Genomic DNA, 57671 nt, shown 5'->3' with positions numbered 1-57671 from the left:
ACTTCCACTCCCTCTACACCTGTTTCTTCCAAAAGTTCACGTTTTGCTGCAAGTTCCACATCTTCATCAATATTAACAAATCCACCTGGTAAAGCCCAATGACCAATGCTCGGATGATTTTTTCTCTTCACTAATAGAACTTTTAGTCCTTCTTTTACCGTTAGGAATTCCTTTGGGTGTCGAATAACGATCATATCCGCCGTTACGCTTGGGTTTTCATATCTATGTGTATCGTATTCTTCTAAAAAACTTTCTAGATTCTGCCCCATTTCGTTCACTTCTCCTGTACCACGAAATGGTTCAATATTTTTTAAAAATGCTGGCATATTCTTTCCTTCTTTCTTGTGTGTTTGTATACTCATTATAATTTTCAGGTATAAAGTAATTGTTCATATATATGCATAAGAATATCCTACGAATGTATTTTACCCTTATATATTCTTTTGAATAGAACTTTAAAAGTTATCTTATACTTTTATAATTATACCACGAATTCATCTTTCTGTCTTACGTATCAATCTCTTCTGTTAATTTCTAAATGTGTAATTTTTGATACTTTTTTCCTATAATAATATTGTCTCCATCCTTTAAATTTGCTATAATAACTCCTATAGAAGCCATTGTTTATGATTATCTTACTGTGGCTAAACTATATAAAAAATGTATACTAATGAATGCTCAATGGGAGAGTGGTAATATGCTAGATTTTAAATTTGATTGGAGTAAAGATGTAGAAACGGGCATTCCAATTATGGATACACAACATAAGGAATTTTTTCGAATCGGACGTGATGTGGAACAACTTGTAATGTGTCATTGTATTGGCGTTACAAATAAGCAATTGCTTGATATCGTTATGGAATTGAGAGAATATGTTGCTTATCATTTCTATGAAGAAGAGTTATTAATGAAAGACTATAACTATACTGACTATCTAGAGCACAAAAAGAAACACGATGCTATGATTCAATACATTCTAGATGTTGACCTTCGTAAGTTAAGTTTAGACCCCTATACGATATTACGCACGGTGAGAACTTTTCTACAGGACTGGATTTTTCAACATATCTTAATCGAAGATCTTCGATTAGGTCATTACCTAAAAGAACATGGTTATCAAGAAAAACAAACCTAGCTGGTTGTTGATGCATATACAAACTGCTAAAAATCGTGGTATAATAAAATAGGTACATCAATTCCATTACAATGGGGGAAGGATGAGAAAACCAACGATTTGGTTTTGATACCTAAAATGATAAATGAGGTGACTATATGAATCAATCAGAACTAGAAACAGAAGTTGTAACAGAAAACAAAGTGAATGAAGTTGTAGAAACAATGGATGATTATAAAGACGCACTCAATCAGTCTTTTAAGAAGATTAAAGAAGGAGATATCCTTACTGGAACAGTAATCGGCGTATCCGATACAGAAGTTACCGTTGATCTGAATTACTATACAGAGGGAATTATACCAATTACGGAACTAAGTAATGATCCAAGTTTCTCAATAAAAGCGAATATTCAAGTTGGTGATAAAATCACAGCAACTGTATTACAAGAAAACGAAGAAACTGGTAACTTAATCTTATCAACAAAAGAAGCTACCAATATCCTTGCATGGGACAAGTTAAAAGAAGCTCTCGATTCTAGAAAAAGATATGAAGTAAAGGTTTCCTCTTCTGTAAATAGTGGTGTTATCGTTTATGTAGAAGGAATTCGTGGATTCATTCCTGCTTCCCACCTAGATACCCATTATGTAGAAGATGTAACATCATATGTGGGACGTACATTAACTGTTATTGTAATTACTGTAGATGAAGCAAATCAAAAGCTTGTTTTATCCGCAAGAGAAGTACTTCGAGAAGAGGAAGCGGAACAAAAAACAAATAAGATTTCCCATCTTCAAATAGGACTTGTTACAACTGGAACAATTGAAAAAATTGCTCCTTATGGTGCATTTGTTAACATTGGTGATGGTCTGTCTGGTCTTGTTCATATCTCTCAAATCTGTGGCAAACACATTAAGTCTCCAAATGAAATTGTAAAAGAGGGACAAGAAGTGAAAGTTAAGATTATTGCTGTTAAAGATGGCAAGATTAGTCTTAGTATGAAAGCAGTAGAAGAAAATGAAGAAATCGTAGAGGATGTGGAAGAAGCACCTTTTGAATATACTTCAGGAGAAGAAGCAGGTACTGGCCTAGGTGCTTTACTTGCTAATTTGAAACTGTAATTAAAAATTAGGTAAAAAGCAGAAAAGCCCCTTCTAGCGAATGATGATATCCTGTCTACTTGAAAGGATATCATATCATTCGCTAGAAGGGGCTTTTTTTATAACTGCTCACCTGCAATGGAGAACCCGTCCATCTTGGCTCTCTCCACATCAAAATTACTATCAAGATGCATGAGGACGAATTTCTTCTTCTGGTCCGCTGGCATATCTTTTGTTGCCTCTAATAATTTGTCATATTGAAAATGTACTTCAGCACTTTTAATCATCGTTACTTCATGATAAATCCAGTCATATGCATATGGATTTGATAGTTGATGGTTAAACTCACAAGTATCACCACTATAATAAAAACAAAACTCTTTTTTCTGAGAAAATGTAATATGATAGCAGTTTTCGTTCTTCTTATAGTCTAAGTATGGGGTATGTTTTCCTGCTTCAAAGTTATATTCCACTTCTCTTTGATACCCATCAACATACAGCTCGTCCCAAAGATTAACGTAGAACGTATAGACTTCCTCCGTCACCCCTTGTAGTTCTAGTAACTCCTTCAATGCTTCAGAAGGGAAGTATACACAGATTTTACTTCGATCCTGTCCAAACACATTAATGTACAGATAAGCAAGTAATGTTCCTAAACTTCCTACATGATCACTATGCAAATGCGTTATGAATATATTCACTCTTGTCTTTTGATCAAATAGATGATTCTCAATTGTTTTCGGAAATACATCCTCACCAACATCAATTAAAAACAATTCGGAACCCAGTTCAAAATATGCGCTCGTATTTCCTCTTTTGGTATTGAACGCCCCGCCTGTACCTAAAAATTTAAGCATTCCTATTCTCCTTATTACCTTGTTGCCCTTATTCATTCAATCTTTACACATCAAAATTATAATCCCTCGTTCGATCCTTACGAATTAGAGATTACTTTATTAAAAAAAGAACCTAATCCTTTCTTCTCTTTACGTTCTTCTTTCCCTTTGCTTCCCTGATCGTTCATGATATGATTGGTGGCAAGGTCCTTCATAATCTGTTGCACTTCATCCCCTACTTCACCATAGTTTTCCTCATCGCTTTGCAAATCCGGAGACTCCATAACACTCTCCCCCGTAACAACTTCTTCATTCTCATCATCAATGACACTACCATATGATTCCTTCATCATTTCACGATAATTACCTGACATAATCTCTTTATATTCTGCTACCTCATCATGACTATAGGTGTGTACCTCTTCATTTAATGAAAGCATCTTATTATCCAAATAATTTACTATTTCTGCGCACTCCTTAAGTTCTTTTCGAATTCGCTCTGGTGCATTTCCCTCAAACTTATAATAGATCTTATGTTCCAAACTAGCCCAGAAATCCATTGCAATGGTTCGAATCTGAATCTCTACCTTGGTTTCAATTACATTGTTTGATAAAAAGATTGGAACTGACACGATCATGTGATAACTGGCATATCCATTCTTCTTTGGCTGCATAATATAATCTTTGATTTTTAATACTTTAATATCATTCTGTTTCGTGATTAAATTCGCTATACGATAAATATCTGAAGTAAATGAACATATAATTCGAATTCCTGCAATATCATTAATGTATTTGACAATATTCTCAACAGTTAATTCTTTCCCTTTATGACGAATCTTCTTTGCAATACTTTGTGGTGATTTAACCCTCGACGTAATATGTTCAATTGGATTATATTGGTGCGCTAACTTAAACTCATTATTTAAAATTTCTAATTTTGTGTTAATTTCTTTTAAGGCAGAATTATAAAGTAGTAAAGCATTGCTCCACTCTTCTGCTTCATCATAAAAAATTGGTAACTCCATATAAACACCTTCTCTTTGCTACTATTTATCTCACTACACCCATAGATAAGAGTGCGTACCACGCACCCTTGCACTTATCGTACTTTTAGGTTCCCACGACCTTTTTCATGTAAACATGAAAACTATGACTTTCTTACCCTAGTATTATACCATACAATTATGAACATTCTTTGAATATTCAGAATATTAAGCAAAAGTTAATACTTCCTTAATTTTTTTCCAAAAAACGTATTGACATTTTCCAGTATAATGCTATAATGGCAAAAGAATATTAAAGAAAGAGAGGTAAAAATTATGTTTAGATTAACAAATGCAGTATCTGCAACACACACAAACTTAATACAGCAATCTATGCGTGAGAATACCTCCTCAGTCGTTATTGTACGATTATAAAGTGAAAACATTTATCGTATTATATGAATGATTTTTAGTCGTGGTAAACTTACCACGACTTTTTTTTGCGCTTTTTGAGGGGGGCCGTTGTTTACAGGTTCTTAAATTGTTATCTTCCTATGCCATGTTCAGAAAAGATAACCTTTTACGCCACAACAAAATCGCCAGGTTCGATTTTTACAGAGAAATCTGTATTACTTGTAAACACGGATTGTTGCATGAAGGAAACAAAAACAAGACATTTGACAGAAAGAAGGGAGTATTTCATGAAAAAGATATCAAGATATGTTATGAAGTATTGGTACGCTTACGTATTTGCCATAGCTTGTATGACTCTAAGCGTATCTCTTGATATGCTTACACCACAAATAACCGGTAGTTTTATTGATGATGTAATCATCGGTGGAAAAATGGAGTTGTTTAACCGATTAATACTGATCATTTTATTAATCGGTGTTGGACGATGTATTTTCCAGTATTTTAAAGAATATACATTTGACAGCGTTAGTTCAAAAATTGGATTAAACATTCGTAAAGATTTGTTTAACCACATTCAAAAGTTATCGATTAGTTTTTTTGACAAAACAAATACAGGTGAACTTATGGCACGTGTAAAAGATGATGTTGACCGTATTTGGGATGGATTAGGTTTTGTTGGAATGCTTATCATTGAGGTAATCATCCACACGACCATAGTTCTAACTTGTATGTTTCGTATTAGTCACAAATTATTTATAATACCATGTATTGCAATGCCACTGGTTGCAATGTTTGCAATTATAATGGAAAGAAAATTAGATTCCATTTATGAAGAAATCAGTGAAGAAAATGCAAATCTGAATACCATAGCACAGGAAAATCTATCTGGTGTCCGTACGGTTAAAGCTTTTGCCAGAGAGAAATTTGAGATTAAGAAATTCTTATCTCATAACAATCGTTATTACGAACTGAACATGAAGCAATCCAAAGCTTTGGTTCGCTATCAACCATTATTTCAGTTTATTACTAAGTTACTTCCAATCGTGGTAATCATTTACGGCGGAATTCTTACAATCAATGGTGAAATTACCGTAGGTGAATTAAGTGCATTCTCTATCTACTCCACAAACATTGTGTGGCCAATGGAGATGTTAGGCTGGTTAACAAACAGTTTTTCTTCTGCTATTGCTTCAACAAAGAAAATTCGAAAACTATATACAAATGTTCCAGAGATTAAAGATCCAACGGACCCAATTGTTATTGGTGATATTAAGGGAATCATCGATTTCAACCATGTATCTTTTGAACAGAATAATAAGAAAATACTTGATGATATTACGTTCCATGTTGATGCCGGCAAAACCATAGGTATTATGGGTGCTACTGGAACAGGAAAATCTTCTATTATTAATATCCTGCAACGATTCTATGACGCAACGGAAGGTACCATCCGTTTAGATGGCGTTAATATTAAAGATCTTACTTTGAAAGAATTGAGAAGTAACATATCTTTAGTAATGCAAGATGTATTTTTATTCTCGGATACCATCAAAGATAATATTAAGATGGGTAAGAAATATGAAGTAAGTAAAGAAGTATTGTTAGAATCTGCTTCCTATGCGCAGGCAGATCAATTTATTGATAAATTAGAGCATAAATATAACACCGTCATCGGTGAACGTGGAGTTGGACTTTCTGGCGGGCAAAAGCAACGTATTAGTATTGCCAGAGCTCTTGCTAAGAAGACACCAATCCTCGTACTTGATGACTCCACATCTGCACTAGACATGGAGACAGAACATGCCATTCAAGAAGCTCTTTTAGAATTAAGAGATACAACGAAATTAATAATTGCTCATCGTATCTCTGCAGTACGTAATGCAGATGAAATCATTGTACTTGAAGATGGTGGTAGTATTGCCGAACGCGGTACGCATGAGCAGCTCCTTGCTAAGCATGGTCTCTATTATCAAACCTATATGAGCCAATATGGGGACTATTTAGAAAGTAAACAGGAGGTGACACAGTAATGGCAGTTGACTCTTACAAAAGCGATGAAGCCTCAACGAATACAAGCAAAGTGGCCACATTGTTACGTCTTTATCGCTACATGTTAAAGTATAAATTTAAAATAATATTCGTACTACTTATTATGGGTATCTGTGTAGCAATTGCATTGATCAACCCACTACTTATAGAAGCAGCCATTGATGTTTACATTAAGAACAAAGATACAGAGGGACTTATCAAACTTGGTATCTTCGCTTCTATTATTAACATCATTATGGTTTTGTTAATAAAAGTTCGTATGTATATTATGTCGAAGATCTCCAATGAGATTCTATTGGTTGTTCGACAAGAATTATATACACACATTCAAAAACTAAGTTTTAGTTTCTTCGATAGCAGACCAACAGGTAAAGTGCTATCAAGAATTATCGGTGATGTTAACTCATTAAAAGAAGTACTGACAAATAGTGTAACAACTCTGATTCCAGATTTTATTACGGTATGCGCCGTTGTTATTATTATGTTAGTAAAAAATTATAAACTTGCTCTTGCAGCATTGGTAAGTTTACCACTTATGGCTGTTGGAATATACTGTGTACAACGGTTCTCTCACTTACGTTGGAGAGTATTCCGTAAGAAGAGTGCTAATGTAAATGCCTTCATTCATGAAGATTTATCCGGCATTCGTATTATTCAAAGTTTAACAGCTGAGGAAGAAACAGCAGAAACATTTGATCATCTGTTGAAGGAACATCGAGATAGTTTCATTCATGCTGTACGTCTTAACGATTCCATTGGACCAATCATTGATCTATGTTGGGGAATCGGCGCTGCATCCCTGTATTTTGTGGGAATTAAAATCTTAAAAATTGGTCCTGATTCCGTTGGTTTACTTGTTGCTTTTGGTACGTATATCTCCATGTTCTGGAGTCCAATTCTTAACTTAAGTAACTTCTACAACCAGTTAATTACCAATATTGCTGGTGCAGAACGTATTTTTGAAATCATGGATACAGAGCCCGATATCGTAGACGATAAAAATGTTCAGAATCTTCCTGATGTAAAAGGTGATATTCGATTTGAACACGTTAGCTTCTCCTACGATGAAGATAGCCTTGTCTTAGATGATGTGTCTTTCGATGTAAAGGCGGGTGAGACCATTGCCCTTGTTGGTCCAACCGGTGCTGGAAAAACGACCATTGTGAACCTAATTAGCCGTTTCTATGACATTCAAAAAGGCAAGATATTTGTAGATAACTATAACTTAAAAGAAGTATCCATTGAGAGTCTTCGACAACAAATGGGAGTTATGACACAGGATAACTTCTTATTCTCAGGTACGATCAAGGAAAATATCCGATATGGACGACTTGATGCAACCGATGAAGAAATTATAGAAGCTGCAAAAGCAGTCAATGCACATGATTTTATTATGAAGTTGGAAAAGGGATATGATACCGAATTAAAAGAAAGAGGAAGCGGATTATCGATTGGCCAAAGACAGTTGCTTGCATTTGCAAGAACCATGGTTTCTAAACCAAAGATCCTGATCTTAGATGAAGCTACTTCTAGTATTGATACACAAACCGAACTTCTTGTTCAACAAGGAATTGAAAACCTGCTAAAGGGACGTACATCCTTTGTAATTGCTCACCGTTTATCAACCATTCAAAAAGCAGATCGAATCTTTGTTATCGATAACGGTAATATTCAGGAGCAAGGAAATGCAAAAGAACTTCTTTTGAAAAAAGGTATCTATTACAATTTATATATGGCACAGTTTAAGAATATTGAATAATACACGTATAGAATAGTATTCAATGAGAATAGTATACTCATTGAATACTATTCTCATATATTATATGAATGAATTAAGTAATACAAAAAGAGCGCTTACACATTACTCACATTGAGTAATTGTGGGGGCGCTCTTTGTTTTATTTAAACAGCCTTACTTATTATTAATACCATATAAAGGATCATCTTCTCCTACTGGATCCTCCTCAATATATTTGGCAAATACTTTGTAAAAAAAGAATGATTGAATATAAGCAAGTAAGGAAAAACCAATTAATATGGCAATAAGATCTGCTGCTAAACTTACATAAAACAAGTATACAAATCCACCAGTAATCGCCACACATATCATTGTATAAGGAAATAGATGTCCAATTGCCATTGCGGCAGCATTACGAATATTTAACCATATTGAATTTTTTAATTTTGCTTGTACAGGAAAGATATATAGGACTGTAATAAGATACACAAATAAAATACATGCATTTACCCCTGTCATCATTATGCGAATACCTCCTTTGGCAACTTTAAGCCAAAAGTATAGATCCAGTCCCAATATTGCCCCAACCACTACAACAAGCAACCATATTAATGTGGAAGAAAGAAGATTTTGCTTAAATGACCTAATAAATTCGGATACAACATAACCATCTCCATACCGAATAGAACGAAGTGTTACATGATATAATGCCGTTGTTGCCGCTCCAATCGTAACGATTGGTATGCAACAAAGAATATAGAGTATATTTAACAGAAGTAGATCTGCCATTTTATTAACAAATCGAATTACAGGACTATCCATAAGCATACTATGCTTCCTCCTTATGTATAATAGCAAATCAGACTGTTGTAAAATCGTGTGGTACACGTGCAACAGTCTGATTATATTTACTTAATTCCACTAATTGCAATGGATTCAATAATCATCTTCTGGAATACAAAGAATAATAACATCGTTGGGATCATGGCAATTACAGAAGCAGCCATGATTAATGCATAATCACTTTGTATAGCATAATACGAATTAAAGGAACGAATTACTACTTGTAATGTCCAATTTTTCTCAGAACGCAAGAAGATTGTAGGTGCCAGGTAATCATTCCATATTCCCATAAACCACAACATTAATTGCGTAGCTAAAGCACCTTTCATTAATGGCAAGAATATTTTATAGTAAATCTTAAAATAACCACATCCATCAAGTTTTGCTGCTTCCATTAAATCATTTGGTATCCCAAGTAAATTCTGTCGTAAGAAAAAGATAATACTTATATTACCAAAGAAGCCGGGTATGATCAATGGTAATAGCGAATTTGTCCACCCTAACTTTGTAAACATAACAAACTGTGGGATCATTACTACGGCAAATGGAATCATAATTGTTGCTAATAAGGCTAAAAATACAATTCCATTTCCACGAAACTTCATTTTCGCAAAGCCAAAAGCGGCTAAAGAAGATGTAAATCCACCTACCAGCAATACTGGAACAGCTACTTTAATAGAGTTTAGCATACCAGATAGGAAAGAACCTTTGGACAACACCTCACTATATTTGCCGATCAATACGGGGTTTGGTATTACTGTTAAGGTTCCCGATAGAATTTGGTTTTTTGTCATAAACGATGTTGCCACCATATATATTAAAGGAAATACCATGCATACTGCGCCTAAACTCAGTAGGATAAAGATCAATATATTAAATGTTTTTTTCTTCTTCGTAACTAGTCCGGAACTTTCGTAATCTTTATGTCTTGCCATGTTCTTTCCCCCCTTTATTCCATTGTTTTAACCCATTTATTTTGACCAATAAAATTAAATGCGGTAATAATGAAGATAATAATTGCTAAGATTACAGCCAATGCACAGCCATAACCCAATTGTGCATTACTAAATGCTTTATCGTAGAGATAATATACGACTGTTGCGGCACTATAATTAGTACCTCCTGTGCTTGTCATTACTTGGACTTCTACAAATACTTGGAAGCCACCGATTAAGCTTGTGATTAATATGTAAAAACTAACTGGTGAAACCAGTGGAAAGGTAATATTTCGAAACTTATGCCAACCGTTGGCACCATCAATTTCTGCTGCTTCATAATAGGTTCTTGGTATGTTCTGCAATCCTGCCAGATATAAGATGATAGAAGTGCCAAGACCTTTCCAAACCATAAAGATAACCAAGGCAACTTTAACCCATGTCTCATCTCCTAACCAGTTTGGACCATGCATACCTGTTAACGCTTTGTAAATTGTATTGAATAAACCATAGTCATAATTATATACCCATGCCCACAAGATTGAAACTGCCACAAGGGATGAGACTACTGGTACATAATACATTGTTCGTAAAACTCTTACGCCTGGTATCTTTCGATTCATACCAATGGCAAATAGCAACCCTAAAATCATTCCAATTGGAATACCGATTAAATAAATAATCGTTGTGGTTAACGTTTTCCAAAACTTTTCGTCTTTAAATATTGCAATATAGTTATCAAATCCGCAGAAGTTATCAACAAGAGAATTCATACCAGTCCATTTACTCATACTGGCAAATACTGCAAAGCAAATTGGATAAGCCATGAATAATAAAAATCCTACTAAAGGTATACTTATAAATAGCCATGCCCATCTTTCTTCTCTTTTTGCCATTTTAGACATTCTTCTGCTTTGTTTTCTCTTCATTTCGCCCATATCCATCATCGCTCTTTCATTAAGCAGAATGCCCATTAAGGGCATTCTGTAGAATATTTACCAGTTACTTTTTATTTCTTTGCTGAATTCTGTAACTCAATTGCATTATCAAGCGCTTCCTGCATCTTTGGCTGCACTTCTGCACAATAATCATCTACGGAGATCTGTCCACTTAAAACATTTGGCATGCCTTCTAAGAATAAATCCCACCATTCACTGTTATATGTATAAGTTGTTTCTGTGAATAAACCTTGGTATTTGTCATTACCTTCAATATAACCAAAGATTACATCTACATTTTTTGCATATGGAATTGTACCATCTGCAATTTTTTCTTTATATGTAGTCTGTGCATAATCCATGATATTTGGGATTTGTAATGCTTTTCCTGTTGTTTCACCACTTAATGCTTTTTGTCCTTCTTCATCTGTTGATAATGCCTGGATCAACTCTGCGCACAATTCAGGATATTTTGTTTTTGAAGAAATAGCAAAACCTACAGAAGCCGTCCATGCTGTTGATTTTCCATTGCCAGAAGGTCCAACTGGCCAACCACATAAATCCCAGTTATATGGAAATGTTGCATTATCCATAAACGCAGCCACATCCCATGTACCACATGCATAGAAACCAACTTGACCATCTAACCATCTTTGGTATCCACCAAGTGCAGTATCCTGCTCTACACTAGGAGTAACTTGGTATTTTACCGTTAAGTCTGTATAGTATTGAAAAGCTTCTTTAAATTGTGGTGAATCTGCAATAACGACTTTGGTATAATCATCATTTAAGAAAGTTGCACCATTTCCATAAACATAAGGAGTAAATCCAAATGCATTCGCATTGGCAACACCCCATTGATCTAATTCACCATCCCCATCTTTGTCTTTCGTTAGTGCTTTACACACTTCAACGAACTCATCATATGTATAAGGATTTTCAGGGTCTGGATAATCTAAACCAGCTTCATCAAATAAGTCTTTGTTATATGCAAATGCAAAGCATGATAAATCCTTTGGTAGGCAATATAAGGATCCTTGGCCAATGGTACTACCATCATACTTATATGCATTTACAATGGTTGGCCACAAATTGCTTACTGCTGTCTGGTCAACTAAAGCATCCAGTGATTGTACATATCCATTGTCTACATAGCTTCGAACAGATTCTGGTCCAACATAAAAAATATCTGGTAAATCATCAGCAATCATTGCAGCTGTCATCTTTGTAGCATATTCATCTTGCGTTGTAACTTCAAAGTTTACTTTTTTAATTACATCACTATGTGTATCAGAAAATTGTTTAATTAAATCTTGATAAACCGCCTTTTCATGATCCTGTGCGTAGATGAGGATATCAATTGTTGCATCTCCTTTACCTTTCATCTCTTCTGTTGTGGTGGTATCTTCTGTTTTTGAAGAAGTTTCTCCTGTGTTTTCTGATTTTTGTACTTTGCAACCGGTTAGTAAAGTTACCATCATTGCCATACATAATACCAGTGATGTGAGTTTTCTTTTCATAAATACCTCTCCTTTTCTATTCCCAATTTGAATAAAACATATCACTACATTTCCCCCACAATACCCAGGTATATATTTACAACATACACTCCTTATGGATATTTTGCCTATTAATCCTCTCGTTTTATATGTTTTATTAGTTATATTATATAATGGGCATAAATCGATGTCAATAATTATTTTATGTTTTTCTAAATTATTTTATGTTTTTATTTTTATTGTTAAGTATATTATTTTAGTTTAAAAAACATCCTTTGTACGACTTTCGCTTGACTAAAAATATATGCAAATAGTATAATATTATAATGTATTTAGCATTTATAACTAGAACGTAATTGTAGCAAACTGAGTTAACGAGAAAACTTTGGAGGAATCCTTTCATTTCCTAACACTTCACTTGGCTCTGATGCAATACAAGTACGTAAATAAGGAGATGTTTCCATGTTACATATCAGCTCTCTCGATGAAGGGATTGAACTATTCAAAGCACTTGGTTCAGATATTCGTGTGGAGTTAATTAAGCTTTTACTCGAAAACAAGCGCATGAATATGAATGAACTGGCTACTAAACTGAATATTACCAATGGTGCATTAACTGCCCATATCAAGAAATTAGAATCTTGTGGAATAGTGACAACCTCCAACGAAACTTCTGGACATGGCAACCAAAAGATTTGCTCCATTCATCTTGATAAAATTGTAATTGATCTGGATAACCAGGAAGAGATTCAGAATGTATACACAACAGAGATAAAAGTAGGGCACTACCGCAACTGCCTTGTCTATCCTACTTGTGGCTTGGCAAATGCGAATAAACTAATTGGCGAAGTGGATGACAAACGTTATTTTTCACACCCTGATCGCTATAGTGCCGATATACTATGGTTTTCAAAAGGCTTTGTAGAGTATGAGGTTCCTAATTTTATTCCTTGCTCTCAGAAGATCACACAAATCATGATTTCTGCAGAACTTAGTTCTGAAGCACCTGGTATTAATAATGTATGGCCATCTGACATCTGCTTCTATCTGAATGACGTATGTGTTGGATCGTGGGTATCACCAGGTGATTTCGGTGATGTAAAAGGCATCTTCACTCCTGACTGGTGGTTCCCTAATTGGAATCAGTATGGTCTTTTAAAACTCCTTGTAATTAATAAAGATGGTACGTATATTGATGGACTTAAGATTTCCGATGTTAACATTAATGAGTTTAATCTAGACTATCGCAGTAAAATTACTTTACGATTAGCCGTTAATGATGATGCTGAACATGTTGGTGGTCTTACCATCTTTGGTAAAACCTTTGGTAATTACGGACAAGATATTAAAGTATCCCTTAATTATTGTCCAATGACTGAGTAAGTACCAACCTATACGTTCTATAAGATATCTTAATAATAAAATGGTAAATTAAAATATTAACGGGAAGAAGCTACAGCGTATTACTGCTGTAGCTTCTTCTTTGTACTGTTCTATTTCTATTGTTTAACATACTGGACAAACCAGAGACTCTCATTATTCTCTCCAACTGCACTAATACATAATGTGGCGTTACCTGCTTCATCCTCCATCTCTACAATTACACCTTTATAGACCACGTTCCCCATTTTAATCGTTACATAGTTGCTATTTGGCTGTACTTCGTATTCTGCTTTTTCTTCATCCTTCGTAAATGTTCCTTTTCCATTAAATTGTACGCATTCTGCTGTATGTACCGTAGAACCAATATCCGTTCCGTGATTAACAAGATAAAATGATCCTTTTAGATTTTCTGTCTTATACCCTGTTTCAGAAACTTTTTCTCCTACTGTCGCAAATGGTAATATAACAAACCAGTCATCTTCATTTAAAACCATTTGATGTACTCTTGGCTCAAAGTACTCTCCATTTTCTGCAAAACGTTGATGATAGGTAATATAGTATCGGCCATCCTTATCCCGAAATGTTGACTGTCCCCCTGGCGCCATATAGGTATAATTTAAACTTGGGAAGGTATAGTTTCCCATTAGCTTTACTCCATAATTAGAGTGATCCTCTTGGTCTTCTAATGTATTTCCTTCTGCATCCACATATGGTCCTGTCGGTTCTTTACTACGAAAGACACGAATCTGGTATCCTCCCTGTTGCTTTAATTCTCCATATGACAGGAATAGATAGTAGTACCCAGTTTCTGCACTATACTCTATGTATGGTCCTTCTATGGAATGATGTCCGCCACCAACCAAACGTACCCCATAATACGCATCTACACCTTTTTCTTCCTTTTGCTGCGGATTAATTGGATAACCAGTTTCCGGATCTATTTCTAACAAAAAGATTCCCCCAGACCATGACCCATATACCATCCATATCCGGTCATCTTCTCCCTTTACAATTGCTGGATCAATACAATTTGGCCATTGTTTATTATTATATCCTCCGTATTCAAAATACCGACTTGTATCTGCATCTTTTCCAAGTATATCGTATACATTTGTCGTTTCAATATCTTTCTTTGAATAACCGGAATCCAATAAGATAGCCTGGTGTGTATAAGGTCCTTCTATCTGATCGGCAGTAGCCATACATATACTGGATTTTATATAAGAAGAAGTGGTACAGTAGTACATAATATATTTGTTCATTCTTTCATTATAATATACATTTGGTGCCCAAACAGAGTATCCATTTTCCGCATTTTTCCCTACAAAAGAGAAAGCTTCCATTTTCTCTTCGAACAGATTATCAAACAATGGATTACTTTGATCAACCCCTTGTGCAAAGTAATCCCATTCTCTTAAGTTGTTGGACTTTGCCCCTATCATATGACTACCAAACATATAGTATGTCCCATCCTCTCCTACAACAATCTCTGGATCATGGCATGAAACAGTTACACGGAATCCACCTTTTTTAATTTGATCTTCCGATAGTTCATTCATTTGGTCCTCTCCTTTTTTACATCCCGACAGCAAACATACCGTAAGAATGATTATTATACCAATGCTACAATACCTTCCCTTCACCATACCCTCCTATTCCTCATACGAAAAGACAGGTTTTCCACCTTCATCCCATTTGATTCGCATTAACTGAGCATGCCGATTGGGATTATACAATGGATTATCACCCACTTCTGACTCTTTTCTCGCATGATATACCATGATTGGTTCATCTTTTTCATTCACCGTAAAACTATTATGTCCAGGTCCATAGATTTGTAGTTTTTCATCTGATTTTAACACGGGATATCGTTCTTTTTTCCATGACAGAGGATCTAATAAATCTGTTCCACTGGTTGCACATAACATCCCTAGACAATACGCAGGTCCTGTATCACTGGCAGAGTATGTTAGAAAAATCTTATCATTATGTTTGATTACCGCTGGTCCTTCATTTACCCAGTATCCAACCCGTTCCCAATCATAGTCAGGGGTCGTAAGCATTACCTGTACAGTCATTAACTCATATGGTGTTTTCATCTTTGCTATATATAGATTGGAAATCTGCTTTCCAACACCAACCTTTTCTGCCCATACATAATAAAGTTCTCCCTGATCTTCAAAAACAGTTGCATCTAAGGAAAATGCTTCAAAGGAGAACTTATCCTCTTCTGCCCGTCGCATTTTTCCTTTTTCAATCCAATCATCCCGAATTGGGTCCTGCCCGCTACACTCTAATACATATGGTCGGATCTTCCATACATCTTCCTGTTCTCCTCCTGCAAAATATATGTACCATTTTCCTTTTAAATAATGCAATTCTGGAGCCCATATATGTTTGCTCATTGGTCCATGATCGTGTTTCTTCCATATAATATGCTCTTTAGCTGTAGCTAGTTCTTGAAGACTATATCCTCTTCTTAAAATTATACAGTCATACTCTGGAACAGAAGCAGTAAAATAATACACACCATCTGTATGACGATATACATAAGGATCTGCTCTTTGTAAAATCCATGGTTTATTGTATATTAGCTCTTTATTCATCTTATCCTCTTTCTTTGCTATATTTTCTTTGATTCAATTACGTTATCTCCCCATTTGTATTGAATCTTATGTACCATTAATTATTTACTATTATCTAAATTATTTTAATTTTATCACATTCTTTTATTTGCCGTCAATATTTCTCCCTATATTTATTTACTTTTTATTAAATTATTTTATATTTATATATGATTTATAGTATACATATATCTTACCTTATTACGCAAAAACCTCTATATAAGCTACATTTAGATTAAACAAACTAAAGATAGCCTATATAGAGGTTTTTATTCATTGTAATTATGTACTTTTAAGACAACCAACATCGTCCAGATAGGAAAAACTAATGTTTTCTAACTAATTATTTGTCTGTATCCTTCATAGATTTTATAACTTAAATTTCTTTACTTGGTCCTCAAGGGTTGTTACTATTGTATTTAAACCAGATGACCTTTGTGCAATATCTGAAATAACAACATTTACTTGTGATGCATACGCAGATGTTTCCTCTGTTCCTGCTGCATTTTCTTCTGCTATAGCTGTTAATTCCTGTACCACATCTACCACACCAATTCTAGCATGATCAATATCCTTATTCTTTGTCGTAATGTCACCAATGGATGTGATTGAATCATCTACCCCTTTCTTTACTAGAGCAAAGATTTCATCTGTTGCCTCAACCTTCTTATTCTGTTCTTCCATGATTGCCTTTACTTCTTTCATTGTATCTACTGCATTAGAAGAATCTTGTAACAAGGATTCGATAATAATATGGATTGCCTGTGCTGAATTATTGGACTGTTCAGCAAGTTTTTGGATTTGGCTTGCCACAACAGCAAAACCTCTTCCTTGCTCACCTGCTCTCGCTGCCTCTATTGATGCATTTAATGATAATAGATTTGTCTCTTCTGCAATATTTGTTATGATATCTAAGGCTTCTTTTATCTTTAATGCCGAGTCATTCGTAACGTTAGTCTGGTGATATATGGTTTCAATATACGCAGTAGCACGGTGGTTTGTTTCACTTAACTCATTTAAAATCTGTACTGCCTGATCACTAGAACTCTTAATCGTTTTTGTACTATCATTCAGTACTGTGATCTTTTCCATCGTTTCCTGTACAAGATTTCCCATTGTAGCAACATTTTGTGTTGCCTTTTGGGTTTCCTCAGCTTGTGAAACTGCTCCCTGAGCAATATCAGTTACCGCTTTTTCAACCTGTCCAATTGCATTTCTTGTAGAGTCTGTATTCTTTTCAAGTTCTCCTGCAGAATCTGATAAATGTTCTGTTTGTACTTGAATATCATAGATTACTTCCTTTAATTTTTCATGAAGGGTATCTACACCACGGCTAATTGAACCACACTCGCCTTTCATTTTAACGAGCTTTTTCAATTCTATATCATCACGAAAATCTAACTCTGCTGAATTACTAAGAATTTTTGTTAACTTTTTAATTGGATTTGCAATCGATCCTGCTACAATGAATGCAATAAATCCACATAAAACAAGACTGAATACATTTCCCCTTGTTAGTCGGTGTTTCATCAGTTCAACATCGGAGAACATCTCGTCTTCATCTACTGTAATAATAATTAGCCACTCTGCATTATCAATAGGTGCATATCCAGAATATTTTTGTTTTCCTCTATATTCGTACCTTTTAACTGTCTGCTCTGGGATTTTTCCGTTATTCCATTTTTCTAGAACGTCCTTAATTACGCTATTCTCAACTGGTTGTCCAATCTTTTCCTGTGTAGGATGATAGATCATTGTTCCATTCTTATCGACTATATATATGTAAGAACTCTCCATACCATTTACGTGATAATCATGGTACATAGCAGATAATACATTGGCGGTAATTGCTTCTTTACCTTCTGATGAAATTTTATAGGTTAATACCTGTTCTTGAAGTCGTATGATATCCTTAATATAAGACTTTGACATTGTGGTGATAGAGGATTTCGTAATTGGCATTACCGTGAACATTGCATTGGTTGCCGTTAACATAATTGAAAATATCCCCAACATTAAGATTCGGAACTTCATTGAAAAAATAATACTTTCTCTTTTATTTTCCATTTACCATTGCCCTTCTTTCATTTATATGACTCAATTTTACATAAAAGGTCATCTATTGTCAATATTTGATAGGGCTAATAGTACGAATTACCTCCTTTTCGGTAAGGTTACAATAAAACTGGATCCCTTGGTATATTGGGACCGTACCCGTATATTACCAGTGTGTTTAAGAATAATTAACTTTGCAATGGAAAGTCCCAACCCATGTCCACTGATTTTTCGATCTCTAACATGGTCTGAACGATAGAAGCGATCAAATATATTATCAATATCTTTTCTTGTCATACCTATTCCGGTATCCTCCACAGAGATTACACAAGCTCCATCCTTATTCTCACATGATATATAGATGAAATCCCCATCTGAGGAATACTTAATGGCATTATCTACAAAAACACGGATTGCTTGCTTTAGTGCCTGCTTATCTCCGTATACAACTACATCCTCCAGCGCTTTTGTTTCAATGTGACGATTGACTGCAACCATTTTTGTTTCTTTTAGCATATCTTCTACTACAATACGCATATTAAACTTATGCTTTTCCAACTTTAATGTTTTCTTGTCATGGCGTGATAAGAATAATAACTTTTCAACCAGTTCCTGCATGGATTTTGATTCATTCTTAATGGCTTCTATTGATTCTTCTAAAACTGCTGGATCTTCTTTTCCCCATCGATCTAGCATATTCACATACCCTTGAATAACGGCAATCGGTGTTCGAAGCTCATGGGATGCATCCGATACAAACTGTTTTTGACTTTCATAAGAAAGTTCAATTCGATCAAGCATCTGGTTAATTGTCTCCGCCAAGTCTTTTAACTCATTCTTCGTTCCTGCCAGATTAATACGCTCACTTTGTAATGTGTTAACCGTCAATCGGTTGGCTAATCTCGACATTTCTTTAATCGGCTGATATAACTTTTCGTCTCCTTTTTTTCCATATATAATAACGCTTGCAATTAAAATTGCTAATAGTAGGATGACAAATGGAAGCAAACGGCTAAGTAATAATCGTTCACCAGTTAAATCAAACTGAAAATACAAATCATATTGTGTGTCTGCAATCTTTACTATTGTTTTATCCTTTACTACCAGAATCTTCTGTCCATCTACATAGCCATAGAAAACTTTATTAAATAAACTATTCCGCCTGGATACATCATGCTCAATGTCAGAATACAAAATCTGCTTTGTATCAGCATTAACAATACGTAGTGATAATCCTTCTAGAAAGTATGGATTTTTTTCATCAAAATCTTCTATATGAATTTCTTCCTGTTTAAGGTGGTACACCATTTGCTTTTCGAGATTCTTACAGTCATATGCTGCAATCCCAAGATAAACTGCTATAAATAAAAAACAAAATACTACGCTATTTATAATTAATAATCTTAAGTAATTAAGGGATATTCGAAAAGCAATCGAAAAATAAAACTGGCTAAAAAAGAGTTCCATTCGTTTCCGAATGGGAACTACTGTACGAATTAAAATTCTTCTAATACCCTCAATAATCTTACTTTTCATCTTTTATTATATACCCCACTCCACGTACCGTACTAATCATATGAATACCGTATTTATCATCGATCTTTTGTCTTAAATATCGTACATAGACGTCCACTACATTGGTATCTCCTAGGTACTCATAATCCCAAACATTATTCAAAAGCTGTTCTCTTGTCATCGCAATGTTTTTATTCTTAAGTAAGTATTCCAATAGTTGAAATTCCTTTTTTGTCAATACAACCTCTTCCTGGTCGTACGTCACCATATGACTACTTAGATTTAAAACTAGTTTTCCCATTTGCAGGGTTTCTGATTTAACAGCAGCATTAACTCTTCGGTTTAATGCAACACGAATTCTTGCGAGTAACTCCTCTATGGCAAAAGGTTTTGTCATATAATCATCTGCCCCCATATCAAGGCCTGCCACCTTGTCAGTTACATCATCTTTTGCCGTTAACATGATGATTGGAACTTGCCTTCCTTCCTGACGGACTCTACGACATACCTCTAGTCCACTAAGTCCTGGAAGCATAACATCTAAAATGACTAGATCCACATCTTCCTGCATTGCCTTTTGATATCCCTGCCTGCCATCCCCGGCAATTTCTACTTCATAGCCTTCATATTTCAATTCCAGTTCCAAAAAACGTGCAATTTTATTTTCATCTTCTACAATTAATATTTTCGCCACAACAATATCCTCCTTGCCTTATTTCCCTTATTGTATCATTCTTTTTTCTATTTTCCTATATCTATTAGCAAATCTTGCTAGTATTGTCATTTTATTATGAAGGTAATTAATAATCACTTAATAATCACATTTTTCAAAAAATCTGCTTATTTCCCTTTCACAGCATAATATAGAATTGACTAACTTCCAAAAATAGCGTATAATTCACTGTACCAGGTGAAAGCTTTAAAGCTTTAAATTCAAACAAATTTATTACGTTAAAGAAGGGAAAAGGGATTATGAAAAAAGCAAAAAAAGTAATATCAGCTTTATGTATTCTTACTTTCGCTATTACAGCATTAACTGGTTGTGGTAGTTCAAAAAAGAATGCAGACACGAATAATGTTGATGCTTCACAAACGGTAGCGGATGACGCATCAGATTCTTCCAAATCAGATTCAGGTAAAAAATATAAAATAGGTGTTTCTCAATATACAACACACGACGCATTAGATTCTGCTTATAAAGGATTTGTAGATGGTCTTGCAGAAGCAGGTTATACAGAAGGTGATAACATTGAATTTGACTTTCAGAATGCACAAGGTGACGCTTCTAACTGTAATACAATTGCTTCTAAATTAGTGAATGATAATCCTGACTTAATCTTAGCAATTGCAACACCAGCTGCGCAATCTTTAGCTAATGTTACAAAGGATATCCCAATTGTTGTAACTGCAGTTACCGATCCTGCTGACTCGGGTATTGTTGAAACGAATGAAGCTCCTGGCGGTAATATTACTGGTACCTCCGATCTTAATCCTGTTAAAGAGCAGATGGATCTTTTGCTTCAATTACTACCAGATGCTAAAAAAATTGCAATTTTATACTGCTCCAGTGAAGCTAACTCAAAGTTCCAGGCAGACCTTGCTGCAGAAGCTGCTGCTAATGTAGGCTTAGAAACACAGGAAGCTACCGTATCCAATACAAATGATATTGAACAAGTTGTTCAATCTTTAGTGGGTAAAGTAAATGCAATCTATACTCCTACAGATAATACCATTGCATCTGGAATGTCAACAGTAGCCATGGTTGCTAACTCAAATAACATTCCGATTATCTGTGGCGAATCTGGTATGGTTGAAAATGGTGGTCTTGCTACATATGGAATTAACTATTACAATCTTGGTAAACAAACTGCTACTATGGCAGTGAAGATTTTAACAGGAGAATCCAAACCAGCTGATATGCCTATTGAATATCTTGACAACATGGACTTAACAATTAATGAAGAAGTTGCCGCACAACTTGGTATTACGATTCCTGATGAATTAAAAGCAAAGATGAACCAGTAAGAACGGATAAACTGCATAAACTTGTGAATTTTAATTTACACATATTACTTATAAGAATAGCCCCCGTTTTTAATAATAATTATTAAGAGATGGGGGATATTCTCTTTTCTCTTTTATATTTTGTATTGCTAGTGCGTGTAATAAAGCAATACGTCGTATCTTGAAAGTAAAACAAAAGATTATAGGAGGTATTTATGGATATTCTATTAGCTATGCTAAGTGCATCCGGTCAAGGTCTTTTATGGGCAGTATTGGCACTTGGTATTTATATTACATTTAAAATCTTAGACATTGCAGATATGACATGCGATGGTAGTTTTGCTCTAGGTGGCTGCCTAAGTGTAACATTAATTGTATCGGGTTGGAATCCCATTCTAAGTTTACTTATGTCAATACTTGCTGGTATGCTAGCTGGTCTTGTAACAGGTTTTTTACATACAAAGCTTAAAATCCCTGCAATTCTTGCTGGTATCTTAAGTATGATTGCACTCTACTCCATTAACTTACGGGTTCTTGGTCAGCCCAATGAATCGTTACTTAAATCTGACACCATTGTCACATTAATTAAAAAACTTATCCCAGACTCCATTATGAATTCTGTCAAATACTCAACAATGAACTCCTTTATTGTTATAGGGATTGGTATTGTATTTTGTATAATACTTTGCTGTATCCTATATTGGTTTTTTGGCACAGAAGTAGGTAGTGCTCTACGTGCAACGGGAAGTAATGAAGATATGATCCGTGCACTTGGACAAAATACAGACCGAATGAAGATTCTTGGTTTAATTATCAGTAATGGTCTAATTGCGCTCTCTGGCGGTCTTGTTGCACAAAGTCAAGGTTATGGTGATGTAATCATGGGGCAGGGATCCATTGTTATTGGTCTTGCCTCCATTGTTATTGGCGAAGTTTTCTTTGGACGAAAGATTTCCTTCGTTAGTAAACTACTATCTGTAATCTTTGGTTCCGTTGTCTATCGTGTGATTATTGCAATCGTATTACAGCTTGGATTAAACAATAATGACCAGAAGTTATTTACGGCTCTTATTGTAGCTATCGCTTTATCTATTCCTGTAATTAAAAATTCGAAATTTGGTATGTTTGTTAGCCAGTTGGGTAACAAAATCAAATGTTCTAAATTTGGTCTGGGTATAAAGAAATTATTTGGACGTAAGAAAAAAACCAACACAGTAATCACAAGTAGTAAATAATCTACAGGGAGGAAAATGATATGTTATATATAGAAAATCTGCATAAAACGTTTAATGCAGGAACAATCAACGAGAAACATGTATTAAAAGGTGTAAACCTTCATCTACATCCTGGAGATTTTGTTACAATCATTGGCGGTAATGGTGCCGGTAAATCCACTTTGCTTAATATGATTGCTGGTGTATATCCTGTAGACGATGGCTCATTAAAACTTGATGGAATTGATATTACCAAACAACCTGAATATATCCGTGCCAAATTGTTAGGTAGAGTATTCCAAGATCCTATGAAAGGTACTGCTGCCAACATGGAGATTCAGGAGAATCTAGCGCTGGCTTATCGCCGTGGAAAAAAACGTGGACTTAAATGGGGTATTAGCGCACAAGAAAAGCAAAATTATGTAGAAGCATTAAAGACATTGGATTTAGGTCTTGAAAATCGCCTTTCTTCCAAAGTTGGTCTATTATCTGGTGGACAACGACAAGCCTTAACTTTATTAATGGCTACATTAGTAAAGCCAAAGTTACTTCTCCTTGATGAACATACTGCTGCTCTTGATCCCAAAACAGCAAAGAAAGTATTAGACTTAACAGAACATATAGTGGATGAAAATCAATTAACTGCTCTTATGGTCACTCATAACATGAAAGACGCCATTCATATTGGAAACCGTTTGATCATGATGCATGATGGAAACATTATCTATGATGTAGCTGGAGAAGAAAAGAAGAATCTAAAAGTATCGGATCTATTACAAAAGTTTGAACAAGCAAGTGGTGGCGAATTTGCCAATGACCGTATGATGCTTGCATAAGCAATACAATATTTTATACAGGCAAACATGTATGTTTAACTAAAAAACAACCAAGTATAGAAAGAATACACAAGGTACTCTTTTATACTTGGTTGCTTTTTTATTGTATTCTAGTTCTCTATCTTGTTTGACTTCTACGATTGAGAATATAGATTAATCCAAATAATACACATATTGCAATAATAAATGGAACCAATATGGTCTTCATAATTCCCATTAGAATATACCCAACTACACAGCTACTAGCCACTACACTTGCATATGCTAACTGCGTAGAGACATGATCCATATGATTACAACCAGCACCAGTTGAGGATAGAATGGTTGTATCGGATATTGGGGAGATATGATCACCATATACAGAACCTGCTAATACCGCTCCCAAAACTGGATAAAGTAACACACTTGTTGATGGAGAAGAGCAGATCGCCGCCCCAATTGGTATTAATAATGCCATGGTTCCCCATGATGTTCCTGTTGCAAATCCCAAGAACGCAGCAATGACAAATACCATCACTGGTAAGATAAACAATGGGAAATTTGCATCTTGAACAAGATTTCCTACGTATCCACCTGTATTAAGATATTCCGTACTACAGATTCCACCAATTGTCCATGCCAATATCAAAATTAAAAATGCTGGGACCATGGATTTTACTCCATCTGATATTCCTTCCATAAATTCACGAAAAGACAGGATTTTACGAATGGCATACTGAAAGAATGTAAGTACCAAGGCTCCAAAACTACCAAGAACTAAAGATAGAGAAGAATCTGAATATCCAAAAGAAGAAAAGAAGCTTTGTTCTCCTGTAAAACCTCCTCCTGTATATGCCATTGCTAATACCGTGAACACAATAAGGGATAAGATTGGTATTACTAGATCTATAACCGTTCCTTTTGCTTTTTCTTTTCTCTCTTCCTGGTCAATAATTGGTTTTCCTGAGAATACATCCCCATTGTCCATTGCATTTTTCTCAAAAACTGCCATTGGTCCAAAATTAACATTGGTTAGACAAATGATTAATACCATCATAATTGTCAAAATTGCATACAAGTTATAAGGAATGATTTTAATAAATGTTGACATTCCATTCCCAGCCCCTGCGTCTTGTATATATGTTGCTACAGAGGCTCCCCAACTTGACACGGGTGCAATAATACAGATTGGTGCCGCAGTTGCATCTATTAAATACGCTAATTTTGCTCTACTAATACGATGTTTATCCGTTAACGGTTTCATAACCGTTCCTACTGTAAGACAATTAAAATAATCATCAATAAAGATAAAACAGCCCAGTGCTGATGTGGCCAATGCAGCCATTTTTCTCGATTTGATCTTATTTGCTGCCATTGCTCCATATGCTGCCGAACCACCACCCATCGTAACTACTGCTACCAATGCGCCAAGTAGTGCAAGAAAGATTAGTATATAAACATTCTCTCCCATCTTTTCTCCCATCACTTCAAATGTCGTGACAAGCATATCTAAAATATTACCATTTCCATAAATTAAAGCGCCAACTAAGATTCCTGTTAATAAAGAAGTGATTACTTCCTTCGTCAGTAAGGCTAAGATAATGGCAATAAGCGGTGGGAGTATTGACAAAAGTCCATAATTTGCTGCTTCTAAAACATCCATTCCTTTTTCCTTTCATTCATGTTATTAAAAAAGACTTTGTTCTCAATATTGTTACACTTAAGAACAAAGTCTATTTTCTACACGATCTAAAATATAAATCAATATAGTTATAACATGAATAAAAATTCATCGCAACATGTAGTATTTTCCATTGTTTATGTTTGGATATTTTCTTGCTTTATTTGGTTATTTTCTTGTTTTTATATGGAGTTTTTTCTGTCCTTCTTGAATATTTATTCTGTTTTTCTTAAAAGTTTTATTGATTTCTTTCCTCATTGTCTTTGTTTAATGGTTCTACATAGTTACTATTTGGTTGTATATATTGATTATTATTCTGCTTTGAATTTTTTATTTTTTTCTTTATAAGTATAGCAGCAACAATAAGTATTCCTCCCCATATTAATACATATGGAATGTTTGTTACTAACCATACTACAAAAGCTGTTACATCATCTTTTATATCTTGAATGGTATTTTCAAGTCCGGTTTTCATCTTACTCCAAACTGATTTTTGATCAACAGTAGGTGTATAATGGATTACTTCCTCAATCGAGATATCTACTGTACTGTATTCTATCAAATTATCATATGAACGAAGCTGCGACTCATAAGACTCTAACTGGTATCGAATTTCTGTTAACCGGTTTTCTAATACAATAATAGATTCCAGATCATCTGCTTTTTCTATTAACGCAAGTAAACGTTCCTGTTCCACTTTAAGAACTTTAATGTGACTTTCTGTGTCAACATAGTTAAGTGTTACATCCTCTGTAGACATATTCTTAGATACAACGTTTCCCTCTTTACTGACACCATTGACAAATGTATCTAACTGTGCAGAAGGTATACGGATCACCATGCTGCAATAACGATTTGAATTACTTAGTAGATCATTCATGTTAATGCTTTCTGCATACCCTCCAAGGGCTGCAACTTGTTTTTCAATGGATTCAATTAAACCATCAAACTCTTGTGTTTCTAATGCCATAGATATACGTCTAATAATCTTTCGATTGGTTTCTACACTTACACTACTTGATGTCTCTGATTCAGTAGTTGTAGAATCTGCTGTAGCATTTTCACTAATTGATTCCTGTTCTGACATTCCTTTCGTTTCGGCCATATCATAGGCTTCTTCATAACTGGTAGTGTATTCGTCGCTCTTACTCATATTTGAGTCACTGCGCCCACAACCAGCTAGTAAAACACTAATTCCTAATAGAAATGCACCGATTCTTACTTTGTATCTTCCTCTTCTCATCATAAAATCCCTCCTGCTAATTATCTATGTTTCTAATAATTAGACGAGAGAGATTCTATAAAGGTTCCATAATAACTATAAATTACTTACCCCTGCTTCTACATCTTCTGCAGTTACTGAAATTCCTCTATGAGGAACAGAGGTTGAGAATACAATCTGTGTTTTCGTTGTTCCAAACTTTTGGAGCTGTCCGATAAAAGAATCAAGTTCCATTGTACTTGGAAAACATACTTTGATTAACATAGAATAACTTCCTGTTACACAATTGCATTCAATTACATTGGGGCAATCTTGTACAAAGGGATAAAAGGTATCTTTTTTCGTAGGTGACATCTCCAGGTTAATAAATGCTGTAATATGATAGCCTAACTTGATTGGGTTAATACTGGCATGATAACCCGTAATAATATTTTCCCGCTCTAATCGCTCGATTCGTGCAGCAACTGCTGGTGAAGATAAAAATACTTTTTCTGCCAGTTGTTTGAGTGAATATCTTGCATTTTCCTGTAACAAACCAATAATTTTTTTATCAATCTTATCCATAACCATTCCTCCTATTATTTGTTTTATGTACAATCAACATTCTTCTCTTTTTTATTTACATAAAAAAATTAAGTAAAACGAAAAAAAAGCATAGGTATAGCGCCTATGCTTCTTTGCAATCTTTTTTTTCGTATTAATTTTCTTTATTATACAATGTATATTTTATTTTTTCAACCATTTTAAAAAATTTTCTTATGTTCATATTCGAACTTGGTTTTCTATATTCCTTATTCAAAATACTATGGACTATTTCTTATAATGGTCTTTATCTCTTTTTCTATTCTTTGACTCTTGTATATTCTAAATATGTACAATTATGAACACAAAATGTTAATGGACCGTTCATATTTCTTTCATAAACGCTACATACCTAATACACATTTACTTGTTATTATATAACTATCAAATAAGTTAATTATCTTTTATATAGATTTTTTTTCATAACATCCCCCCTCTTAGGAGCCGCCGACGGCTCCTCCTTTTTTTGTATTTTTATAAAACCTTTTCTATGTTATACAAAGCATTGAGTACCAGCCAGTTTTGTGGGAAGTACTTCATAATGTTCCAGTAGCTTGCTCCATTAAAACCATACTCATTTACTAATCGCAGTTTCGCCTCTATACTTCTAGCATCTTCAAACCATACCACATGTTCCACTCCATCTGATCTTTGATAATTATAATATGGTGCCATCGCAACTTCATCAAACATAATTGTTGCACCATATTGTGCTGCTTGCTCTACTGCTGCAACATTGCTTAATGATTTTGCTCGTGATTCACCTCGAATAAATGGCAAAGCCCAGTCATATCCATAGTTTGGTATACCCATAAAGATCTTGGAAGGATCGATTTCTGTAACAGCATAGTCCAATACTTCCCTTACCTTATTTATTGGCGCTACAGCCATTGGTGGACCATATGTATATCCCCATTCATAAGTCATTAACAGCACATTATTTGCCGCCTCCCCTAATCCCCGATAATCGTGTCCTTCATACAACAGACCCGGTTGATCAGATGAAATTTTGGGTGCTAGTGCTACAATAACCTTATATCCTTCTGCACTTAATCTAGTGGTCACATTTCGTACAAAGTCCACATATGCCTGTCTATCATCTGGATAGATGTATTCAAAATCAATGTCCAGTCCATAGTACTGTTTATTTTCTAAGTTTACTAATATATTGTCAATCAAACGATTCTGTGCTTCTTGATTATTTAGTATCTGATTTGCTAATATGTTACTAAAACTTCCTTCCGATGTTAATGTTGAGATTAACATTAGTGGGGCTACCCCATAGTCTCTTGCTAATTGCACAACCTTTTCATCATCAATTCCAATTAATTCTCCTTCTGGCGTAAATCCATAAGTAAATACAGTTACATAGGTTAAAAAAGGCAAGGTCTTTACCAACACCTCTGTATCAATATAGGGATATAGATACCCATTGACTTCCATACTCCCCAACTTTTGTTCTTCGTAAGAAATCACAATCTGCTGTCCTACATATAAGTATGGGAAATCAGCAAGTCCCGGATTATTTTGTAATAACGTTATTACACTTACTCCGTTTTTCTGAGCCACGGATAGTAAGGTATCGCCCTCCACCACAGTATAAATGTTGCTCGGGAACAAAATTACTAGTGTCTGTCCTACTACTAAGCTATTGGGATTGGTCAATTCATTATCTTCTATGATTCGATTTGGTGTGGAACCATACTCTTCCGCAATACTATAGATTGTTTCTCCTTCTCCCACTACATGAATTACCATATGTACTCCTTTCCTAAAAAAGGATCATGATAATTTCTGCTTTCATGATCCTTCTTTCTATCCATTACTTGACCATCTGATATATTTATACCCTAGTATATGTCAGGTTCCCATTGACTTAGAACTTTTGGTTTTCTGCTTTTTCACTTGCTGGTAAAGTAATTCGAAACAAATGTCGAACGAGCAACTTAAAATTAAATGGAATTAGAGGATATAGATAATTCCGTCCAGCAATGGTTCCATTACATGCGATTGCAAGAATGGTTACTATTATACCTCCAATAAATCCCCATACATGGAATAATCCAGTCAAAATAAGTAGTACAAGTCGCATGAATTTTAGGGCATACCCCAATTCAAAACTTACCTGTGAATAATTTGCAATGGCAACAAATGCCATATAAAGCATTACTTCTGAATTAAACCACCCAGAACTCACCGTAAAATCCCCTAAAATCAAAGCAGCTACAACACTAAATGGCGTACTTAACATACTCGGTGTATTCAGTGCAGCTAATCGCAATCCATCTATGGAGAACTCCAGAATTAAAAACTGAACAAGAATGGGAATATTAATGGTATCCTTAATTTTAATAAATTGTAAACTCTCAGGAATCCACTCTGGATGCTGCATAAGAAGTAAAAATGTTGGTGTTAAGATAAGTGCTACAATATTAATAATAATACGAGACAATCGAAGATACGTTCCTGTAATTGGTGGAAAATAATAGTCATCTGCCTCTTCCATAATTCCGAAAAGTGTTGTAGGAAGAATCATAACAGAAGGGGAGTTATCGACCATGACAGCGATTTTTCCCTCTAATACAGAAGCAGACGCAGCATCTGGCCGCTCTGTATAGCGAAATTTTGGAAAGGGATTTAGCCAACTCCCCCGATAGAGACATTCTGCTAAACTTTCCTGATTCATTGTCAGAGCATCAATCTTTATGGACTGAATTTTGTCCAATACCTTTTTTAATAGTTTCTCATCTACTCGGTCTTTCATATAGCATACAGCAATATCTGTTTTTGAAGAGTTTCCAACTGACATCATTTGCATAATTAATTGTGGATTTCTTATTCTTCTTCTCATCATAGCAGTATTCAATACAAGTGTCTCTACAAATCCATCCCGAGACCCTCGCATAACTTTGTCTTTATCAGGTTCCTCAACACTTCTCTGAGGATACGTTCTACAATCAATTTCAAAAACCTGATCAAACCCATCAATGAAAAGACAGGTCACCCCAGATAAGAGCTTGGTTATAATGGAGGGGAATTCCTTATCCAGATCCACTTCACCATAAGGAATTAGCTTTTTTTTAAATTCATCCGCGCTACAAGACAGATCTTCTTCTTTTAAAGCAAGTAATTTTTCCATGAGTTTTTCAATAATGTCGTCCTTAGCAAACCCATCAATAAAATACAAAACGCCTTCTTTTTGTCCTAAACGAATCTCTCGATTTATAATATCAAAATTATCATTAACAAATATCTCTTGGTCAAGGTATTGTATATTTGCTGAAATATCTTTACTTATGGTGTTCAACTGTTTTTACCATCCTTTACTCTTTTATCCTTTATTGTCTGCTTTATTCCATAATTTATTCGTATTAATTCAATAGAGTCCTTTCTTCTCCTTAAGTTGGAGAACTTTCCTCGTAAATTAAAAAACACCTCTTATATCTGACTATTGAAAATATCGAATTTCAAAAGTCAATATAAGAAGTGTTATATAATATAAGAGCATATAGGATTATAACAATATTTTATGTGATTGTTTTCATATCATATGATGATTCTTATGATGATTCTTATCATGTAATTTTTCTGATTACTAATTACTGTGGATCCTTTGCATACAAGACTTTTAAAGCTATAGGTGTTGCAATGGACGAGATGATAATCAATAGAATAACCGAAGTAAAGTAGACTGGTGTTAATAAACCAACCGCTAATCCCTTTTGGGAAACAATTAACGCAACTTCTCCACGTGTCATCATACCCACACCAATCTTTACTGAATCATGTTGGGAAAACTTACAGATTCGTGCCATAAGTCCACAACCAACTATTTTTGTTATTAATGCAACTAATACAAAACAGATTGAGAATGCTAAAATAGTACCATTAATGTTATCAATATTCGTTTTTAAACCAATACTTGCAAAAAACACTGGTCCAAACAGCATATAAGAGTTTATATCCATCTTTTCTGCAATATATTCTGAGTCACGAATGCTACATAGGATAATACCTGCAACATACGCTCCTGTTATATCTGCAATACCAAAGTATTTCTCTGCAATATATGCCATAGCAAGACATAATGCTAATCCCATTATTGGTACACGTCTTGTATGATGGTATTTGCTGCTTAGTCTTCGGAATATCTGATAAGCTATATATCCACCAATACCTGCAGCTAAGAAAAATAATACCGTATTTATTACCACTGTACCTGGGTTTGACTCCGGATTTTTAAATCCAACTACAAAGGTTAATACAATGATACCAATAATATCATCAATAATCGCCGCACTTAATATGGTTGTACCAACTCTTCCCTTAATATGTCCCAATTCCCGTAAACTCTGAACGGTTATACTGACGGAAGTGGCTGTCATAATAACACCAATGAATACAGCTTTATAAAACTCTTCTGATCCTGCTGCTGGCATTGTATGATAAAATATCATATACAGTAAAGTACCACCTACTAATGGAATAAATACTCCCGCACAGGCAATTAAGCATGCAATAGGGCCTGTTTTCATAAGTTCCTTTAAATCCGTCTCCAAACCTGCTGAGAACATAAGTAAAATTACACCGATCTCCGCCATTTGGCTAATAAAATCTGTTTGATTCACTAAACCAAGAATACTTGGTCCAATAAGAAGCCCTGCAACGATTTCACCTACCACTTGTGGTGCTTTGCATTTTCTAGCTGCAATTCCACAAAGTTTAGCTGCAACAATAATAATCGCCAAGTCCTTAAATACGTTATACGCTTCCATTATAATTCCTCCAATCTCTCCTTCACTAACTTATCAATTTTAACACACTTCAACTTTTTTAATGTTGCTATGGCAACATTTATGTAATAAAATAAAAGAATATCAAAGAAAATGTCTAATTTTTATTAATACATAGAAAATGGAGGTTCCAATGATTCTTCCTGAATATTTAAAATCCCATCCTCTCTTTCAGGGATTTTCCGATGATGATCTGTCCCATATAATTGAAAACTTTTCTTTTATTCAAAAAACGTATAATAAAGATGAATATATTATTCTAGAAGGAGATCCTGTTCACTCTATTGGACTTATACTTTCTGGCTCTGTACTTATGGAAAAGTTGGATTATTCAGGAAATCATTATATCTTTAACGAGTTAGAGGAGTTAGAATTGTTCGCTGAACCATTCATTGGTAGCTATATATTAAGTTGCTCTGTTAATTACAAAGCAAAAACCGACTGTAGTATCTTACTATTCCACTACAAGTCGGTTAATATTCCCTCTTTACGCTACTATAATTGTTACGTACGTTTTACAGAAAATCTAATGTATCTACTGGCACTTAAGACTAGAAGTCTTTTAACCAAAATAGAAATTCTTTCTCAGAAATCACTTCGGGAGCGTATTCTCTCCTTTTTACATATTCTTCAGACACATCAATCTCTGGATGAGTACGATATTCGATGCAAATACATAAAACGTGCGCTTGTTAAATCACCTAATACAAATCTGGACGCATTAAAACAAGGTGGTATCTACGTACCGTTTAATCATACAGAATTAGCCGAGTATCTAAATGTCAATCGAAGTGCTCTTGTTCGCGAATTAAAGCGGATGAAAGACGAGAAGATCCTAACCATTGAGGATAGAATCTTCTATTTAATATAATCATTATGTGTGCCGTTCAGAAATTATCATGGGGATTTGACACCATAGCATACCATTACTAGTTAATCTTATCAAGAACTGCAAATCCCATCGGTTCCACATTCCAAGTCTGACCGCCTGTTATGACCTCACCTGTTCGTAAGTCTCTAAAGCTTCCTTCTGGTAAATCATAAGTATATGTTTGATCTTCTTTGTTATTTAGAAGGACAAGAATCTGCTCATTTGCTAAGTAACGTCTATAAGCAAGGCAATTATCTTTTGCATAAAGTAACTGGAACTCACCATCAACCAATGCCTTATGCTCTTTTCTTATCTTTGCTAACCAAATAAAATGTTCATGTAGTTTTGTATCCTGCTCTTCTTTGTCCCAGATCATACATCGTCTGCAATCCGGATCGTTTCCACCTTCTAAGCCAACCTCATCTCCATAATAGATATAAGGAATGCCTAGATATGTATATTGAAATACGGTTGCTAATTGTAGACGGTTTTTCTTTCCAGATGCATCCGTAACAAACCGCGCTGTATCATGGGAGTCCAATAGATTTAGCATTTGTTTATGAATGTCTTTACGCAAAGAATGTTTGCGAATTGCTAGTGCTTCTATAAAATCCTCTGCAGACATACAGCGTATTGCAAAGAACTCCAATACTGCTTCACGAAATGGATAATTCATGGTTGCATCCAACTCATCCCCTCGACAGAAAGAGGTCCCCATATGCATAATCTCACCAACAACAATTGCTTCTGGATTAACTTGTTTTACTCGCTGATAAAACTTTTTCAGGAAATAGTGATCAATCTCATCACATACGTCCAGTCGAAAACCATCCACGTGGAACTCCCTCAACCAATAACTAGCCACATCTAAAAAGTAAGCTACCGTTTCAGGGTTACTCATATTCAACTTTGGCATATTACCGTAACGATCATAAAAAGTGACATAATTTAATTTCTGTTGATTAATTGGGAAGGATTCAATATAGTACCAATCTTTGTATTGTGAATTTTCCCCCTTTTGCATTACATCTTGAAACGCAAAAAAGTCATCTCCGGAATGGTTAAAAACACCATCTAATATAAAACGTATTCCCCTCTTATGTGCCTCATTAATTAATTCTCTAAGTTCTTCTTTTGTTCCAAATTGAGGATCAATTTCATAATAGTCCTTCGTATTGTACTTATGATTAGAACTTGACTGGAAAATTGGTGTTGTATAGATAATTGTTACTCCCAAATCCTTTAGATAATCTAAATTATTGGTAATTCCTTTTAAATCTCCTCCAAAAAAGTCATGGTTTCCTTTTACCGGTTCTCCCCATTGCTTTACGCCCTGTGGGTCATTTTTTGTATTGCCATTACAAAAACGATCCGGAAAGATCTGATACATAATTCCATCCTTTGCCCATTCTACTGGTTGATAGAAATCACCAGGACATAAATACGGCAACTGGAAGGATTGTGGCACATCTGGCTTATGATTAATAATTCCACGTTCATTATAATAGAAGTACTTGCCCTCTTGGTCTATTATTTCAAAAAAATAACGGAACTTTTTATGTACATTCCTTAACTCTACTTCAAAGTAATCATAGACTTGACTCCCCTGCAACCACTGCATATCTTTTACCTGAAAAGGAGCTTCATATGCATGTCTGTCTTTATAATATACACGTACTTGTTTTATATCATCCTTTGCAGTCTGGAGTTTTATGTATAAGGTCGTCTCATTGATTGCATAAGCAAATGGTACATCTGGTATATGGTAGATTCCTTGTTTTATCATTGTGACATCCTCTCTTTTTGTTTATTTTTTGGCAGCCTCTTGTTCAAGGAGGCTGCAATAGGATAAAAAGTATTATAAGAAATAGGATTATAAAGTTAGTAGTTTACTATGTACTACTATATTGTTATCATACCACATTCATATAATATGTCAATATTAATTTTCGAATTTTTTCGTACTTTGATATGAAAAATGGATATTTTACATTGATTATATACATCTTTTCTGTTTACTTTTTTTTACATATTGTGTTTTGTTCTACAATTTGCTATACTTTATGCGAATTATATTGTAGTATTAATTATTTTCTTGTCATAAAACATAAATTTCACATAGACGGTCAGGTACATTTACCTGATCATCATTTATTATAGGAGGAACCCATGACACAAAATAAAAAAAGAGTTTTAGTACTTGCAACAGGTGGTACCATTGCCTCCCAATCCAGTGAGGAAGGCTTAATCCCTGCTTTAAGCATTGATGATTTATTTTCCAAAATCACTGGTTTACATGAAAATTATCACATAACAGCAAGGGATATTCTCCATCTGGATAGTTCAAACATTCAACCAGAGGAATGGAAATTGATTGCTCATCATATCTATGCATCCTGTCAGGATTACGACGGAATTGTTGTTACACATGGAACAGACACTATGGCTTACACTTCCAGTGTGCTATCTTATATGTTGCAGGACATTCCTATTCCCGTGGTTATTACAGGTTCTCAATTACCCATCCTGAATCCACTCACAGATGCTATGGATAACATTCGATGTGCTTTTGCAATGGCTGCGACTGGTATTCCTGGTATCTTTTTAGCTTTTAATCGAAAGATCATTTTAGGATGTCGCGCTGTTAAAGTACGTACTACCGGTTTTGATGCATTTGAAAGTGTTAATTGCCGTTACGTTGCAACAATTGATTCAAACGGACTGAATATCAATCAAAAACTACTACCAAGAAGTACGGGAAATTGCAGTTTAAAAGATTCCGTATGTTCTGATGTATTTCTTATTAAGTTAACACCTGGACTTAATCCAAAGCTTTTTGACATGCTATTAGAAATGAACTATAAAGGTGTTGTTATTGAAGCATTTGGCGCTGGTGGTTTGCATTTCATCCATCGTGACTTAATTGCGAAGTTACAAAAATTAGTTGATCATAACATACCTGTGGTCGTATCTAGTCAATGCTTATATGAACGAAGTGATCTTTCCATCTATCAAGCTGGTCAAAAAGCACTGGAAACCGGTGTAATTCAAGCATACGATATGACAACGGAAGCTACTGTGACCAAACTTATGTGGGCACTAGGACAGACCCGTGACCTTAATGAAATTCGACAGATATTTGCTACAAATCTAGTAGGGGAGATAAAATTATAGATTACTATTTGATGTAGGAAATACTTTATGGTATAATAAATTAATATTTTTTCACAATAAAGTGATAAAGAATGAATACGTTTAGGGATTTTCCCAGACATTGCTTCATAGATTACGTATTGAGATATACTTCCTAAGCGGGGAAATGTTATAAGGAGGACCAAAAGTATGAACAATCTTATTATACCAGACGGCTATAAACCAGCTATTGATATAAGAGAAACAGAAATTGCTATTAAGTATGTAAAAGACTTTTTTGAAAAGGAACTAGCAAAAGAATTAAACCTTACCAGAGTCTCAGCTCCACTTTTTGTAAAACCAGAAACCGGATTAAATGATAATTTGAATGGTGTCGAACGCCCTGTAAGTTTTGGTGTAAAAGAACAAAATGATGCAATCGTAGAGATCGTACATTCTTTAGCCAAATGGAAACGTCAAGCACTGCAACGTTACGGCTTTTCTGTTGGAGAAGGTCTCTATACGGATATGAATGCGATACGTAGAGATGAAGATACCGACAACATCCATTCCATATTTGTGGATCAATGGGACTGGGAGAAGATCATAACGAAACAAACTCGTACAATTGAGACATTACAAGACACAGTAAAGCATGTTTATAATGCTTTAAAAGCTACTGAGAAATATATTTGTGACAAATACTCTTATGTAAAACCAATTATGCCAGAAGAAATCTCTTTTATTACAACGCAAGAGTTGGAAGATATGTTTCCTGATTGTACACCAAAAGAACGAGAATACAAGATTGCTAAACTAAAAGGCGCAATCTTTATCATGCAAATTGGTGGAACTCTTAATTCTGGAGAAAAGCATGATGGTCGTGCCCCTGATTATGATGATTGGAAATTAAATGGTGATATCATTATGTATTATCCTGTTCTAGATATTGCCTTAGAGTTATCCTCTATGGGTATTCGTGTTGATGAAACTTCTTTAAAGGAACAGTTAGAGATCAGTGGATGTATGGAACGAGCAGAATTACCATTCCAAAAAGATTTATTAGAAGGTAAATTACCTTATACCATCGGTGGTGGTATTGGTCAATCAAGAATATGTATGTTCTTCTTAAGAAAAGCGCATATTGGTGAAGTGCAGGCTTCTATATGGCCAGATGTTGTTGTAGAAGAAACCAATAACAAAGGTGTTCATTTATTATAATAAAATGTGTATGAGTGAAATAGTTCTCGTATCAATACAATAAAAAATCTTCAAAATTCTATGTCCCGATTGATCTATCAGGACATATGAATTTTGAAGATTTTTTACCTTATCCATATATAATACTTTAGCCCAGAATTCCTAAGTGTTCCAATAAAATCTTGAGTCCAATTACAATCAATATTACACCACCTAATAATTCTGCCTTCGCTTTATAACGTACTCCAAATACATTACCAATCTTTACTCCAATAAAGGACAAGACAAACGTTGTAACACCAATTAATAAGATAGCTGATACAATCTGTACCTGTAAGAAGGCAAATGTTATCCCCACTGCAAGTGCATCAATACTTGTCGCTACTGCCAAAACAAGGACGTATTTAATTCCGAATTTCTTTTCTTTCTTTTCCTCCTCTTCTTTCTCCAGTGCTTCCTTAATCATATTAAATCCTATAATTGCTAATAATACAAATGCAATCCAGTGATCAACGGAAGTGATATACTTTTGAAAGTTCTTTCCTAATAAGTAACCAATTAACGGCATTCCTGCCTGAAACCCACCAAATGCAAGAGCCAAAATACCTGCTCTTTTTACATCTAGCTTTTTCATAGAAAGTCCTTCACAAATTGATACAGCAAACGCATCCATGGATAAACCTACTGCTAACAAAAATAGCTCAAAAAAACTCATAGTTTCATTCCTTTCCTCTTAACGGGTTATATAAACCATAATGTATAATTTCTATTTAATGGTATAAGGTCAAAGGGGATTCCCTTTAACCCTTGCACCATTTAATACAATATATGCGGGGTCGTATACATAACGGACATTAACAATAAGAAATTATATGTTTATCCCTTTCAAAGTAGTACTCCCAGGAAGCGTCGTCTTAACAACACTTTTTTCAGCTACCTTTGCCAATCCCAATATATACCAATCGACACAAAGAAAGACTTGTCTGCAATAAAATACTGCAGACAAGTCTCATTATTTAAAACAAAGCCAGATGTTCTCCATCAGTATGTTGACCTTGTTACACGTTGTGCTAACTACTCCCTTATCTCTGTTAAATTATAGAGAAAAATTATCAATATGTCAAGGTGAACTTGGTTGTTTCAGAATCGATTTATATTTTATTATTATACTACTCTAATACTTTTTTAATTGCTTGAATGGCAATCTTATTTTGCTCCTCATAAAACTTGATCATCTGCGTTTCTTGTTCATCGCCATCTGTATTCTTTCCTAACATAATAAAAAATACATAATCACCGATCGTCTCTACTGTAGAAGCCTTAATCTTTGCCTGATTCATAGGATATTGAAGAGTCTCTTCCTCAAGGTACCTTTTGTAGTTTTCCAATGCTTTCTTTACCTCTGTCTTCTTACCAGCTACTGGATGAACGGCAATAAAGGTATCTACTTGGAAACTTACCAATGGTTGTTCTGCTATAATTTCATCATATAGAGAAGCTTTTAGACCTATAATATTTGTAATTTCTTCTTTTCCAAAGGAAACCTTCGGATTATAGTTGCTTCCGTATGCTTTTTTTACTGCAGTATGAATCTGCTCTATTTCATCATGGATACTCTTTTTCACTACCGTTACTGTACACTTCCAACTTTTCTTATCGATTGTTGCTGTAATGATTGCATTACCTGCTGCCACCGCTTTTACTTTTCCTGTAGAACTAACTGTAGCCACTTTTGTATTGCTTGATTTAAAGCTAATCTTTTGTGAGGTTCCATTCAATTTTAGTGTAAAATTACTTCCTACTGTCATTTTCTTCGATTTCATACTTAATGTAACGCTCTCTACTTTAACAGTACAGGTGTAACGTTTGCCTGAAACGGTTGCATATACTTTTGTTGAACCTTTTTTTACACCTTTTACAACTCCATTCTGATCAACCGTCGCAATACTTCTGTCTGCACTTGTCCAGGTTACACTTTTACTTGTTCCCTTTACTCTTACTTGTTCTTTTCCACCTTTTACAACTACAATAGATTTCTTGTTCAAAGTTATTGCAGCACTTACTTTTGTTCTAGTTGGTACTACCATTATAAGTACAAGTACCAACATAAGAATACTTCTTGCTACATTACGTTTGTTTCGTTGCTTCATTTCTTTCTCCTTCGTTTATTCATATAATACTTTAGTCTTTAGTAAGTTTATTATACTAATAATATGTACTCCATTCAATTTAATCCTATATCTACCAGTAATTCATTACCTTACCATTTAGAAGTCTAGGAAATTTTATACTCTAATTAAAGACGTTTCATTTATTTATAATAAAGCACATACTATTTCTTTGATTAACCAATACATTTACTATAAATAATTATTTACTCATATGCCAAATTAAGGGTTGACACATTCCTGAATCCTGTGCTATAGTGTAGCTATAAATTTTGAGAGGATGGTGTTGTATGTTAACGGTTTATAAAATGGTGATTACGAACTAAATAGTAATGATGAGACATAACAGATTTTCTCTGTTGTACTCTGCCTTTTTATAGAGCCACATACAATATCTTTATATACTTTTTAGATGGTGTGATACTTGTGTTCTATCCATCTTTTTTTGTACCCTTTTTTATTGTAGATCTCGATCATCTGTATATGTCTAACATCTTATTATTCATTCTTAATCCCTTTGTAGGAAGGCAATTGTTACTCCTTATGTGCTTTGCCATTAATAACAGTAACTTTACTATAATCTTTGCTTTTGGGCCAAAGATCGATTCTAAATAGAAAAGAAGGTAATAAAATGAATACAATAAAAAACCAATATGAAACAAACAATACTAGTCATTCAGTACACGATAAATCAAATAAAACAATTTGCACAATCTTACAATCTCTAGATGCAAACTTAAAAACCCTTGAATTTGACCAAATTCTAATTCGATTAATGGATTATGCCGTAAGTAATCCAGCTAAAGAAAAGCTTGCTGCACTTCGTCCTTATCTTCGGGAGACCGATGCACGTCAAAAGATGCTAGAAACAACGGAAGGTCGACGTTTATATGATTATCTCGGTAATCCACCACTTACTGCAATGAGTTCTATGAATGAGGTCTTACTTCTATGCCAGCAAGAGAGTATTCTTCTTCCTGAACACTTAACTTGTGTTATGCAATTCTTAACTAGCTGTAAGCGATTAAAACGTTATTTGGAACGTGGTGCTCAACTTGATTTACCAATATGCTCTTACTCCTACTCTATTGATACGCTAGATGACTTATATGAGGAATTAAGTCACTCAATCTACAACAACCAAGTAGATGATAGTGCCTCTTCAGATTTAAGAAATATACGTAGAAAGATTGAAAATACAGAAATGAGCATAAAGCAAAAGCTCGAGTCTCTACTTCGTGGAAAACGAGAATATTTCGCTGATCATTATGTATCTAATCGAAATGGTCATAGTGTATTACCTGTAAAAAGAGAATACAAACACCAGATAAGTGGTACCGTTATTGACGTATCTGCTACTGGTTCTACCTACTTCATAGAACCAACTGCTATATCTAAGTTACAAGAGGAAATTGCTTCACTTCGTATTATGGAAGAGAATGAGATACGAAAGATTCTTTATATCTTGACTTCCTTTGTTTCCGACTCCCTAGATGCATTAAGAATGAACATGCAGATCATGGAAAGCCTTGATATCATCTTTGCTAAAGCAAAATTGAGTGCTGATTTGTCATGTAATCCTGTTACTCTTACTACATCACACATTATCCATATTGTTAACGGAAAACATCCGTTGCTCAACCAACAAGATTGTGTTCCTCTTAACTTTCATATGGATGAAGATACTACTGGAATTGTTATTACAGGACCAAATACAGGCGGAAAAACAGTTGCACTTAAAACGGTAGGACTACTTTCTATTATGGCACAATGTGGTCTTCATATTCCTGCGGGAAAAGAGAGTGTTATTGCAATGCATAATCTAGTATTATGTGATATTGGTGATGGACAAAGCATAACACAAAATCTATCCACCTTCTCTGCTCATATTACGAATGTTATCCACATTATCCAACAAGCAACAGTGGAAAGTCTTGTACTTTTAGATGAATTGGGTTCAGGAACAGATCCTGCCGAGGGAATGGGAATTGCGATCTCAATTTTAGAAGAGTTAAGAAGTATACCATGTCGATTTGTGGCAACTACGCACTATCCAGAAGTAAAAGAATACGTTAGTTGCGCAAAAGATCTAGTAAATGCACGTATGGAATTTGACCGAGTAAGTTTGCGTCCTATGTATCAATTAATCGTTGGCGAAGCGGGGGAAAGTTGCGCCTTATATATTGCGAAACAATTGGGATTTCCCGATCGAATGTTAGAGACGGCAAGAAGTTATGCCTATCGTGATGATTCCAAGCATACTCCTATTACCAATGTTAAAGAAGTGGTCATACCAAAAAGTAAGAAAAAGCAATCCTTTAGAAACTCCACATCACCTTCCCTTGTAAAGGTAAATGAAAAAAAGCAAAATGCCTTAAAGAACAAATATCATATAGGTGACAGTGTTTTAGTTTATCCACAAAAAATAATTGGTATTGTCTACGAACCAACACCTACACCAACAGGAGAGATTTGTGTGCAGATCAGAGGGAAAAAACAACTAATTAACCATAAACGGCTTAAATTAAAAACCCCCGCTACAGAACTCTACCCTGCTGACTATGATTTTTCTGTAATCTTTGACAGTGTGGAGTTACGAAAAACGAGACACCAAACGAACCGCATGTATCGCGGTAACACTTCTGTCTCGTTAGATGAGTAGTGTGTATTTCTATAACAAATACTTCAATAGTGGCTCTAGAATAACACCTTCTCTTTTATCATATTCATATTTACAGCTCTCTTCTATACAAGTGGCAACAAAATGATGGGCTTTTTTACACGCTTCTTCAATGGAATTTCCTTGTATAGAAGCTCCGCAGAATACTGCTGCAAAGATATCGCCTGTCCCATGGAAGGATTCCTTACAACATGGAAACTTTAATATTGACCTTTGCTCTTTTGTTTGTATTTCAATACCAATTTCATCTGTATTCTCCATTGGTATACTAGTAATGATCGCATTCTGTATCTGATACGCTTCTAATTTTTTATTCCAGTTGAACAAATCTGTATTCGTTTGTTCAACTGGTTTTTCAATTAACATACAATACTCTGTATAATTAGGCAAAATAATATCTGCATAAGGTAATAACGTTCGCATTGCTTGTACGTATTCCTGGGTAAAGTTTGCGTAACAGACACCATGATCTCCGAATATAGGATCTAGTATAATGCTGGTATTTGGATGGACATTTTTATAAAGAGTAAGAAATTCTTTTACTTCCTGAACTCGTTGGAGGGTTCCCAGATATCCAACAAAAATCATATCAAACTGCACGTCTTGTTCAAGATAATGGGTAAGACATCCCATCATGTAGCCATCGATTGGTTGTATATATGGTTTTCCATAACCGCCTGTATGGGTGGATAAAAGCATTGTTGGAATTTGACATACTTCAATCCCCATAATACTAAGTATAGGTGTAATATTGGACATTGCTGCTTTTCCCACTCCACATATATCATGAATCACAGCAATCTTCTTAACTGGCTTTTTCATACTCTTATCTCTTTTCTTAAAACTTATTCTTTATGGATGTAAATTTGACATAGCTAATATATATTCTATATTTCATATTCCGTAACACAATAGTTGCAAGTATTACATAGCTTTAGCAACTCCTCTTCAGGCAAAAATCCTTTTGCTCCACCGCTCTCTCCAATTTTATAGGATGCAAACGTAACGGCACGAGTAAGTGCTTCCACCTCATCAACTCCCTGTATATAAAAATGTAAATACGCACTGAATAAAGAGTCTCCAGCACCGACCGTATTCACTACTTTTCTAGTGGTAACTGCTGCTACATGATAGAATCGATTTTTCTTACGACTATATAGAAGTGCTCCCTTACTTCCTAATCCCATAACAATAATACTACTTGAATATGTCTCCTTTAATTTTATTATGAAATTCCTTGGTGCCTGAAATGATGAATCCTCACCATCAACTGGTATATTTTCATCGCTAAGAAATAATATATCTGCTGCTTCCATAAACTCTTTGTTATATGCATCATTAATATCACCCAAAACATGAACATCCGTAGCAATACAAATATTTCTTTTCTTCGCTTCCTGTAACAATGCTCTAGAAAAATTAATGTTACATGCACAGACCAAATCTGCCCCGTCCAATAAATTATCCATACCCAATGATGTATATTCTTTATCTTGAATATCTTTTAAATCACAATAACATTGCCGTCTTCCATCCGATTCATATAAAATAACTGATTGTGGCGTATCATTCAAGTCTTTAATAATTCCTTGGGTATTGATTCCTGCCTCCAAAAATGCCCGCTCAATTCGTTTTCCTTCTTCATCTTCTCCAATATAGGTTGCTATAGAGATTTGATCTCCTAATGTTTGAAATGCTTTTGCAAGATTGTAACCTACTCCTGATACACTACTATGAACCCCATCTGTGGTAAAGTCAATTGGATAATAGGGAATCGGAAACTCCCTTACCTTAACCGTAGTTTCTACATTGACTAGTCCCGCTATTACAATTTTCTTCATTTTATCCCCCTCATTATTAATTACATTCTATTACTTGTAATTTCTATTTGTTGATATCATTAACATTTGTTATCTTTACTTTTTGTTACCTCTAACTTTAGTTCTCTTTACTTCTTGGTATCTGTAACTTTGTTATTTCTATTTCTTATTATATCTATTCCTATTATGTCTACTTTTTTTATCTCAAGTTTAATTATCTCTTTTCAAGCATCGTTCCTATTGTTATCGAATCATCAAATACAAAATTTTTCTTTTCTCGTAATCGAAGAAGGTATATATCATTATGAATGTGTTCCGAAATGATAGAAACCATTAAACTATTTTGTGTAACTGTTCCGAGAAATTCCGGTCGATCTTTATAGGCATCTGCTACCAATGTGACATTCATATCGGATACCAGCATCATTCTTGTGGGATGTCCCTCTGAACATTCTCCTCGATAATGGGAATAGAATTCAATATCTAATCCTGTACAATTTAAGTTTGCAAAGGAGAATACAATAATACGCACCCCCCTTTTATTCAACTCTTTAAACTCTTTTTCAAATAAATGTAAAGAAAAGTCTGTGTTCATATACACTTCTTTTTTGGCTAACAACAAAAGCTCCCTGGCTTTTGCAACGACATTATCAAATCCTCGAATATTAAAGAATTGTTCTTGCCCTGTATCCTGCACAATATTTTTTAGCTTTTGTTGCGCCTCGTCTGCATTTTCCGCAAACTGTCGTTTTAATTTTGGTATAAGTGTATCTGGGTTTTCTGCCTTATAGACAAGTGGCTCCCCTGGCAGTAATAGAAGAATACCTCGTTGATGCATACTATCCAAAACCGAGTAAACACTGGATCTAGATATGTGAATCTTTTTTGCTATTTGATAGCCTGTTAATTCTCCCCCTTCAAGAAGTGTAACATAAATTTGCGCTTCCAATCTCGTAAAATGTAAATTACATAGATACGTTATTAACTCTTCCATAAAATCACCTCCATTAACGCAAATAATAGTAGTACAATATATACTACTATTATAAGTGATTTTTATTATTTGTCAAATTAATTTTGTTTGTTTTTATTCCTCGTTTTTATTTTGGTAACGTTTTAGCTTTTCATTGAGTCCTTTTGTTTCTCGTAAACCTGCATAATATAATCCTGCTGCAATTAGAAAGAACACAATTGTCACCAATGCTATAAATAAGATGACGGAACTAATATGATCTTCATCTATCCATTTAAAAAAGAACGCACAACTTAACATAACGGTAATTTCATAGATATACAAGAGAAGTATATGAAGAAGTAGCCGCCATTTACTTAACTCTTTCTTTGGTTCAGGTATAACCTTACATAAAGAACATAAAAATGCAGCAATGATTAATTGCCATAACAATTCTCCTCCTTGAAATGCTTCATCTCTGTAAAAAATCTGAATATATATAGCCGCTGATATTGTACTCCCCGCTAAAACATTCACAAATATTTTCATCATATCTTTTATTCGATTCATGATTCTACCTCCTCTACAGCATTAGTTTTTGCTTTAGTGCAGGGACAAATTGTCTCGATATGATAACCTTTTCCCCATTGTATAACAGTGCCTCTAATCGCCCATTAAAAGCCGGACTTAGCGATTTAATCTTATTTAAATTAATAATAACGGACTTAGATGCACGATAGAATTCTGTATTTTTAAACTCCTCCTCAATTTCATAGAGTTTCTTTCGTATTTCATATACATTTTCTTTGCAATATATATATACTCGATTGTCTACGGTTTCAAAGTAGTAGATATCTTTTGGATTCACCATAACCGTTTTATTGTTGCTAATGCCTACAATTCTTTGGCTCTTTGTTTTGAGTGCATATATCAGTTGTAATGTTGCCTCATCCATTCCTTTACTTCTTATTGTAATGGATTCTTCTTCATCAGCTCTACAATCTTCAATAATAATTTTCATACTAACCCTCACGCCCTTTCATAAGTCTTTTGACTTTGTGTAAGGCACAGTTGTCCCCACTCACAAAGAACGCAATACTTACATGATTATCGATCGGTAACTCGTCTCTTTCGTACTACTACTAACGAAATCAACAAGAATATTATACCACTTCCAATAATAATTAGCATCTTATATTGATCTGCTAATGTATTTGCACCAACCTTTATACTTATTCCCATGTATTCTTTATACTCTGCAATAACACTTTCATTAGCACCTGCGAATGCTTCCCTTATTGGTTCTTTTGTAAACACTTCCCTTAACATTGATGATGCGTGTAGCATAGGAAAACACTTTAATCCATCCTGAACGGCTTTTGGTAATGTTCCCATTGGAATATACAAGGCTGTGGTAAAACCAATTAATGTGCCAATCACTGTACTTAATCCCGAAAATGCACTGGCTGTATGAACAAATAAACAGAGTAAAAATACAAAACTCGCCGTACAAAATACATGTATCACAATAATTCCAAATACTTTTACCCACTCAATGAAGGATAATAACGTCCCTCCTGCACACACTAGTATAATCTCTGATAAAATTACGGTTACAAGACTTAATAATACTCCCATAATAACCGCAGTTAAACTATACCCCAGGATTAATTTTGCTCTTTTAATTGGTGCTACGTAAAAACTAGGCATCCTTTTTTTATCTTCATCATTTACCATTACGCCTAATACATTATTGGTAACCATTATTGCATTAACCGCTACAATTCCTGCTACGACCCATGAATATACTAGATTAACAGCATAAGAATGTGCCGTAGATTGGCTGATCAATCCCGATTGCATTAACATGTCTTCCGCGTTGTCAACATTCATATCCCCTAAGAATAAAAGTTGTAATGCAATTACAATAAACATAGTTAAAAATGAAAAGAATAAATTGCTTTTATCCTTACAATATACGATCATATTTCGTTTAATTAGTGCTCCAATCTCTTTCATATAAACGCTCCTTACTTTCGTTAGCTTTCTAATTATCTAATTGTCGTCCTGTTACATTTAAAAAGACATCATCCATTGTACCTTGAACAACTTCAAACCCTTGAATATATGGACGCACTTCTTGAAGTATTGGCATCGCATCTACCGTCTTTTTTAGTGGAACCATTATGTATCCGCTTTTTTGAACAATGTTATCAAAACCTGTTATCTTACTCTCTTGGCTTATTGTTTTATTCTTTTCTGCAATCATGATATCTCTATTCTTAGTAAACCATTGTGTAAGAACATTATTAAGTTGCCCCTGCTCTTGTGTGTATAACCGAAGTTGATCATATGCAAACTTTTCTTTTAACTGATACGGTGTATCATATTGAATTAATTTTCCCGTATCCATTATTCCAATATGATTTGCTTTAACCGCCTCTTCCATATAATGCGTTGTTAAGAATATTGTCATCCCTAACTCCTTCTGCATACGTTCTAGTACTTGCCATACCATTTGTCTTGTCATTGGATCTAAACCTGTTGTTGGTTCATCAAGAAATAAGATCTCTGGTCGATTTACTAATGCTCTTGCAATTTCACATCGTCTCTTCTGTCCACCTGACAAATCTTTATAGTAACGTTTTAATATATCCTTTAACTCCAACATTTCGTATATATATGCAAGGTTCTTTTTTCGAATGGTACGATCCTTTTCATATAAACATGCACGTAACTCAAGATTCTGCTTTACCGTTAATAACTCATCTAGTGTATTTCCTTGAAACACAACTCCAATCTTATTTCGGATTTTTGTATCTTCTTTTCCCAAGTCTAGACCGCAAACTTTTACATTTCCACTTTGGGGTTCTAATAGTGTACATAACATGTTGATTGTTGTACTCTTACCTGCACCATTTACTCCCAAAAAACCAAATAACTCACCTTTTTCAACTTTAAAATTAATATGATCAACTGCAACCAAATTTCCAAAGGTCTTTGTCAAATTTTCAACTTCTATACAATACATATAACTCCTCCTTCTTTCTAGTTGCATTATAGTAAAGTTTTATTTTTATTACTATAACTACACAAGTGACTTGCATATAAAAGGAGGTATTTTTCATTTTTGATAAAGTGACTTACATAATTGTATATTTTTCTTAAGCGTATTTTTAGTGAAATGACTGACATATAAACCGTTTTTTATTCTAAATACAACTACCTACATATAAACGAATTTTAACTTAATACAATGACCTATAATAAAAGATTTTTTATTTATGGAGTGAATTACAAGTTATTTTTTTATCTCTAATAGCGTAGCTTACATATAATTGGACTTATTCATTTATTTCAAATAGGGTAGCATTTCACTTAATTAATGATATTTTAATCCAACATTTATGAATTCATTAAGAAATCCCCGGTCTCCTATGGTATACTATTGTTAACCCTTGAATAAATCGGTTAAATTATTTGTAAAATATAATATCCGATTGTGAACACTGCTACTTGATCATGAAAACACACCAACCAAGTTTCAACCGATTTGAGACAAAACGAATTGATTAAGTGCTGTGGAATAAACAAAGTAATGAGAAAAGAGAGGTAGATGTATGAAAAACACAAATAAAGAAAACTCCCCTTATGACAAAGAACAAAAGAGAGTTCTATTCATAGCCAAGATTATTGGTGCAGCAATTATTGTGCTATTACTAGCATTCAACACAGTTTACACTGTTAGCGAACAAGAACAAGGCGTAATTACTACATTGGGCAAAGCTACTGCAGTTGTTGGTCCAGGGTTAAATTTTAAGATACCATTTATACAACAAGTTCACAGAATTGATACAACCATTCGTGGTTTTGCCATTGGCTATAATCAGGATAATAATGAATATAATAATGATGAATCGATGATGATTACAAATGATTTTAATTTTGTAAATGTTGATTTTTATGTAGAATATAAAGTAAGTAATCCCACTACATATTTATACGGTTCAGAAAAACCAATTGAAATATTAAAAAACATTTCTCAAAGTTGTATTCGTACAGTTGTTGGCAATTACAAAGTAGATAGCGTTTTAACAGATGGAAAAAGTGAAATACAATCAACGATCAAAGAAATGATTATGGACAAGCTTGATGACCAAGATCTTGGCTTACAATTAGTTAATATAACTATTCAGGATGCAGAGCCTCCTACCGCTGAAGTTATGCAGGCTTTTAAGGCTGTTGAAACTGCTAAACAACAAAAAGAAACCATTATTAATAATGCACAGAAATACAGAAATGAAAAATTACCTGCTGCCGAGGCGGATGTGGATAATATTCTCCAAGAAGCAAATACAAAGAAAACGCAACGTATTAATGAAGCACAAGGCCAAGTAGCTATGTTTAACGCAATGTACAAAGAATACGTTAAAAATCCTGAGATAACAAAGAAGCGTATGTTCTATGAAGCCATGGAAGAACTATTGCCTTCTCTTGAAGTTATTATTGATAGTGGAGATGGTTCTGTTCAAAAGATTTTACCTTTAGATAGTTTCACTGGAACAGACACAAGCAAATCCTCTTCCACTACGAAAAACAGTTCAACATCAAGCGAAAGTAAAAACTCGACAAGTAGTTCAAAAACTGATTCTTCTTCTGATTCTTCTTCTGGTTCTTCTACTGGTTCTTCTAATTAAATTACGTACCGAATCATTAAAGAAGCTTACTTGTACTTTTATACAGAAAACTGGAGGTATTATATATGAAAAAAGCAATTATAGGCATTATCGCCGTTTTAGCACTCATTGTTATAACTCAAAGCCTAGTTATCACCAATGAGGATGAATATAGTGTAATTAAAGAGTTTGGAAAAATTGAGAACATTCGGACAGATGCAGGAATCTCCTTTAAGGTTCCATTTACCCAATCCATTCAGAAAGTACCAGCAAACATACTTTTATATGACCTATCGACTTCTGACGTCATTACAAAAGATAAGAAAACAATGATTACAGATAGCTATGTTACCTGGCAAATATCTGATCCAATTAAATTTGCACAAACCTTAAATGCTTCTGTAACCAATGCAGAAAGTCGTATTGATGTAGCTGTCTATAATGCCATGAAAACCATTATTGGTAGTCTTACGCAGAATGAGTTAATTACTGGACGTGACGGAGAACTAAGTAGTAAAGTATTTGAAAACATTGGAAATACAATGGATCAATATGGTATTGTATTATTAACAATTGAGACTAAACATCTTGATCTACCTGATAGTAACAAGGAAGCTGTTTATGAACGTATGATTTCAGAACGTGAAAATATTGCGACCACCTATACTGCTGAAGGTAATTCCGAAGCTAATCAAATTAAAAATACAACAAATAATGAGATAAATGTCATGCTTTCCAATGCAGATCTTGAAGCAGACAAGTTGATTGCAGAAGGTGAATCCGAATACATGAAAATATTAGAAGAAGCGTACTCTAATAAAGAACGTAGTGATTTCTATTCATTTGTACGCTCTCTTGATGCAGCCAAAGAATCACTTAAAGGCGATAACAAAACTTTGATTTTATCAAAGGATTCACCTCTAGCACAGATTTTTTATGAAAATAATTAGTTCAGTTCTATGATAACACTATAGATGTTAAGAATACTTTTCTTAATACTATACAACGATTTTCATTAATCAAACAGTTGGTGTAATGAGATTCGAATTATTCATTAAAAATTTGCTACTCAATTTGATAACATTTCAGATATGATAGACTAATTGAATTAAGAAACCAAACGCGTATTAAGCATTTTAAAATTAGTTAACCAAAAAAGGGATGATTGCTCATCCCTTTTTCTCACCCTATATATGTTTAATAGAAGATATTGATTACTTGTCCGAAACCTATTTCCCAATAAAAAACGATAATTCCCTGACTATAGGTATACCGCTAATACAGGAACGAGAAATTATGCTAGTAAAAACAAACCATTAGAATTAAGATAACGTATTAATTTTAAAAACATAAAAATATGATACGTTATAAAAAAGGTTTTATGAAAGGAGGTTCTCCCATATGAGTTTACGAAAATTAAGTCCTTAAGAGCTTCCTTCATTAAGGCTCCTGTCTATAAGAAATATATACATATTATATAAGTTTCTTATATATAGAAGAGAATTAAGAATATTGCTTTAGAATTGATAAAATTGATCACTCCACATTTGTATTAGAAAGTTGTTTATAACTGCATATGAATTACATCGTTTTCCAATATTATACACCAATATGAGACTTTAGTCTAGTATTATTTTGTAATATTTTATCATTAATTCTATATTTTTATAGTTTTTCTATACATCCTGACATAATATTCTCTAAGTTGGCTTTTACTTTACTCTCAGGCCAATCCCACCATTTTAATTGCATTAACTTATCAATCGTATTACTAGAATACCTCTTTTTTATTTCTTTAGCAGGTACACCACCCACAATTGTATATGGTGGTACATCCTTTGTAACTAAAGCTCTTGTACCAATAACTGCACCATCACCTATTGTAACTCCTTGCATTATAACCGCTTCATATCCAATCCAAACATCATTTCCAATAATAATGTCTCCTTTATTATCCCAAGCTTTACATATATTATTTGCAGGCAAATCCCACTCTTCAAAAAATATAGGAAATGAATATGAGGATAAGGATTGTTTCGCATGGTTACCAGACGTGAACATAAATTTGGCGCCGCATGCAATTGAACAGTATTTACCTATAATTAAGTGATCGTTATTTATTGGATACTGATACAGAACATTATTTTCTTGAAACTTACATGGATCATTATAAAAATCATTATAAATGGTATAATCCCCCACGCTAATTTGTGTACTGTCTATTACATTCTTTAAGTATACAATTTGATGATCACCAGTCCGTGGATATATCTTTGTCGCATCCATTGATTAACCTTACCTTCTTATTTCATCGTTTTTATTTTATACTTTCAAATTTTATCTTATTAACTCTAATGTTTTGACTACTCTTTTTGACTTTTTTATTTTTACTTTTTTACTTTTTTTGCTTCTTTATTTTTGGCTTCTTCACTTTTTACTTCTTCACTTTTGACTTCTATGTTTATACTTTACTGTTCTTACTTTTTTGTTTCTTTATTTTCGATTTTGACCTCTATGTTTTAAACTTTTATTTTTATCTTTTTCTCTAGTACTTAAGTTTTCATAGATTTAATTTTTGTGTTAATGATTTATCTTCCTGTCTCATACAACTTTTCAACAGCTTCTTTCATTACGACACCAATATTATCATTAATTACAAGGTTTGCCTTTTGATCTGCAGAAGTTACACTTTTATTAATAAGAACCAGATTTTTTCCTTGAAAATAGTTAATTAAACCTGCTGCTGGATACACCACCAATGAAGTACCACCTATAATTAATGTATCTGCAGTAGCAATGGCATGAATTGCGTTCTCAATGATTTCATCATCTAATCCTTCCTCATATAAAACTACATCTGGTTTTACTATACCATTACACTTTTTACAATGTGGAATTCCATTGGTATTAAGTACATAATCTACATCATAAAAGGCATTGCACTGCGTACAGTAATTTCTTAATACCGATCCATGAAGTTCATATACAACCTTACTTCCAGCCCCCTGGTGCAAACCATCTATATTCTGTGTTACTACAGCTTTTAATTTCCCCATCTTTTCAAGTTTGGCCAATGCATAATGACAATTATTAGGTTTAGCATCTGGATAAATTAGATTTTGTTTATAAAAATCATAAAACTCCTCTGGATGTTGAATAAAAAATGTATGTGATACGGCTTGTTCAGGAGTAAAACTTTGATTTAATTTTTTACTATACAAACCATTAGAACTTCTAAAATCAGGTATACCAGATTCCGTTGAAACCCCTGCTCCACCAAAGAATACAATATTATTACTACTTTGTAATATTGTAACAAATTGTTCTATCTTATTATTCATGTAATCATCTCCAAACATACTTTATTTATATGTTTTATTCCACAGTATTGAGACACCTGATATTACCATAATACTATATATATACTCTAGGATCGGTATGTCCCTTATTTTAGCACGAAACTATTCAATTTTTCGTATTAACTTTTAATCTGTGAATCTCTTAATTAGACAATTTACTACCAAATTAGCTCTTATTTCAATACTTATTAACAATAAAATTTAACATTAACATTCTAATATTAAATTAGCCTATTTTAGTCGAATAATTACCAATTTAATGTTTCTTTTAAATGTTCAGCTATCAAATGAGCTACTTTAGTATGTGTTATTTTACTTGGATGAAAATCCGTTCCTAATCCATCTTGTTCATTTTGGCTTGGTAAGCAAAGAAACTGTATCTTGTTATCCCCTTCCTCTTGAAGCCTTTTTATTTTCTGATGTTCAATTTCACACAATTCTTGATTCATTGTCCCCAAAACACATAGTATGTAAGCATTTGGATTTTTCTCTCTAACCGAACATACAAATTTTTCATATCTTTCTGCAAAATATTGTTGTCGCTCTTCTATACCTCTTGTATAACTAGCGTCATTTGTCCCAATATTAATAACAATTGCATCTGGTGTATAACGATTAAAATCCCACTGTTCCAAATTAGTAATTTCCAAAGACCGTTCTAATTCACCATCTGTGTACTCGTACAACGCTGGCATTAACCAACGATCTTCAAATGGTTCATTAACTGTCTCATCAACATAGTTTGTAATTATTCCTATACCACTCCAACTAACCAAATGATGCTGCGCATTTAGTAACTGTGCACATTGATAGGCATATGCATATGTTGGATTTTCCTGTGCCGTTGTAAATATATCTTTCTCAGCAACTCCCTCAACACCATATCCACATGTTATTGAGTCACCAATGAACTCCAACTTTCTAGCTTTTTTCTTTGGAGGTGTCAACACTTCTCCATCAGTATAGATTCCTTCAAAACCAATTTTACTAAATGCTGCTTCGGAGTACTTCATGATTCGTATCGTTACAGGCTTAACCTCTTTTGAATTATATATTGTAAATTGTTGCTTACTTTGGGTTACTTCAACACGATTAACTGGTTTACTCCAATCATCAACATAGATTGCTAACCAACCATGATAAATATCTTCTTTTCCTTCTTTATCTTTGTATAAATCTGTTACTACTGAAATTTCAGCCTTTGAACCTTCAAATGTAAATTCTATATAAGATGCTGAATATGCTAAATACAATATATCCTTTTGCCAACTATAACGTCCAACAATATTCATGATAGATTGTTTAACTTGCTCATTATCATCATTAACCTTTACGGTTTTGTATCCATTAACTTTTTGTAAATACTGATTATCTACTTTCATTTGTTTTTCTAATATATTTTCCATTCCCTATTTCCTCTATACTCTATACTTTTTTCAAACTTTACTAGTTTTATAAATACACACAATTATAAATTTCTAGCTTTCTCAATACACGCTTTTACAGCTTCCATTACACTGCTTCTTAATCCCTCTTTTTCTAAAACTCTTACTGCTTCAATTGTTGTTCCTGCAGGGGAGCAAACCATATCTTTTAATTCGCCTGGGTGTTTTCCTGTTTCAAGTACCATCTTTGCACTTCCTAAAACAGCCTGTGCTGCAAACGTATATGCTTTATCTCTTGGCATACCTGCTGCTACCGCCCCATCAGCTAATGCTTCAATAAACATAAATACATATGCTGGTGAACTACCACTTACTCCAACTACTGCATCCATTAGATTTTCTGATACAACTTCCGCTTTACCAAAACCAGAAAGTATTGATAACACTACAGCTTCCTCTTCTTTGGTTACATTCTTATTACAACACATAGCTGTGATACCTTCACCAACTAATGCAGGTGTATTTGGCATTGTCCTCACTATTTTTCTGTCTTCACCAAATGCTTTACCTAAACTACCTAGAGTTTGTCCAGGTGCAATTGTTATAATAATATGATCTTCCGTTACACTATCTTTAATTTCATTTATTACCGTTGCATAGAATTGTGGTTTAACAGACAATACAACTAGATCAGCAAATTTTACTACATTAATGTTATTGTTTGTCGTTTGTACGTTATACATATTTTTTGCATTTTCTAAAGCACTATTATTTAAATCAGATACCATAATATCAGCATCTTCTACGATATTATTTTTAATTATACCTCCCATCATTGCTTTCGCCATATTTCCGCAACCAATAAATCCTAGTTTCATAATAACTCCTCCATATATACATATATTAAATTATTACTATTATAAATATTAAATAAACTTGTCCCAGTAAATCCCTAACATACTACCGTTTAATTTAAAGTAATAACAAAGTATCTGTATAACTTTTTATCATTTTTTATTTATATTACCCTTAATTTAAAACCTCGTCAACACTTTTACGCTCTACTTTGTTAAATATGTTCATTTTTTACTCTTCTAACTATAATTATAATATATTAAATAGTTCTGTTAATGATTTTATTATTTTGTCTGGACGATCATTGTCTAAAGTAAATGTTTGCATTCCACCAAACCCTTGCTGAATCCATATTGCTTTCATTCCAATATGTTTTGCCGGGTATATATCATTGTCTAATCGATCTCCAACCATTAGTACTTCATAGGGTTTATAATTTGACTTTTTTAAACCAATTTTAAATAATTGTTCATCTGGTTTCATTAGTTGATAATCCCATGATGAAATTATATCAGTAAAGTATTGTAATATTTCTAACTGATCTAGCCTTTCTTCTAACCCTTTTGATTGATTTGCAATAATGCCTAGTTTATACTTATTACTTAAATATTTTAATACTGGTATTGTATCATCATATAACTTCTCCAAATTGTGTCGATAAGGTGCAATTTCTCTAAAATTATATTTTTTTACAACGGTTCTATACTGTGGTTTATATAAAATCGTAGCATCTACAATATCTTTATAAATAATCTCTTTTGTTAATCCTAGTCTCATTGCTTCAACTGTTGCAGCTTGCTCCTGACAACGTTTCTCCCAAACGTCATCCTCATTTACTAATGTATATCCAATATCAAAGAATATATACTTAATGTTCTCCAAAATCTATTCCCTCCCTTATTACATATACACCCAATCTCTTATTATAATTTAACTCATTATTTAGATTTATTATTTAGATTACTTAATATAATATTTTATATATCATTTATATATTATTTTTTATATTGTTTTATTTATATTAAGGTATGTGAGATTAATTACTGGTATAGTAGCATAATCATATTCTTAAATCAAATGTGTTAACAACTATTGTCAGTTAAAATAATTCATTTACTCATCACTTTTAAACTATCTATCTTTCACCAAAAGTGAATTAATTACGTGGTTATCTTTCAATATAATTTGTCGTGTATTATTAAAGTAGACTAAAAGCTTATCTCATTCATCAACTTTCACTTATAACAAATCACAAAAAAAGTACTGAAAAATCAGTACTTTACAATTTATTAGTGAGACATCGGGGATTCGAACCCCGGACAACTTGATTAAAAGTCAAGTGCTCTACCAACTGAGCTAATATCCCATATTCAGTTATTTGTTATGTTTGTCCACAACAAATGCCCAGAGCCGGAATCGAACCAGCGACACGAGGATTTTCAGTCCTCTGCTCTACCGACTGAGCTATCTGGGCATAGAAAACAATATTTTGTTTTCAGATTGCGGGGGCAGGATTTGAACCTACGACCTTCGGGTTATGAGCCCGACGAGCTTCCAGACTGCTCCACCCCGCGACATTAATTACACCATATTTAACTCATTTAAGCAATTTTCATTGCTAATGGAAGGAGAAGGATTCGAACCTTCGAAAGCGTAGCTAACAGATTTACAGTCTGCCCCCTTTGGCCACTCGGGAACCCTTCCATATTAACTTCAATTTTTTGAAGTAAGCCGACGATCGGACTTGAACCGATAACCTGCTGATTACAAGTCAGCTGCTCTGCCAATTGAGCCACGTCGGCATAAGTGGGACCAACAGGGCTCGAACCTGTGACCCTCTGCTTGTAAGGCAGATGCTCTCCCAGCTGAGCTATGATCCCATGGGATATTATAAACTTACGTTTATAATAAATCTATATTTATCACACACATTATTAAAATGTGACGACCCAAGCGGGACTCGAACCCGCGACCTCCGCCGTGACAGGGCGGCGCTCTAACCAACTGAGCCATTGGGCCATAAAGCACATATCATTTAGATTGTACCTTCAAAACTACACATTGATTCATGACTTCCACCATCTTTGCTTCCGTCATGTTGTCAGATTCTTTTGGTTAAGCCCTCGACCTATTAGTAACAGTCAACTACATGTGTTACCACACTTCCATCTCTGTCCTATCAACCTGATCGTCTTTCAGGGGTCTTACTAGCTTATGCTATGGGATATCTTATCTT

The 57671-nt window shown here is 34.2% G+C and carries 46 protein-coding genes, 7 tRNA genes, 1 rRNA gene and 1 pseudogene (1 of these 55 running past the window's edge); 14 read left to right on the top strand and 41 right to left on the bottom strand.

What is annotated here, in order from left to right; all coding sequences use genetic code 11:
- Positions 1-326: the 5' portion of an NUDIX domain-containing protein gene (locus tag HBB17_RS18345; RefSeq protein WP_167958948.1), read on the bottom strand. It extends 400 nt beyond the left edge of the window; the window shows 326 of its 726 coding nt (coding positions 1-326); the start codon lies at positions 324-326; its stop codon lies beyond the left edge, outside the window.
- A gap of 371 nt (positions 327-697) precedes the next feature.
- Between HBB17_RS18345 and HBB17_RS18340 the strand changes: the two genes are divergently transcribed.
- On the top strand, positions 698-1135 hold the full coding sequence (locus HBB17_RS18340; protein WP_167958947.1) for a bacteriohemerythrin: 438 nt from the start codon (positions 698-700) through the stop codon (positions 1133-1135).
- Between the two features lie 137 nt (positions 1136-1272).
- Entirely contained in the window at positions 1273-2232 is a 960-nt protein-coding gene (locus tag HBB17_RS18335) for a 30S ribosomal protein S1 (RefSeq protein ID WP_167958946.1), read from the top strand.
- Between the two features lie 98 nt (positions 2233-2330).
- Here HBB17_RS18335 and HBB17_RS18330 read toward each other — a convergent pair whose 3' ends face one another.
- A complete protein-coding gene (locus tag HBB17_RS18330; RefSeq protein ID WP_167958945.1) occupies positions 2331-3068 on the bottom strand; it encodes an MBL fold metallo-hydrolase in 738 nt (245 codons plus the stop codon).
- A 395-nt stretch (positions 3069-3463) separates the two neighbouring features.
- A pseudogene (locus HBB17_RS18325) lies at positions 3464-4075 on the bottom strand (GTP pyrophosphokinase); the annotation flags it as partial.
- A 659-nt stretch (positions 4076-4734) separates the two neighbouring features.
- Between HBB17_RS18325 and HBB17_RS18320 the strand changes: the two are divergent.
- Both HBB17_RS18320 and HBB17_RS18315 read left to right on the top strand, forming a co-directional pair.
- Complete coding sequence (locus tag HBB17_RS18320) at positions 4735-6477, top strand: ABC transporter ATP-binding protein (RefSeq protein WP_167958943.1); 1743 nt, start codon at positions 4735-4737, stop codon at positions 6475-6477.
- Entirely contained in the window at positions 6477-8255 is a 1779-nt protein-coding gene (locus HBB17_RS18315) for an ABC transporter ATP-binding protein (protein WP_167958942.1), read from the top strand. Before HBB17_RS18320 ends, HBB17_RS18315 begins: the two co-directional genes overlap by 1 nt.
- 153 nt (positions 8256-8408) lie before the next feature.
- Here HBB17_RS18315 and HBB17_RS18310 read toward each other — a convergent pair whose 3' ends face one another.
- The 4 genes from HBB17_RS18310 to HBB17_RS18295 form a co-directional block, all read right to left on the bottom strand.
- Positions 8409-9062 (bottom strand): YesL family protein, encoded by a 654-nt coding sequence (locus HBB17_RS18310; protein WP_167958941.1) that lies wholly within the window; start codon positions 9060-9062, stop codon positions 8409-8411.
- Positions 9063-9142: 80 nt separating this feature from the next.
- Positions 9143-10012: a carbohydrate ABC transporter permease gene (locus HBB17_RS18305; protein ID WP_167958940.1), complete on the bottom strand. Its 870-nt coding sequence runs from the start codon at positions 10010-10012 to the stop codon at positions 9143-9145.
- A 14-nt stretch (positions 10013-10026) separates the two neighbouring features.
- Positions 10027-10995 carry a carbohydrate ABC transporter permease gene (locus HBB17_RS18300; protein WP_238483797.1) on the bottom strand — a complete coding sequence of 323 codons (969 nt, stop codon included), beginning with the start codon at positions 10993-10995 and terminating at the stop codon, positions 10027-10029.
- Positions 10996-11021: 26 nt separating this feature from the next.
- The gene (locus tag HBB17_RS18295) at positions 11022-12470 is read right to left on the bottom strand and encodes an ABC transporter substrate-binding protein (RefSeq protein WP_167958939.1); all 1449 of its coding nucleotides are present in this window, start codon (positions 12468-12470) and stop codon (positions 11022-11024) included.
- A gap of 441 nt (positions 12471-12911) precedes the next feature.
- Between HBB17_RS18295 and HBB17_RS18290 the strand changes: the two genes are divergently transcribed.
- Positions 12912-13832 carry an ArsR/SmtB family transcription factor gene (locus tag HBB17_RS18290; protein ID WP_167958938.1) on the top strand — a complete coding sequence of 307 codons (921 nt, stop codon included), beginning with the start codon at positions 12912-12914 and terminating at the stop codon, positions 13830-13832.
- A gap of 116 nt (positions 13833-13948) precedes the next feature.
- Here the strand turns inward: HBB17_RS18290 and HBB17_RS18285 are convergent, their stop codons facing one another.
- The 5 genes from HBB17_RS18285 to HBB17_RS18265 all read right to left on the bottom strand — a co-directional run bounded on the left by HBB17_RS18285 (position 13949) and on the right by HBB17_RS18265 (position 20720).
- On the bottom strand, positions 13949-15391 hold the full coding sequence (locus HBB17_RS18285; protein WP_167958937.1) for a family 43 glycosylhydrolase: 1443 nt from the start codon (positions 15389-15391) through the stop codon (positions 13949-13951).
- A gap of 93 nt (positions 15392-15484) precedes the next feature.
- Positions 15485-16438, bottom strand: a complete 954-nt coding sequence (locus tag HBB17_RS18280) for a family 43 glycosylhydrolase (RefSeq protein ID WP_167958936.1) — start codon at positions 16436-16438, stop codon at positions 15485-15487.
- Between the two features lie 387 nt (positions 16439-16825).
- On the bottom strand, positions 16826-18523 hold the full coding sequence (locus tag HBB17_RS18275; RefSeq protein WP_167958935.1) for a methyl-accepting chemotaxis protein: 1698 nt from the start codon (positions 18521-18523) through the stop codon (positions 16826-16828).
- Positions 18524-18610: 87 nt separating this feature from the next.
- On the bottom strand, positions 18611-20047 hold the full coding sequence (locus tag HBB17_RS18270) for a sensor histidine kinase (RefSeq protein WP_167958934.1): 1437 nt from the start codon (positions 20045-20047) through the stop codon (positions 18611-18613).
- Positions 20037-20720 (bottom strand): response regulator transcription factor, encoded by a 684-nt coding sequence (locus HBB17_RS18265; protein ID WP_167958933.1) that lies wholly within the window; start codon positions 20718-20720, stop codon positions 20037-20039. The genes HBB17_RS18270 and HBB17_RS18265 overlap by 11 nt, the downstream gene beginning before the upstream one ends.
- 278 nt (positions 20721-20998) lie before the next feature.
- Here HBB17_RS18265 and HBB17_RS18260 point away from each other — a divergent pair, with 278 nt between their 5' ends.
- From HBB17_RS18260 to HBB17_RS18250, 3 genes are all read left to right on the top strand, one after another.
- Positions 20999-22051, top strand: coding sequence for an ABC transporter substrate-binding protein (locus HBB17_RS18260; RefSeq protein WP_167958932.1), 1053 nt, complete (start codon positions 20999-21001; stop codon positions 22049-22051).
- Between the two features lie 194 nt (positions 22052-22245).
- Complete coding sequence (locus HBB17_RS18255; RefSeq protein ID WP_167958931.1) at positions 22246-23265, top strand: ABC transporter permease; 1020 nt, start codon at positions 22246-22248, stop codon at positions 23263-23265.
- 20 nt (positions 23266-23285) lie between these two features.
- Positions 23286-24080 carry an ABC transporter ATP-binding protein gene (locus HBB17_RS18250; protein WP_167958930.1) on the top strand — a complete coding sequence of 265 codons (795 nt, stop codon included), beginning with the start codon at positions 23286-23288 and terminating at the stop codon, positions 24078-24080.
- A gap of 118 nt (positions 24081-24198) precedes the next feature.
- Here HBB17_RS18250 and HBB17_RS18245 read toward each other — a convergent pair whose 3' ends face one another.
- The 6 genes from HBB17_RS18245 to HBB17_RS18220 all read right to left on the bottom strand — a co-directional run bounded on the left by HBB17_RS18245 (position 24199) and on the right by HBB17_RS18220 (position 32319).
- Positions 24199-25722, bottom strand: coding sequence for a Na+/H+ antiporter NhaC family protein (locus HBB17_RS18245; protein ID WP_167958929.1), 1524 nt, complete (start codon positions 25720-25722; stop codon positions 24199-24201).
- 256 nt (positions 25723-25978) lie between these two features.
- Positions 25979-26986: a DUF4349 domain-containing protein gene (locus HBB17_RS18240; RefSeq protein WP_167958928.1), complete on the bottom strand. Its 1008-nt coding sequence runs from the start codon at positions 26984-26986 to the stop codon at positions 25979-25981.
- Positions 26987-27058: 72 nt separating this feature from the next.
- Positions 27059-27526 (bottom strand): Lrp/AsnC family transcriptional regulator, encoded by a 468-nt coding sequence (locus HBB17_RS18235; RefSeq protein ID WP_167958927.1) that lies wholly within the window; start codon positions 27524-27526, stop codon positions 27059-27061.
- A gap of 492 nt (positions 27527-28018) precedes the next feature.
- Positions 28019-29302 carry a glycosyl hydrolase family 18 protein gene (locus HBB17_RS18230; RefSeq protein WP_167958926.1) on the bottom strand — a complete coding sequence of 428 codons (1284 nt, stop codon included), beginning with the start codon at positions 29300-29302 and terminating at the stop codon, positions 28019-28021.
- Between the two features lie 118 nt (positions 29303-29420).
- On the bottom strand, positions 29421-30851 hold the full coding sequence (locus HBB17_RS18225; protein WP_238483796.1) for a spore germination protein: 1431 nt from the start codon (positions 30849-30851) through the stop codon (positions 29421-29423).
- 292 nt (positions 30852-31143) lie between these two features.
- The gene (locus tag HBB17_RS18220; RefSeq protein ID WP_167958925.1) at positions 31144-32319 is read right to left on the bottom strand and encodes a cation:proton antiporter; all 1176 of its coding nucleotides are present in this window, start codon (positions 32317-32319) and stop codon (positions 31144-31146) included.
- Positions 32320-32470: 151 nt separating this feature from the next.
- Here HBB17_RS18220 and HBB17_RS18215 point away from each other — a divergent pair, with 151 nt between their 5' ends.
- The gene (locus HBB17_RS18215; protein ID WP_167958924.1) at positions 32471-33208 is read left to right on the top strand and encodes a Crp/Fnr family transcriptional regulator; all 738 of its coding nucleotides are present in this window, start codon (positions 32471-32473) and stop codon (positions 33206-33208) included.
- Positions 33209-33266: 58 nt separating this feature from the next.
- On the opposite strand, the gene HBB17_RS18210 is transcribed toward HBB17_RS18215, so the two are convergent.
- Positions 33267-34994 carry a glycoside hydrolase family 13 protein gene (locus HBB17_RS18210; protein WP_167958923.1) on the bottom strand — a complete coding sequence of 576 codons (1728 nt, stop codon included), beginning with the start codon at positions 34992-34994 and terminating at the stop codon, positions 33267-33269.
- Positions 34995-35377: 383 nt separating this feature from the next.
- Here HBB17_RS18210 and HBB17_RS18205 point away from each other — a divergent pair, with 383 nt between their 5' ends.
- Positions 35378-36382: an asparaginase gene (locus HBB17_RS18205; RefSeq protein ID WP_167958922.1), complete on the top strand. Its 1005-nt coding sequence runs from the start codon at positions 35378-35380 to the stop codon at positions 36380-36382.
- Positions 36383-36550: 168 nt separating this feature from the next.
- Positions 36551-37561: an aspartate--ammonia ligase gene (asnA, locus tag HBB17_RS18200; RefSeq protein WP_167958921.1), complete on the top strand. Its 1011-nt coding sequence runs from the start codon at positions 36551-36553 to the stop codon at positions 37559-37561.
- Between the two features lie 127 nt (positions 37562-37688).
- On the opposite strand, the gene HBB17_RS18195 is transcribed toward asnA, so the two are convergent.
- Positions 37689-38255 carry a manganese efflux pump MntP gene (locus HBB17_RS18195; protein WP_167958920.1) on the bottom strand — a complete coding sequence of 189 codons (567 nt, stop codon included), beginning with the start codon at positions 38253-38255 and terminating at the stop codon, positions 37689-37691.
- Between the two features lie 454 nt (positions 38256-38709).
- Positions 38710-39690, bottom strand: a complete 981-nt coding sequence (locus HBB17_RS18190; protein ID WP_167958919.1) for an Ig-like domain-containing protein — start codon at positions 39688-39690, stop codon at positions 38710-38712.
- A 649-nt stretch (positions 39691-40339) separates the two neighbouring features.
- On the opposite strand from HBB17_RS18190, the gene HBB17_RS18185 reads away from it, so the two are divergent.
- On the top strand, positions 40340-42370 hold the full coding sequence (locus HBB17_RS18185) for an endonuclease MutS2 (RefSeq protein ID WP_167958918.1): 2031 nt from the start codon (positions 40340-40342) through the stop codon (positions 42368-42370).
- A gap of 9 nt (positions 42371-42379) precedes the next feature.
- Here the strand turns inward: HBB17_RS18185 and HBB17_RS18180 are convergent, their stop codons facing one another.
- The 7 genes from HBB17_RS18180 to HBB17_RS18150 form a co-directional block, all read right to left on the bottom strand.
- Positions 42380-43210 (bottom strand): pyridoxamine kinase, encoded by an 831-nt coding sequence (locus HBB17_RS18180; RefSeq protein ID WP_167958917.1) that lies wholly within the window; start codon positions 43208-43210, stop codon positions 42380-42382.
- Between the two features lie 65 nt (positions 43211-43275).
- A complete protein-coding gene (locus tag HBB17_RS18175; RefSeq protein ID WP_167958916.1) occupies positions 43276-44229 on the bottom strand; it encodes a carbohydrate kinase family protein in 954 nt (317 codons plus the stop codon).
- Between the two features lie 193 nt (positions 44230-44422).
- Positions 44423-45202 carry a TrmB family transcriptional regulator gene (locus HBB17_RS18170; protein WP_167958915.1) on the bottom strand — a complete coding sequence of 260 codons (780 nt, stop codon included), beginning with the start codon at positions 45200-45202 and terminating at the stop codon, positions 44423-44425.
- A gap of 93 nt (positions 45203-45295) precedes the next feature.
- The gene (locus HBB17_RS18165; RefSeq protein ID WP_167958914.1) at positions 45296-45730 is read right to left on the bottom strand and encodes a DUF3021 family protein; all 435 of its coding nucleotides are present in this window, start codon (positions 45728-45730) and stop codon (positions 45296-45298) included.
- Between the two features lie 13 nt (positions 45731-45743).
- Positions 45744-46181 carry a LytTR family DNA-binding domain-containing protein gene (locus HBB17_RS18160; RefSeq protein WP_167958913.1) on the bottom strand — a complete coding sequence of 146 codons (438 nt, stop codon included), beginning with the start codon at positions 46179-46181 and terminating at the stop codon, positions 45744-45746.
- Between the two features lie 86 nt (positions 46182-46267).
- Positions 46268-47179 carry an ABC transporter permease gene (locus tag HBB17_RS18155; RefSeq protein ID WP_167958912.1) on the bottom strand — a complete coding sequence of 304 codons (912 nt, stop codon included), beginning with the start codon at positions 47177-47179 and terminating at the stop codon, positions 46268-46270.
- Positions 47180-47207: 28 nt separating this feature from the next.
- Positions 47208-48191, bottom strand: coding sequence for an ABC transporter ATP-binding protein (locus HBB17_RS18150; RefSeq protein ID WP_167958911.1), 984 nt, complete (start codon positions 48189-48191; stop codon positions 47208-47210).
- Positions 48192-48780: 589 nt separating this feature from the next.
- Here HBB17_RS18150 and hflK point away from each other — a divergent pair.
- Together hflK and hflC are read left to right on the top strand one after the other, a co-directional pair.
- A complete protein-coding gene (gene hflK / locus HBB17_RS18145) occupies positions 48781-49857 on the top strand; it encodes an FtsH protease activity modulator HflK (protein ID WP_167958910.1) in 1077 nt (358 codons plus the stop codon).
- Between the two features lie 65 nt (positions 49858-49922).
- The gene (gene hflC, locus HBB17_RS18140) at positions 49923-50786 is read left to right on the top strand and encodes a protease modulator HflC (RefSeq protein ID WP_167958909.1); all 864 of its coding nucleotides are present in this window, start codon (positions 49923-49925) and stop codon (positions 50784-50786) included.
- A gap of 715 nt (positions 50787-51501) precedes the next feature.
- Here hflC and HBB17_RS18135 read toward each other — a convergent pair.
- The 13 genes from HBB17_RS18135 to HBB17_RS18075 form a co-directional block, all read right to left on the bottom strand.
- Entirely contained in the window at positions 51502-52122 is a 621-nt protein-coding gene (locus tag HBB17_RS18135; protein ID WP_167958908.1) for a CatB-related O-acetyltransferase, read from the bottom strand.
- 302 nt (positions 52123-52424) lie between these two features.
- Positions 52425-53177 (bottom strand): NAD-dependent protein deacylase, encoded by a 753-nt coding sequence (locus tag HBB17_RS18130; protein ID WP_167958907.1) that lies wholly within the window; start codon positions 53175-53177, stop codon positions 52425-52427.
- A gap of 266 nt (positions 53178-53443) precedes the next feature.
- On the bottom strand, positions 53444-54601 hold the full coding sequence (locus HBB17_RS18125) for an SGNH/GDSL hydrolase family protein (protein WP_167958906.1): 1158 nt from the start codon (positions 54599-54601) through the stop codon (positions 53444-53446).
- A 62-nt stretch (positions 54602-54663) separates the two neighbouring features.
- Positions 54664-55458 (bottom strand): pyrroline-5-carboxylate reductase, encoded by a 795-nt coding sequence (proC, locus tag HBB17_RS18120; RefSeq protein WP_167958905.1) that lies wholly within the window; start codon positions 55456-55458, stop codon positions 54664-54666.
- Between the two features lie 226 nt (positions 55459-55684).
- The gene (locus HBB17_RS18115; protein WP_167958904.1) at positions 55685-56317 is read right to left on the bottom strand and encodes an HAD family hydrolase; all 633 of its coding nucleotides are present in this window, start codon (positions 56315-56317) and stop codon (positions 55685-55687) included.
- A gap of 411 nt (positions 56318-56728) precedes the next feature.
- Positions 56729-56801 (bottom strand) — tRNA-Lys (locus tag HBB17_RS18110).
- A gap of 35 nt (positions 56802-56836) precedes the next feature.
- Positions 56837-56909: transfer RNA gene (locus HBB17_RS18105), tRNA-Phe, on the bottom strand.
- Between the two features lie 26 nt (positions 56910-56935).
- Positions 56936-57009, bottom strand: a tRNA-Met gene (locus HBB17_RS18100).
- A gap of 48 nt (positions 57010-57057) precedes the next feature.
- Positions 57058-57139, bottom strand: a tRNA-Tyr gene (locus tag HBB17_RS18095).
- 25 nt (positions 57140-57164) lie between these two features.
- Positions 57165-57237 (bottom strand) — tRNA-Thr (locus HBB17_RS18090).
- A gap of 5 nt (positions 57238-57242) precedes the next feature.
- Positions 57243-57315: transfer RNA gene (locus HBB17_RS18085), tRNA-Val, on the bottom strand.
- 65 nt (positions 57316-57380) lie between these two features.
- Positions 57381-57454, bottom strand: a tRNA-Asp gene (locus tag HBB17_RS18080).
- Between the two features lie 92 nt (positions 57455-57546).
- A 23S ribosomal RNA gene (locus HBB17_RS18075) occupies positions 57547-57671 on the bottom strand; the annotation flags it as partial.

This window comes from Anaerosporobacter faecicola (genome assembly GCF_012070565.1).
GTDB lineage: Bacteria > Bacillota > Clostridia > Lachnospirales > Lachnospiraceae > Anaerosporobacter > Anaerosporobacter faecicola.
This window is presented reverse-complemented; position numbering and strand designations above follow the sequence as displayed.

Coding starts and splice junctions, on each gene's coding strand:
- HBB17_RS18185 (WP_167958918.1), top strand. CDS start 40,340: ATGAATACAATAAAAAACCAATATGAAACAAACAATACTAGTCATTCA.
- HBB17_RS18300 (WP_238483797.1), bottom strand. CDS start 10,995: ATGCCCTTAATGGGCATTCTGCTTAATGAAAGAGCGATGATGGATATG.
- hflC (WP_167958909.1), top strand. CDS start 49,923: ATGAAAAAAGCAATTATAGGCATTATCGCCGTTTTAGCACTCATTGTT.
- HBB17_RS18320 (WP_167958943.1), top strand. CDS start 4,735: ATGAAAAAGATATCAAGATATGTTATGAAGTATTGGTACGCTTACGTA.
- HBB17_RS18215 (WP_167958924.1), top strand. CDS start 32,471: ATGATTCTTCCTGAATATTTAAAATCCCATCCTCTCTTTCAGGGATTT.
- HBB17_RS18180 (WP_167958917.1), bottom strand. CDS start 43,210: ATGAAAAAGCCAGTTAAGAAGATTGCTGTGATTCATGATATATGTGGA.
- HBB17_RS18170 (WP_167958915.1), bottom strand. CDS start 45,202: ATGGAAGAGTTAATAACGTATCTATGTAATTTACATTTTACGAGATTG.
- HBB17_RS18270 (WP_167958934.1), bottom strand. CDS start 20,047: ATGAAAAGTAAGATTATTGAGGGTATTAGAAGAATTTTAATTCGTACA.
- HBB17_RS18135 (WP_167958908.1), bottom strand. CDS start 52,122: ATGGATGCGACAAAGATATATCCACGGACTGGTGATCATCAAATTGTA.
- HBB17_RS18165 (WP_167958914.1), bottom strand. CDS start 45,730: ATGAATCGAATAAAAGATATGATGAAAATATTTGTGAATGTTTTAGCG.
- HBB17_RS18175 (WP_167958916.1), bottom strand. CDS start 44,229: ATGAAGAAAATTGTAATAGCGGGACTAGTCAATGTAGAAACTACGGTT.
- proC (WP_167958905.1), bottom strand. CDS start 55,458: ATGAAACTAGGATTTATTGGTTGCGGAAATATGGCGAAAGCAATGATG.
- HBB17_RS18130 (WP_167958907.1), bottom strand. CDS start 53,177: ATGAATAATAAGATAGAACAATTTGTTACAATATTACAAAGTAGTAAT.
- HBB17_RS18295 (WP_167958939.1), bottom strand. CDS start 12,470: ATGAAAAGAAAACTCACATCACTGGTATTATGTATGGCAATGATGGTA.
- HBB17_RS18125 (WP_167958906.1), bottom strand. CDS start 54,601: ATGGAAAATATATTAGAAAAACAAATGAAAGTAGATAATCAGTATTTA.
- HBB17_RS18280 (WP_167958936.1), bottom strand. CDS start 16,438: ATGAATAAAGAGCTAATATACAATAAACCATGGATTTTACAAAGAGCA.
- HBB17_RS18310 (WP_167958941.1), bottom strand. CDS start 9,062: ATGCTTATGGATAGTCCTGTAATTCGATTTGTTAATAAAATGGCAGAT.
- HBB17_RS18290 (WP_167958938.1), top strand. CDS start 12,912: ATGTTACATATCAGCTCTCTCGATGAAGGGATTGAACTATTCAAAGCA.
- HBB17_RS18245 (WP_167958929.1), bottom strand. CDS start 25,722: ATGGATGTTTTAGAAGCAGCAAATTATGGACTTTTGTCAATACTCCCA.
- HBB17_RS18155 (WP_167958912.1), bottom strand. CDS start 47,179: ATGAAAGAGATTGGAGCACTAATTAAACGAAATATGATCGTATATTGT.
- HBB17_RS18190 (WP_167958919.1), bottom strand. CDS start 39,690: ATGAAGCAACGAAACAAACGTAATGTAGCAAGAAGTATTCTTATGTTG.
- HBB17_RS18235 (WP_167958927.1), bottom strand. CDS start 27,526: ATGGATAAGATTGATAAAAAAATTATTGGTTTGTTACAGGAAAATGCA.
- HBB17_RS18150 (WP_167958911.1), bottom strand. CDS start 48,191: ATGTATTGTATAGAAGTTGAAAATTTGACAAAGACCTTTGGAAATTTG.
- HBB17_RS18205 (WP_167958922.1), top strand. CDS start 35,378: ATGACACAAAATAAAAAAAGAGTTTTAGTACTTGCAACAGGTGGTACC.
- HBB17_RS18285 (WP_167958937.1), bottom strand. CDS start 15,391: ATGAATGAACTATCGGAAGATCAAATTAAAAAAGGTGGATTCCGTGTA.
- HBB17_RS18160 (WP_167958913.1), bottom strand. CDS start 46,181: ATGAAAATTATTATTGAAGATTGTAGAGCTGATGAAGAAGAATCCATT.
- HBB17_RS18315 (WP_167958942.1), top strand. CDS start 6,477: ATGGCAGTTGACTCTTACAAAAGCGATGAAGCCTCAACGAATACAAGC.
- HBB17_RS18305 (WP_167958940.1), bottom strand. CDS start 10,012: ATGGCAAGACATAAAGATTACGAAAGTTCCGGACTAGTTACGAAGAAG.
- HBB17_RS18240 (WP_167958928.1), bottom strand. CDS start 26,986: ATGATGAGAAGAGGAAGATACAAAGTAAGAATCGGTGCATTTCTATTA.
- hflK (WP_167958910.1), top strand. CDS start 48,781: ATGAAAAACACAAATAAAGAAAACTCCCCTTATGACAAAGAACAAAAG.
- HBB17_RS18255 (WP_167958931.1), top strand. CDS start 22,246: ATGGATATTCTATTAGCTATGCTAAGTGCATCCGGTCAAGGTCTTTTA.
- HBB17_RS18220 (WP_167958925.1), bottom strand. CDS start 32,319: ATGGAAGCGTATAACGTATTTAAGGACTTGGCGATTATTATTGTTGCA.
- HBB17_RS18330 (WP_167958945.1), bottom strand. CDS start 3,068: ATGCTTAAATTTTTAGGTACAGGCGGGGCGTTCAATACCAAAAGAGGA.
- HBB17_RS18340 (WP_167958947.1), top strand. CDS start 698: ATGCTAGATTTTAAATTTGATTGGAGTAAAGATGTAGAAACGGGCATT.
- HBB17_RS18230 (WP_167958926.1), bottom strand. CDS start 29,302: ATGGTAATTCATGTAGTGGGAGAAGGAGAAACAATCTATAGTATTGCG.
- HBB17_RS18275 (WP_167958935.1), bottom strand. CDS start 18,523: ATGGAAAATAAAAGAGAAAGTATTATTTTTTCAATGAAGTTCCGAATC.
- asnA (WP_167958921.1), top strand. CDS start 36,551: ATGAACAATCTTATTATACCAGACGGCTATAAACCAGCTATTGATATA.
- HBB17_RS18335 (WP_167958946.1), top strand. CDS start 1,273: ATGAATCAATCAGAACTAGAAACAGAAGTTGTAACAGAAAACAAAGTG.
- HBB17_RS18250 (WP_167958930.1), top strand. CDS start 23,286: ATGTTATATATAGAAAATCTGCATAAAACGTTTAATGCAGGAACAATC.
- HBB17_RS18210 (WP_167958923.1), bottom strand. CDS start 34,994: ATGATAAAACAAGGAATCTACCATATACCAGATGTACCATTTGCTTAT.
- HBB17_RS18195 (WP_167958920.1), bottom strand. CDS start 38,255: ATGAGTTTTTTTGAGCTATTTTTGTTAGCAGTAGGTTTATCCATGGAT.
- HBB17_RS18260 (WP_167958932.1), top strand. CDS start 20,999: ATGAAAAAAGCAAAAAAAGTAATATCAGCTTTATGTATTCTTACTTTC.